This window comes from Neobacillus sp. FW104-15D2, from assembly GCF_058790155.1.
Genome location: NZ_JBYTCJ010000001.1, coordinates 1 through 56,526, shown reverse-complemented (window position 1 = coordinate 56,526; position 56,526 = coordinate 1). Strand labels below are relative to the sequence as shown.

Sequence of the window (56,526 nt, the reverse complement as noted above, 5' to 3'; positions counted from 1 at the left end):
CTACAACTAAAAGAACACCGTCAACCATTTTCATGATACGTTCTACTTCGCCGCCAAAGTCAGCGTGTCCCGGTGTGTCAAGAATATTAATTCTTGTATCTTTATATTGAATGGCTGTATTCTTTGCCAAAATTGTAATTCCTCGTTCCCTTTCCAAATCGTTCGAATCCATTGCACGCTCTTCCACATGCTCATTTGAACGGAAAGTTCCGGATTGCTTCAATAATTGGTCAACCAATGTTGTTTTTCCGTGGTCAACGTGGGCTATAATCGCGATGTTACGTATACCTTCTCTAATATTCAAAAATGTCACTCCTACCTTTTATATATGAAATGGTAATTACCTTATTTTTAAGCTTCCCATCCACAACTAAAACATTATACCATATTTACAGTAGAAACTTAAAATCATTTTATTGTACAATAGAAATTAATTAAAGGAAAACTTTTTTATCATATTTTTACTTTTCTTATTTTGCATTTAATCATTTTTTTAAGGGGATGTCTAATATGAAACAAATTAAATGGAATATGCTTATGTTTGCGATTCTTTCAGCATGCGCAATTATGGGGATTGGAGTCGCGATAGCGGAAAAAAGCATAGTAGGTGCAATTGGCTGTATTGCAGCTTTGATTCTTATTATGGGATTTGGCTTTAAAACAAAGAAGAAAATGAGGGAAAATGGACAATTATAGGTAAAGCATGAACCTGTCCATTCCAGTATATAAAGAAAGCTGCCAAAACTTTTAGTTTTTGGCAGTTTTTTTTGAAATATGATCGACGACGGAGTGGTATTTTATTTGCTCCTCACTCCGAGTCCAAGTTTTTCTCCCATTTCCCATTCCTAAGATAGTCCCTTAGAATCGTTTCGTGCAGGCCTGGCCTGGCGACAAGCAAGGTATCCTGAGTGAGGAAATCAAGTTTTTCGCCTCGCATGTTGGTTACCTTGCCTCCTAGTTCTTCCACAATGACAGCCCCACCTGCAACATCCCATGGAGCAAGACGAAGAGATATATAGGCATCAAGCCTTCCTGTTGCTACAAAAACCAATTCTAAAGCTGCAGATCCATAAGATCTGGTCCCCCTTACTTCTCTGGCAAGCGGGATAAGAAGATTATGGTCTATTCTCCGATTCTCCATTACCCATGTCGCATTCAGGGCAATGATGGCTTCCTTTACGGTTCTGTCTTCACTTATTGGCAGCTTTTCACCATTCATAAATGCCCCCTGCCCACTAATAGCATGATAAAGCTCATCATGAACTACATCATAAATCATGCCAATTTTGCCAACTCCATTTTCATATACCCCCAGAGAAATAGCAAAATTTCTTTGCTGATGAACGAAATTCATAGTGCCATCAATCGGATCAATGATCCATACGATTCCATCGAGTGATTCAAACTTATCTCCAAAACCCTCTTCACCAAGGATCTTATGTTCCGGAAAAGTTTCCCTGACTTTTTTAATAAAAAATTGTTCAATCTCCTGATCCATATTAGTAACAAGATCGTTAGGGTTGGACTTCGTTCTGATATCTAGTGTTTTATCAAAGGAAGAACGAATTTTTCCTCCTGCTTCCATTACCCAGTTTTTAGCATGTATATCAATACTTTCCCAATTCATTTCCAGCCCTCCACTTGTTCTTATATCTTCTTATGTAAATAATCTTTATTCTTGTCTATTTTTAGCTTAATAAAAATATATAATCCCGGCAAATTTTATCGTACCCTGCTTAATTTGTTTCTACTTTCTCACATCGAAAAAAGGTTTATAAAAAATAAAATCTAAAAATAATAAACGAACTCTCGAGTTTCAGCAAGAGTTCGTTTTATGATGGACAGTGTCCTAATTTCCTTCTATTCATGTCACTCAAGAATCCCCTTAGCCCCATTGTATTCTGCAAGAAGGCGGAGCCTATATTAATATATTATATTAAAGGGCTTTTAACCTCAGAAGTTCCTGTCTGATTCTTTCCAGTCTTTGTTTACAGCTTTTCTTTTGTTCTTCATTATTTTCGTTCATTGCTTCGAATAATGTTGCTAGTTCATAATCCATTTCTAATCGTAAAATCGTTGTCCTTTCTTTCTCCACTGCTTTCTTTCTAGTTGAACTAATTAGTTGTTTCATTAAAATGCACCCTTTCTTAGTTTTGAATCTGATTTTTCAGATTTTTTACTGTTATAGTATGAGCAACCCTCCCAGGTTGCAACTAATTTGTGTTTTTACCCATTTTCTTTTTAAAGCTTCAATATTTCTTGTTGGTCCTGTATTATGCTAAAATAATGGTGAAATTCGAATACAGGAGGACATAATGGATTTTACAGGTTTTACATATAATGATTTCGATGTTTTTACTATAGATGGATTAGACGCCAGAATGGATGCAATTAAGGGAGAAATTCGTCCCAAGCTTGAGAGTTTAGGTAATACCTTCGGACCTGCTTTATCCGTAATGGCTGGCGATGAAATGTTCGTTCATGTTGCTAAGCATGCACGCCGTACAGTTAATCCTCCTAAAGACACTTGGGTTGCATTTGCGAATAATCCGCGTGGATATAAGATGCTTCCGCATTTCCAAATCGGCCTTTGGGAAACTCATTTATTTATTTGGTTTGCAGTCATTTATGAGTGTCCACAAAAGGAGCAAATCGGCGAAGCTTTTGAAAAACACATTGATCGGTTGTATTCAGAGATACCGGGCTACTTTTCCTGGTCTAGCGATCATACAAAGCCTGGAGCTGTGAAGCACAGTGAGCTAAAAAAAGAAGACTTAGCTGCCCTTTTTAAACGCTTGAAAACGGTCAAAAAAGCTGAGATTCTTTGCGGTTTGCAAATTGACCGGAATGATGTTGTTAAGATGGGCCCATCTTTGCTGCTTCAGGAAATTGATAATGTGTTTAGAAAAATATTACCCCTATATAAATTGTCATAAACCTTAAAAGGCAAGGGATTAAAACAGAAACTTTCAATCTTATATAAATGCTGCTAAATTATTAGGCAGATATCTAATGGTACTAACTTTCCGTTTAATCAAAATAGAAAAGCTCCCTTGAAATTTGCCAGGGAGCTTCTTTTGTCATAAGTATTTTTATTTTCTAGTTTCGCATTGTAATTTTCTCGTTTGAAGATGCTTCCTTAGCCTTTTTTACTGTTCGATACGGAGAGTACCCGCTAATGTCTTCAAATTCACCGCAAAGCTTTTTTTCCTCCGATTTCCCAGGAACAATTTCCTTGAACCTTCTGTATGCTTCCATTAGGTCTTCTCTGCCAACACCTTTTTCGTAGGCTTTCTCAATAGTTTCGTAAAATTTTATTACATCCACTATTTCATCTGTAGACCAATGATAATCAATAGGATATTGATATTCCAATCTGTGTCACCTGCTTTCAGTCAATGAAACCATTTTACTGATTTTTAGACTTAATTTCAATTTACCTATTCCCCCATTTGCCTCTGATACTCTCCGCTTCTCCTAAAATTCTCTGAAAAAGTTCAGCGACTCCGGGAATATCTTTTATTAATCCCATAACCTGACCAGCCCATCCAAAGCCTTCTTCCAAACTGCCTTCATAAATTAATTTTTTATTAGCTGTTCCGCTAACATAGTCCTTTAATTCTTCATAACCGCGGTTTTCACTTTCAAGCTCGAGAATTTTATTTGTCCATTGGCTGGCAATCGCCCTTGCTGGAGCCCCCAAAGACCGTTTTATAATAGTGGTATCTGACTCAGTACCTTCAATAAGAAGGTTTTTATAGGTCTCACTGGCATGAACGCATTCTTTGGTGGCAATAAATCTGGTACCCATCTCAATTCCTTCTGCACCCAGTGCAAGTGCTGCCATTAAACCTCTGCCATCGCCAATGCCTCCTGAAGCTATTACAGGAATAGACACGGAATCAACTACCCTTGGTATCAGAACCATGGTTCCAATATCATCTTTTCCCAGATGGCCACCGCCTTCTTGGCCTACTACCATTACCGCATCTGCTCCTAATTGCTCCGCCTTTATTGCCTGTCTTCTGGCTGCTACCAGGACTAATTTTTTAACATCGCTTCCTTTAAGCAATTCAAATACTGGAGCAGGATTGCCTCCTGTCATTGAAATGACAGGAACTTTTTCCTCAACAGCAATATGAACAAAGTCCTCAAATGGCCTTCCGTGCTGTCCAATGGCAAAATTCACCCCAAAAGGCTTGTCTGTCATTTTTCTCACTTTCCTGATTTCTTCCCGCAGTTCTGCCGGTTCATTAAGAGACATTGCCGTAATTTGTCCTAATCCGCCTGCATTTGAAACAGCTGCTGCAAGCTCCGAATAGGCAAGATGGGCAAGACCGCCTTGAATAATTGGATATTTAATGTTTAAAAGTTCTGTTACTCTTGTATTCCAGTTCATTTTTCATCCTCCTGCTATGTATTTGTTTACTGTTATTTCGTCTTTCAAGGTTAATTTTCCTTTTAAGAAGAAAAACTAACTTCGACACAGGTCAACATATTTCTATGCAATGAATGCTAATAGTGCTATAATTCATTTGTTTTATGACTTTTTATTAAGAATTGCAATTTGATGTAAAGAGGTGTGAAGTTAAATTGTCACAATTTGAAACACCGTTATTTAGCGGATTAGTTGAACATGCAAAAAAAGAACCGGTACAATTTCACATACCCGGACATAAAAAAGGAGCAGGAATTGATCCTGAATTCCGTAATTTTATTGGCGATAATGCCCTTTCAATTGATTTAATTAATATTGGCCCATTGGATGACCTTCATTCCCCAAAAGGGATGATAAAAAAAGCTCAGGACCTTGCTGCTGAAGCTTTTGGCGCAGATCATACCTTTTTTTCGGTACAGGGAACTAGCGGCGCTATCATGACCATGGTAATGGCTGTATGCGGACCTGGGGACAAAATTATTGTCCCAAGAAATGTTCATAAATCAGTAATGTCCGCCATTGTTTTTTCAGGGGCAATCCCTGTCTTCATTCATCCGGCGATTGATGTAGAGCTTGGTATTTCTCATGGAATTACAACAGATTCTGTTGAGAAGGCTCTTTCACAGCACCCTGATGCTAAAGGGGTACTTGTTATTAACCCTACTTATTTTGGTGTTTCAGCCGATCTTAGGAAGATAGTTGAAATAGCACACTCCTACAGTGTTCCTGTTTTGGTTGATGAGGCACATGGGGTGCACATTCATTTCCATGAAGATCTTCCATTGTCAGCCATGCAGGCAGGTGCAGATATGGCAGCAACAAGTGTTCATAAGCTCGGAGGCTCCTTGACTCAAAGCTCGATTTTAAATGTACGGGAAGGCCTGGTTTCTGCAAATCGCGTTCAGTCCATTTTAAGTATGCTGACAACCACTTCTACTTCCTACCTTCTTTTAGCTTCATTAGATGTAGCAAGAAGAAGGCTCGCAACAGAAGGCCGTGAACTTATTGATAAAACAATAAAGTTGGCACAGTCAATAAGAAAACGGATCAATGAATTCGAACATATTTATTGTGTAGGTGAGGAAGTTTTAGGTTCAAAGGCAGCTTTTGACTATGATCCAACCAAATTGATTATTTCCGTAAAGGATTTAGGACTCACTGGCTACGAAGTGGAAAATTGGCTTCGTGAAAAGTTCAATATTGAAGTGGAATTATCAGATTTATACAATATTCTTTGTATTATCACTTTAGGTGATACTGACCGCGAGGGAGATATCCTGGTAGAGGCCTTAAAAGCACTTGAAGATGAATGCGCCCATCGTGCTGAAAAGGTTGCTCCTCTTCAGGTTCTACTCCCAGATATTCCTGTTTTAGCACTAACACCAAGAGATGCATTCTATGCGGAAACAGAGATTATACCTTTTGCAGAATCTGAAGGACGTATTATTGCTGAGTTTGTAATGGTATATCCTCCAGGAATTCCAATCTTTATCCCTGGTGAAATCATTATGAAGGAAAATTTGCTTTATATTAAGAAAAACCTTGAAGTGGGACTTCCGGTTCAGGGGCCTGAAGATGATGAGCTCAAAATGATCCATGTAATTAAAGAGTACAAAGCTATACGTTAATTCAATTTGCAACAGTTTCTTTCGCTGCAGCTGGATTAAGAAGTACTAAATTAGGATGTAACGATTAAATTATTGGTTTGATTATCAAAAAAACAGGGCTTCCGCCAATGGGAGCCCTGTTTCAATATGATTTTTATTAATTCATTATATCTTCTTCATCTGAATGATTGTGGCTGCTGCAGCACGTTTTACAGTTGGAATATAGGACGGTCACTTTTTCATCTTCAAAATGATCAATAGTAGAGTTGCAAGCCTGACATACGATAGTACCCATTTTATCAATCCCCTTTTCCAATTGAGTTATTTGAAAGCGTTTTATGATTCATATATTAATAATAATATAACATTATTATATTATCAAGCCTAAATTGTATAACATATTTAATAAAATCTACTAAAAAAACAGACCTTTAAAGGTCTGCTTTTTTAAATATTAATCATATTGGGTCTCAAATGGGATAGAAGGAATGGTTTCAGAGAAAAATTCACTTAATTCTGCAGCCTGTTTTTTACAACTTATTTTAAAAACTTTCTGCAAATGTTCAGTGTCTTTTATATCCTGGGGATCAAGGAGAGTTGAACGGCCTGTTTGCATACATACTACCAGAGGCTTTCCGAAAAACATATTTGTATAGACGATACCAAAGTCATACCTTGCTTCATCAGTGGCAAATCCGATAAAGCGTACTTTAACATTTTCATGCTCGTCATAGAGCTTCTCGAAGAAATTCATTTCACTCCTCCTTTATAAATAGTTAGAATATTATTATAATTCAAATTTTGTTAAAAAGCAATAATTAATGATTTTATTCTGGCAACCTGTTGTCATTCTTTTTTACAGAGTGCTAGAATGGAAGCAAGGAGTAAAAGTGTTTAGGGGGAACTGGACATGGCTGAAAATGCATATATTAAACTCGTACCTTCATCAGCAAAAACTGAAATATCGCTGGATGAAATAAAGGAACTTTTTTTGTATTATAAACAAATAACTAGCAAAACTGGCAATCAGGTCGATTGGTCTTATAGTGAAATGGCTTTTCCTTATGAAATAAAAGAAACAGCTGAAGGTAAAGGGAAATGGTTCTATCTTCACTCAGACCATGAAAAATACTATGCCATTCTTCTAGGTGTCGATAAGGAAAGTGTTCAGGAAGAAGACGGCGCATTGCGGGAACAATCTTACGTCCAGGTCACGCTTCCTGAAGGCTGTACCTATGGGGACAAAGGGAAAGCTAATGAATTTTGTAAATTCCTTGGCAAGAAGCTTCAAGCAGAGCTTCATTTGTTTAATGGCAGAGTAATGTATTATAATCCAAGGAAGAAGTAATACAACATAAAAATTCTTTTAAAGAACAGCTAGCTGGCTGTTCTTTATTTTAAGAACTTAAGTTATTTTAATACGGAGGATCTTAATGTCTAAAGGAAAATTCATCATTGTATTTATTATAAGCCTGGGGGTCACGATAGCTTCTCCCTATTATTTTAAAAGCTATTTTGAGAAGAAACCTACAGATTTAAAACAAACGGTCCATTTCGGGGGGCCTATCCCTTTTGTTGAGCAAAATGTGATTCTTCCAGATCTGGATAACCAATATCCATTGGAAGTGAAGTTTCAATCACCATTAAAAAAGAATACCGATTTTAGCTTTATGCCCTTTATCATTTCATTTATAATCCTGTTTGCTCTTTTATTTTCACTGATCAGCATCATTATTCGCTTTTTTAAAAAAGATACTCCATACAAAAAATAACACAGCAATAAGCTGTGTTTTTTATTGGGCAAAAAGGGTCATTGTCATATGGAATGACCCATATAAAGCAAGGCTGAAAGCTGTTATAAATATAGTCATCTTGGCTGATTTTGTTATTGAATTCCCTATCTGAAACGCCAAGTAAAAGAAAATAAAAAACATAATGATATTGAAAACGGGCTGGTCATGCTTTGATAGCCAGGACGTAAGCGTATACCCGCTCCATAGAATTAATTGCAAGAGAATAACCACATAAATTTTCATTATACCACCGCCACGGATTTATACCTATTTGCCGGACCCTGCTGTTTTATGATTATATGTTGTGAACCGAAAAGTTATTTTTCATTTATATAACATTTGGGTGACAAGCCTAAATTTGAAATATTGCCATGATAAAATGAATATACAAAAAGAGGGAATTATTAAATCAAGCCAACTATTTACGCTGGAAAATTCCTGTTCCAAATTCTAAGGCAGTGGCAGGTTTAAAAAAAAAACAAAGCGAGGGCTATCCGAGTAATGAAAATACTTCCTTATATTGTGATGGTTTCTTTATTGGTCCTAAACGCCTCTTGCGATAAAAGACATAGTGAAAAAAACATCAAGATAAGTAAGGATATAAAACAGATAATTTTCTTTTCCAACGAAAAAGAAATTAATCGGGAAGCTGCTTATTATGATGCTTTACTTGAATTAAAAAAGGACTTCCCTGAAGAAATGCATTCCATGCAGGTTCTTCCCGCTGATGAAAAAGAGGAATATTTAAATTCTTACCATGATCAGACACGTCCTGCTTTATTGGTAATCTATAAAAATCAGGTGATGGTAAATATAAATGGTGCCGTTTCAAAAGAACAGATAACACAGCCTGTTTCAAGAGTTTTACAAACAAATTAAAAAGGCCTTTCCGTTGCCGGAAAGGCGTTTTTAATTCTTATTTAATGATGTGGATTGGGCTGCCGAGAACGACTTCGGCTGCTTCCATAGAAATCTCTCCAAGTGTTGGGTGTGCGTGAATTGTCATAGCAACATCTTCTGCTGTCATTCCTGCTTCTATCGCAAGACCCATCTCAGCGATCATATCAGACGCACCAGAACCAGCAATCTGTGCACCGATTAATAAACCATCTTCTTTGCGGGTCACCAGTTTCATGAAACCATCTGGCTGGTCTAAGGAAAGAGCACGTCCGTTTGCTGCGAATGGAAATTTAGCAGAAACAATTTCAATTCCCTCGTCCTTAGCTTGCTGTTCAGAGTAACCTACTGAAGCCAATTCTGGGTCAGAGAATACAACCGCAGGAATGGCAAGATAATCAATTTCAGATGTATGGCCGGCAATTGCTTCAGCAGCAACTTTCGCTTCATAAGATGCTTTATGGGCAAGAGGCGGTCCTGCAACCACGTCACCAATTGCATAAATGCTGCCCACATTTGTGCGGCATTGTTTGTCAATCTTGATTAGACCGCGCTCACTTAGTTCTACGCCTGCCTGCTCAAGACCTAGCTCATCAGTGTTCGGACGGCGTCCAACCATGACGAATACATAATCTGCATCAATTTTTTGTTCTTCGCCTTTTACTTCATACGTAATCGTTACGCCATCTTCTCTCTCTTCTACACCCTTAGCCAAAGCTTTTGTAATTATTTCCGTACCTTTTTTCTTAAGGTTACGCTTTACAAGGGCAGACATTTGCTTTTCAAATCCATTCAGGATTTCATCAGCACCCTCAAGGATTGTTACTTTTGTTCCAAAGCTTGCGTATGCTCCGCCGAGCTCCGTTCCAATATAACCGCCGCCAATTACCACAATGCTCTTTGGAAGTTCCTGAAGATTTAGAGCACCAGTTGAATCCAAAACACGTTTTGAATATTTAAAAGCTGGGATTTCAATCGGACGGGATCCTGTTGCAACAATAGCATTTTTAAATGTATAAGTCTGGGATGATTTTTCATCCATAACCTTAAGTGTATTGGAATCAACGAAATAAGCTTCACCTTGAACGATGTTCACTTTATTTCCCTTTAAAAGGCCGCCAACACCGCCAGTCAATTTCTTTACAACACTTTCTTTAAAAGCCTGTACCTTCGAGAAATCAAGGGATACATTTTCAGCAATTACCCCCATGTTCTCGGAATGCTTAGCATTCTCAAAACGATGGCCAGCTGAAATAAGTGCTTTTGATGGAATACATCCTACGTTCAAGCAGACGCCACCAACGGTTGCTCTTTCAACAATCGTTACTTTCTGTCCAAGCTGTGCAGCACGGATTGCAGCAACATAACCGCCAGGTCCGGCACCAATAACTATAGTATCAGTTTCGATTGGAAAATCTCCTACTACCATTTATTATCCCTCCATTAACAATAGTTCTGGGTCGTTCAATAAACGCTTAATATGGTTCAATGCATTTTGAGCAGTAGCTCCATCAATCATTCTGTGGTCAAAGCTTAATGATAGTGCAAGAACTGGAGCAGCGACAATTTCACCATCTCTAACAATTGGCTTCTCTGCAATACGTCCAACACCTAGAATAGCCACTTCAGGATGATTAATTACTGGAGTAAACCATTGGCCGCCTGCAGAACCAATATTGGAAATCGTACATGAAGCACCTTTCATTTCGTTTGGTGCAAGTTTACCTTCACGCGCTTTTCCTGCAAGTTCATTAATTTCATTTGAGATGGTGAAGACTGATTTACGGTCTGCATCCTTAACAACTGGTACTAATAAACCTTTTTCAGTATCCGCAGCAATACCAATATTATAATAATGCTTATGGACGATCTCACTTGTAGCGTCATCCAAAGATGTATTTAACGCAGGGAATTCACGAAGCGCGCTTGTTAATGCCTTTACGATATAAGGCAAGAATGTAAGCTTGATACCCTTTTGGGCAGCAACTTCTTTGAATTTTTTGCGGTGAGTAACTAGTTTTGTTACATCTATTTCATCCATTAAAGTAACGTGTGGTGCAGTATGCTTGGAGTTAACCATAGCCTTTGCAATTGCTTTACGAATTCCGCTCATTTTTTCACGAGTTTCCGGATATTCACCCTGTGGAATTGATGCAGCAGCAGGTGCTTTTTCTGTTACAGCTTGTTGTGCGGCTTCAGCCGGTGCTGCCTGAGCGGTTGGAGCAGCAGCCCCACCAGTCAAGAACGCATCTACATCGTTTTTCATAACTCGGCCATTTTTGCCTGTACCAGCAACAAAGCGGATATCTACACCTTTTTCACGTGCATATTTCCGTACAGATGGCATCGCAATAATACGGCGGTCTGGATCAACGTCAGCCTGAGGCTGTGCACCAGCTCCTGTTGCTGTATCGGCTGCCTGAGGAGGCGTTGCCTCTTTTTTAATATCCTGACCAGCTTCAAGTGTAGATTGTACTTGAGCTTCTGTTTTTTCTTCGCTTGCTGCTTCGTCACCTTTAAACTGAAGATCTTCATATCCAGGTGCATCAAAGGTTACAAGTACCTGTCCAACAGTAGCGACAGTTCCTTCACCTATTAATACTTCAATAACAGTACCTTCTACTGGAGATGGGATTTCAACGACAGCTTTATCATTTTGGATTTCGCAAAGAACGTCATCTTCCTGAACCTTATCGCCGGCTTTAATAAACCATTTGACGATTTCGCCTTCATGAATACCTTCACCAATGTCAGGCATTTTAAATTGGAATGACACTATGATTCATCCTCCTATTGAACGTAAATTTCTTTATGATAGTAAAAAACAGGAGGGAAACAGGTTACTATTTCCCAGTTGCTATTAGAAAGTCAGAATTTTTTTAGCTGTTTCGATTACATCTTTATAATTTGGAAGCCATACGGATTCAGCCTGTGAGAATGGGTAGATCGTGTCAGCTGCGGTTACACGCAGTACAGGTGCTTCCAGACTTAAAATAGCACGGTCATTAATTTCAGCAACAACATTTGCTGCTACTCCAGCTTGCTTTTGAGCTTCCTGAACTACCATCGCACGGCCTGTTTTTTCAACCGAAGCGATAATTGTATCAATATCAAGTGGGCTGATGGTACGAAGGTCTACAACCTCTACTGAATGTCCTTCTTTTTCAAGCTCTTCGGCAGCTTTTAATGATTCGTGAACCATTGCACCGTAAGTAATGATTGACAAATCAGTACCTTCACGCTTTACATCAGCTTTTCCAAGTGGAATAGTGTATTCTTCTTCAGGAACTTCCTGGCGGAATGCACGATACAGCTTTAAGTGCTCAAGGAAAATTACAGGATCATTATCTCGGATTGCAGAAAGCAATAAGCCTTTTGCATCATAAGGAGTTGAAGGTACAACTACTTTTAATCCAGGAGTTTGCGCCATTAAACCCTCAAGGCTGTCAGAGTGGAGCTCAGGAGTGTGTACCCCACCGCCAAAAGGTGAACGAACTGTTATTGGCATATTATAGCGTCCGCCTGAACGGTAGCGCATACGTGACATTTGGCCGGCAATTGAATCCATTACTTCGAATACAAAGCCAAAGAATTGAATTTCAGGGATAGGACGGAAACCTGTTAAAGCAAGCCCGATTGAAAGACCTCCGATACCTGATTCAGCAAGAGGAGTATCAAATACCCGGTCTTCCCCGAATTCTTGATGAAGTCCTTCAGTTGCACGGAATACGCCGCCATTTACGCCAACGTCTTCTCCGAACACTAAGGTTTTAGGATCGTTGCGCAGCTCTGTACGCAACGCATCAGTAATTGCTTGAATCATTGTCATTTGAGCCATGACTTACTTCGACTCCTTTGCTTTGTAAATTTCATATTGTTCTTTAAGGTTTTGAGGCATTTCTTCAAACATAATAGACATCAGGTCAGTCACCTTTTGTTTAGGCGCAGCATCTGCCTTTTTAATAGCCTCTTTGATTTCTTCTTTTGCTTTTTCAATTACTTCGTTCTCTTTCTCTTCATTCCATAGACCTTTGTTTTCAAGGAACTTACGGAAACGTACAAGTGGATCCTTCTTTTCCCACTCATTATCAAGATCAGAAGTACGATAACGAGTTGGGTCATCACCAGCCATTGTATGAGGACCATAACGGTATGTTAAAGTTTCAATTAGTGTTGGGCCTTCTCCGTTAACAGCACGTTCACGTGCTTCACGTACTGCTGCATAAACAGCCAATGGATCCATGCCATCAACCTGAATTCCAGGAATACCTGCCGCAACAGCTTTTTGAGCAACTGTCTTTGCAGCGGATTGCTTTTCAACAGGAGTAGAGATCGCGAAACGGTTATTTTGAACAATGAAAATAGCTGGAGCTTTAAAAGCGCCCGCAAAGTTAATACCTTCGTAGAAGTCACCCTGTGATGCACCGCCGTCACCTGTATATGTGATAGCAACCGATTTAGAACCGTTCTTTTTCATTCCTAAAGCAACACCCGCAGCCTGAACATACTGAGCGCCAATAATGATTTGTGGAGAAATAACGTTTACACCCTCAGGAATCTGGTTGCCCTGGAAGTGCCCGCGAGAAAATAAGAATGCCTGATAAAGCGGAAGTCCGTGCCAAATTAATTGAGGAACATCACGGTAACCAGGTAAGATAAAATCTTCCTTTTCAAGTGCGAATTGAGATGCAAGCTGGGATGCTTCCTGCCCTGCAGTTGGTGCGTAAAAACCAAGTCTGCCTTGGCGGTTTAGCGAAATGGACCGCTGGTCAAGGATACGAGTATAAACCATGCGTCTCATTAATTCCTGAAGCTGTTCATCGCTTAACTCAGGCATTGCTGCTTCATTAACGACTTCGCCTTCCTCGTTTAAAATTTGAAGCGTCTGAAATTGTTCTTCTACAGTCTCGAGCGACTTTTTCGCATCGATCTTTTGTGCCTTCTTTGTATTAGAAGCCATCTAGGTCACCTCTTCCTTTCTTAAAAAGACATTAAAGTAATTTACATACACTCTTTTAGATTGCCCAAAAAAGCAGATAAATGCTGAAGGTTTTATAGGTGCTCACTTTATCAGGCATACGGCGTTGTTCGCTAACGTTCATGTACTCTTAGCCCAAAAACACGGCACTTTATAGTTTTCCACACTTCATGCCGCAAAAAACACGATTTTGGATTTGAACGCCGAAAATTTCTGTATCAGTAGTTTATGTAAATATATTAATACAATATTTTTTTACATTCTGAGTTTACATCAAGAGTTAACCCCCGTCAATTACAATGCACTTAAATTTTTCATCATACCCAAGTTGGAAATAAAATAAACTTTTTAGTCAACTGTACTACCACAATTAACAAAACTGTATTACTAATCATCCACTGTTTTAACACACCCAGCTCTCATTTATCTACCCTGAAATAACTGTGGATAGCTGTTATTTCATTTGTTTTTGTGCCATTTTTTTGAATTGGTGTCTTTTTACCTTTTTTATTAGAAAATTCGCCGGCCAGCAGGAAATTGGCCTAGCTTCCTCGACTCAGCACTTGTAGAAAGAAATTTGAATGTATTTTCGAGGAGTGACGCAGACTCCCAGCCATTAACAACATCGTTATATAAAAAACTTGGCAATAGCTAAGTACTTTTGGCAGAGGCCTAATTTTTGTTATGCGTTAAAATTTATTTCTTATTAGCAAAAAAAAAATCGGCCGAAGCCGATTTTTTATTAACTATTCTCTTTTACCTTAAAACCTGCTTTTTTATAAAAAAATTCTTTTTGCTTGTTATATTTTTCGGTTAAATCATTGAATTTATCGTTGGTCACGAATATCCCTCGATATGTTTTATTAATTTTATTTATTTGGGTTTCAAGTTCATCCAATGAAACACTTTTTTTCTTTAAAAGGCGGTATAAATCTTCATCCTGCTGAATGCCATTTAAATATTCATGGTAGAGCTGGTCATGAGCAGCATATCTATCCATCATTATATTGGAAAGTTTTACAGCGCTTGCTTGTAATTCTTTATCATCTAAATCGTCTATAACATCATCTGTCTTTTTGAATTCCTTTTTTGATGCCACGATACTTTTTTGTTCCTTTTCTATATGGTTCTTTCTCTCTTCTGCCAATGAAAGAGCTTGATCAGACAGCTTAGAAACTTCTTCATTCTTTTTCATACCCAGCCCCATGATTTTATCAAAAAGTTCCTTCTCCTGTTTTTCTAACGAGGTAAGCGGGTTTTGCTGATCCTCAAACCCTTTTTCTGCTGTAACTACCTTTTCCAGTATACTGTAGATCTTATCCTCAGGCGATTTTTGCTGTCCGCAGCCTGCAGCTATAATGATAGCTGTAATTATTGCTAATGGTAAACGAAATTTTAATATAAGCGACATCATCTAAGCCCCCAAACATTTAACACTTTTTTAACTATATCTATTATGAATCTTTTTGACAATCCTGTGTTTTTGAACTAGCCGGTGTTGAAATAATACTTGTCCCTCCAATTTGTTTTATAAATTTTTTTTATTTTTATTACTGGGCAGAGGCCTATACAGACTAATGCCTATGTTCATAATTTATACTACTAACCCGGCAAGACATAATAGAAAACCGGGGCGGAAAAATAGGAGGAGGTTATTCTTATGTATGGTTATGGTGGATGCGGTGGTTACGCTTACCCAGCTGGAGGCGGCTGCGGATTTGGTTTTGGCGGGGGCTTTGCTTTAATAGTCGTTCTATTTATTTTATTAATTATTGTTGGCTGTGCCTGCTGGAGATAATAAGGGTGTGGAGGAGGAAGTCCTTCTCCCTTTTTTATTTTACTCCATAATTAACCCCTAAATAATTCACCATTATTAACTTTTTATAAATTGTTTGATAGTATTATGATTATGGAAGACAGATATTAGCAAGTTTTTATACAGGAGTGAAATGATCATGTTAACGATGGAGGATATAATCCGAGATGGCCATCCAACACTAAGAAAAACAGCTGAAGAAGTTCCTATGCCGCCATCGGATGAAGATAAAAAAACTTTATTGGATTTAATGGAATATGTGCAAAACAGCCAAAATGCCGAAATTGCAGCTCAATATGGTTTGAGGCCAGGAATCGGACTTGCGGCTCCACAAATTAATGTTTCAAAAAGAATGATCGCGGTTCATGTCTATGATGATAAGGGTGTATTGTATAGCAATGCTCTTTTCAATCCAAAAATAGCCAGCCATTCCGTAGAGCGTTCCTATTTACTTTCAGGCGAAGGCTGCCTGTCAGTAGATGAACTTATAGAGGGATATGTGCCCCGATTTGCACGTGTTACAGTGAAAGGCTATGACTTCGAAGGAAAAGCAGTGAAACTGCGTTTAAAGGGTCTGCCGGCAATTTGTTTCCAACACGAAATTGATCATTTAAACGGGATTATGTTTTATGATCTTATTGATAAGAATGATCCCTACAAACCAATTGAAAACGCTATTGCTATAGAAAGATAAATTTAAACTATACTTAATCCAAAAAGTAAAGCCGCCTGCTGGCGGCTTTATTTTTGCAGAGGACGTGCCCAGGAATTCGCTTCTTTACCTTCGGTATGAATTGCGAACGCCGTTTTAAGAATGATAAGAAAAATAGCCAACCGCCAAAAGAACTTGCTGAATGCCCAATTTTTAATAAATCGCTTCTATTTCCTAATAAGCTTTATATTAATTCTAATTTTATCAAGCCGTTTCGAATGCCATCTTTCGACACGTCACTTGTCACTAAGTCTGCATGCTTCTTGGCTTCATCCTCGCCATTTCCCATCGCTACACCTGTACCAACAGCTTTTAACATTTCAATATCATTTAAACCATCACCAAATGCATAAACATCTTTCATTTGAAAACCAAGCCGGGAAATCATTTTTTTAATCCCTTCTGCTTTGGAGCCTCCCGCAGGAAGAATATCCACTGAATATGGATGCCATCTTATAAAATGAAAAGAAGAAAACTCGTTTCTATACTCGTTTTCTGTACCTTCCTCACAAAATAAAAGGGACTGATAAAGCTTTCTGCTTTTATAAAAACCAGCGTCCTCTTCAGGATGAGTAAATTTTAGTGTCCCTAAACTTTCCTCAATATAGGGGTGCTGAGAAACGGTTGCTTTCATTGTTTTTTCATTCATGAATACAACTGGATGCGAATTATGCTTTGATAATTCCAAGAGTTTTTCCAGTTCTGTTTCATTAAGCGGGTTTTCGTAAATAACCTGATTTTCGAATACAACATACTGTCCATTAAAACTCACAAAAGAATCAATATCCAATTCCTTACGAAGGCTTTCAAACATAAAGGGAGCTCTTCCTGTAGCAATAGCCACAAAGACTCCATTTTTCTTCAGTTCTTCTATAGCCCCTTTTGTACTCGAGGGCAAATTTTTGTCATGATCAAGCAGTGTACCATCTATATCAAAAAAGACAATTTTTTTCATGAAAAGCTCCTTTTCTTGTTGATTTAATCTAAGCTGCTGCTTTTTTTCCCATTTTCCCTTTTACCTTAAGAGAAGAAATGTATACACCTGCGAAGATGACGGCCAAACCAATCATCATTGAGGCATGGATCTTTTCATTTAAAAGCAACGCTCCCCAAAATATTGCGGAAACAGGCGCCAAATAAGTAACCAAGGATGCAAATTCCGGGCTTCCCTTTTGTACAAGGAAATAATAAAGCAAATAAGCAATTCCCGATCCCAGAACACCAAGGCCTACAAAGGGCAGGATGACAGAGACATCGAATAATTCAGCCAATTGGCCCGGTCCTGTTATCAGCACCCAAACAAGGCTAATAGCAGCCGAAAAGGCCATTGTTAAAAATGATGTTTCCAATACAGACAAATCACTTAAGAACTTCTTGGAAAGATGCGAACCTACCCCATAGCAAAAGGTGGCACAAGACATTAATAAAACACCCGACAAATGTCCCGCGTTAAAATCACCCGGTTTTATTTCCGATAATATAAAAATTCCAATAAAACCTACTATTATACCTACCCATTGATTCTTTCTCAAAGGGGAAGAAAAAATTAAAAAGCCAATTACCAAAGTCCATATAGGTGTTGTGGCATTAATAATGGATGCAAGGCTTGAAGAAATTTTTGTCTCACTTGAGCAAATAAATAACCAGGGAATTACATTATTCATCAAAGCGACAAAAGTAATTTTCACCCAGGGCAATTTTTTTCCGTTCCTTTGGCCTCTTTTTACTATCAAATAAATAATGCCCAGGATTAAAAATCCAAAGAAACAGCGCCCAAAAACAATTACAGCTGGATCAAGCGTATCAAGCAAGATTTTCATAAATAAAAAAGAAGTGCCCCATATTAGACTTAGAACTATTAAGGCACCATATAATTTGCTCATCCCCATCCCTCCGGTGTTTTTAAAGATGTGTTTAATAATTGTTCATTTTCTAAGAGGAAGCTTTCATAAGCCTGCAGCAAAGCCGCTAGATGCCTTTTAAACTTCATTTTTATATGTGTACCTTTATAATATCAAAAACAGTAAACCTTCTCTTTAAAATTGTCAATTTATTAACGGGACAAGTTTTTCCATCTTTACCCATGAAATTCTTAATTGATTCATCATATAATAGTGGTATATAGATAATTTTATTTTTCAAAAACTTCTTTTCAGTATCCTGGCCGCTTTACATTGGACAAGGATGGTATAAAATAAGAAGTAAGGAGATGATCCACAATGTTAAGGAAGCTAAGAGAAAAGCTTTTGAAACAGTGGAAAGATTTGCTCAGAAAAAAAACGATTGCCTAAATCTTTGAGCCCTTCAAACTTGCGAAGGGCTCCTTCCTTATTGTAAATTTGTAAACAGCAGCCGTTTTGCTTGCATTTTCATCTCTATCCATTTGATGGTAACCATCCTTATTAAATAAAATAAATGAAAAAGTTATAAAAATTTTATATAATAGAAAAAGTTATGTGGATTAAGGAGCGATTTAAATGATTTTTAAAGTTTATTTTCAACAAAGCGTTAAACAGGTACCTGTAAGAGAAAACACAAAATCAGTTTTCGTTGAAGGCGAATCTGAAAGAGATGTTAGAAAGAAATTGGCTAACCATGACTATAATGTTGAATTTGTACAAGCAGTCAAAGGAGCTTTTTTAGAATATGAACAACAAAATGAAGACTTTAAAGTATTGGAGATTTGATAATTTATGAAATTTGTTAAAAACGATCAAACTGCCGTTTTCGCACTTGGTGGTCTTGGTGAAATCGGTAAGAATACTTACGGAGTTCAATTTCAGGACGAAATTATTTTAATTGATGCAGGAATCAAGTTCCCTGAAGATGAACTCCTTGGTATTGATTACGTTATACCGGATTATACTTATCTGGTTAAAAACGAAGAAAAAATTAAAGGCCTTTTTGTAACTCATGGACATGAAGACCATATTGGCGGAATTCCGTATTTATTAAAACAAATAAATATTCCTATTTATGGCGGCAAGCTTGCTTTGGGCTTAATTAAAAATAAGCTTGAAGAGCATGGGCTTCTCCGTACGGCAAAGCTGATAGAAATTAAAGAAGATGACATTATCAAGTTCAGAAAAACTTCTGTTACTTTTTTCCGAACTACCCACAGCATTCCTGATTCTTATGGAATCGTGGTAAAAACCCCTCCTGGCCAGATCGTCCATACGGGAGATTTTAAATTCGATTTTACACCTGTTGGTGAACCAGCAAACCTAACCAAAATGGCTGAGATCGGTAAAGAAGGAGTATTATGCCTCCTTTCTGACAGTACAAACAGTGAAGTTCCTGATTTCACGATGTCTGAACGCAGAGTTGGTGAAAGCATTCAGGATATTTTCCGGAAAGTGGATGGAAGGGTTATCTTTGCAACCTTTGCATCTAATATTCACCGTCTTCAGCAGGTCGTTGAAGCTGCTGTGACAAATGGCAGAAAAATAGCCGTTTTTGGAAGAAGCATGGAAGCCGCAATAGAGATCGGAATAGATTTAGGATATGTACGGGCTCCAAAAGATACTTTTGTTGATGCGCAGCAAATCAACCGACTGCCGGCCAATAAGGTTACTATTCTATGTACCGGCAGCCAGGGTGAACCAATGGCAGCCCTGTCCAGAATTGCAAACGGAACTCATAGGCAAATCCAAATCATTCCTGGGGATACAGTTGTTTTCTCATCTTCTCCTATCCCAGGCAATACCATCAGTGTGAGCCGTACCATTAACTCACTTTTTAGGGCTGGCGCCGAGGTTATCCATGGCAAACTAAGCGATATTCATACTTCAGGACACGGCGGGCAGGAAGAGCAAAAGCTTATGCTTCGTTTAATAAAACCAAAATTCTTCATGCCGATTCACGGTGAATACCGGATGCAAAAAATGCATACGAAGCTTGCTATTGATTGCGGAGTTACTGAAGAAAATTGTTTTATAATGGATAATGGCGAAGTTCTTGCTCTTTCTCAGGATACTGCACAAGTTGCAGGAAAAATCCCATCCGGTAATGTTTATATTGACGGAAGCGGTATTGGTGATATCGGTAATATCGTGTTGCGTGACCGCAGAATTCTTTCTGAGGAAGGCCTTGTGGTTGTAGTGGTCAGCATTAATATGAAAGACTTTAAAATTGCTGCCGGCCCTGATCTTATCTCCAGAGGATTTGTTTATATGAGAGAATCCGGTGATCTTATCAATGACGCACAAACTTTAATAACCAAACATCTAAACAAAGTTATGGAAAGAAAAACAACCCAGTGGTCCGAAATTAAAAATGAAATTACAGATACATTGGCTCCATTCCTTTATGAAAAAACTAAACGCCGTCCTATGATCCTTCCGATCATCATGGAGGTATAAAAAAGAAGCAGGCCGCGTGCCTGCTTCTTTTTTTGTGATTTGGATTAGATTAGGTCCTATTAAGGCTTTACCTCTCCACCACTTTTCTTTATTTCATTACTTTCTTTTCAAAACGGTTGATATCTTCATCGGTTCCAATCACGATCAAGACATCTTCAGATAGAATAGTTTCACTTGCCTGTGGAGAGACAATAATATTACTGCCCCTTTTTATGGCTACAATATTAAGGCCATATCGGGCTCTTATATCCAATTGAAGAATCGTATGACCGCCCAGTTTCTCATTCGCGATAATTTCAACAATGCTATGTTTGTCGGAAAGCTCAAGATAGTCCAGTACGCTGCTGGAAGCAATGTTATTAGCAATTTTTCTTCCCATATCCCTCTCAGGATGGACCACCTTGTCTGCTCCTATCTTTATCAATACCTTTTCATGATAGTCGTTTTGTGCTTTGGCCGTAACATTCCTGACTCCTAACTCTTTCAAAATAAGAGTAGTGAGGATACTGTTTTGTATACTATCTCCAATTGCAACAATTACATGGTCAAAGTTGCGTATTCCCAGACTTTTTAATACTGCCTCATCTGTTGAATCTCCTACTACAGCATGAGAAGCAATAGCAGAGTATTCATTTACTCTATCTTCATCGCTGTCAATGGCCAAGACCTCAAGCCCTTGTTCTGAAAGAGCCCGGCAGATACTGCCTCCAAAACGGCCTAGACCAATAACCGCAAAATTTTTTTTCACAAGGATTCCCCCAACAAAGACATGATTATTATTCTTCCATTTTATCATAAAACAATTGTATGCAAGTATCTTACTTTTGCCCCTTACATAATCAGCGTTAAGTTAAAAGAGGCGCATTAGCAATATTAGTGAAGGCACAATAAAAAAAGGCCAGCAATATAAACTGTTACAAGGGTGATTCCCATCGTATCACTTGTGTAGGCTGAGTTATATATACGGATACAGTATATAAGGAAGATGTGATGCACGGAGGCTGCCCAGCATCTGGGATTTTATCAAGTCCCGTTACTTTCGTATTAAAAGAACCACCAGCTAAAAAACTTAGCATTTTTGGTATTTTAATAGCATTCTCTACTTTATGCTCTCCTTCAGTCCCCTGCCAGTCTTAAAATGCCATTCTGCTGCTGCAACTGAAGCTAATATAAGGCTGCTGTCTTTTAAAAAGATGTTAATACACGGAAAATTTTTGATGGTGCTGCGGGAATAAACATGACGAAAAGGTTCGATATATACATAGCCCCATCCTTCAGCTTAAATCCCTGAGGTGTATTCATAAAGGCATTTACACTAGTAATATATACAGCAGAAGCAGATGAACCGATAAAAACTGGAATTGAGATAAGCCAATGGTACAGAGGTTTTTTGAAGCGTCACAAGTTGTATAAATTTATTCCAATTAAGACTAAATACTGTGATAGCTATCATAAATCCATTAAGCAAGAATTAGCCCCCAGTATAGAAATACCCGCGGAAGGGCGGGCTAAACTAAAGGACCTTAACAATAAGAATTAGTTTTCTAGTTATTCTTTTTCCTTATTTTTTTATACAAGAGAAACACGATTCCGACCAGGATAAAAAGAGCTGTAAATACAGGAATATTACCGATAAAGAATACAACAAGCCCTGATACAACTGTCAATAAACCATTGGCACTCAACACAAATTGTTTTTTTATTCTATCCCAAGTATTTAATTTTTTATCGAGGTGGGGCACTACGACTTTCGATTCATTTAAAGTAATGGTAACAGTTGAATAATCCGTTTGGTTTCTAAGAAAATTAATTTTTCCTTCCAGTTTTTCAATTTCCTCCTGGACCGAAGAAAGATCAGACGATATTTTCAATAAGTCCTCCGTTTTAGCGGCGTTTTTCATAAATTCCAACAACCGGGCTTCCACAGCCTTCTTCGATCTCAGCCTTGATTCCAGATCAACATATTCCTCCGAAACATCCTGCCCTGTCACCTGCCGATTAAGAACTTCTGATTTCCCCTCGGCATCATTCAAAAACTCATGAAAGTGTTTTTGTGGTACCCGAATTTTAAGAGTACCATTAATCTGCTCCTTGCCCTCTTTTGATACATTGGAGTCAATGACATAGCCGCCAAAATCTGTTGCACGTTGTTCAAGCCATGTGACAGTTTTTTCGAAATTCTTTACGCGGATCTGCAATTCTGCATGATAAATGACCATTCGATTAGGCATTTCTATTTTCTCTTCCAACTGCTGTTCTTTTTGTGGTGAGGAATTCTGTAATAAAGATTTTGAACTGCTTCCTGCCTGATCCATTTTCTGAGTGGATGCTTTACTATCTTCCACATTAGAACTACAGCCTGAAAGGATTAAAAATACTAAAATAAAAATAGACAAAAGTAATTGCAGATTTCTTTTCACATTGGCACCCCTGTTTTCATTTATTGATAATGACGAAACCAGGGGGTGAAAGTTACATCCATACAAAAAAATAAAAGTTGCCTGTTTTTTCACAGACAACTTTTAATATATCCTTATTCGGTTTTTTCCAATTCATCCAACACACGGTTTACTCTTTTTTCAAGCATTTTCATACCGCTTCCCCCTGCCTGGAAATGGCGAAGCTTTCCTTCACGATCAAATACATAGTATGCAGGTACATATTGATTTTCGAAGGTTTCAGTCAGCTTATGCTCACTATCAACGAAAATTGGCTGTGTAATCCCATGCTCGGCAGCGACTTTCTTTATATCGTCTATATTAAGGTCGTTTTCAGATCTTGGCATATGAACTGCAACAACATTAAGCTTTTCCTTGTAATCATCCCTGAATTGGTTAACTTGAGGCATAGCTTCCTTACAAAGGTGGCAGCTGATAGACCAGAAGTGGATTAATGTAGGCTTTTCACCAATTAACTCATCTTTTGACACTTGTCCGTTCAGCCACTCTGTAGCTCCGGCAAGTTCAGGCATTGGCTCACGTAATTTCATCTTGTACCCTCCCTTTCTTTATTACAAAGAAGGGCCTAACACATTCGGGTTAGGCCCAGCAAAAAAAATTAAACGTTTAATGTAGCTTGTCCTGGCTTCCAGTTTGCTGGGCAAAGGCCGCCTGTTTGAAGTGCTTGAAGAACACGCAATGTTTCGTCTACGTCACGTCCGATATTATTGTGGTTAACTACAGAATACATTAGTTCGCCTTCTGGGCTGATAATGAACAAGCCGCGAAGTGCAACACCTTCTTCTTCGATTAAAACGCCATAATCACGTGCTACAACATGGTTAGTATCAGCAGCAAGCGGATATTTAATGTCGCCCAGTCCGTTTTCTTTGCGGTCTGTGTTAATCCAAGCTAAGTGTGTGTGGATAGTATCAGTTGATGCACCAATAACTACTGCATCAAGATCGTCGAATTCATCAAAACGATCAGAAACAGCTGTGATTTCTGTTGGACATACAAAGGTGAAGTCCATTGGATAGAAGAATAATACAGTCCATTTATCATTTTTCATATTTTCTTCAAGACTTACTTTTCCAAATTCCTTATTAGGCATTACAGCATCCATTTCAAATCTTGGTGCTTGTTTTGCAACCATACGTTCTGGCATGTTTATCCCTCCAAAAATTTTTTTATGGCAAATTCGATTACCATTACTGGACAAATTAATTATAGAACAACCATTATTTTGAGTCAATATTAAATTATAATTAATTTAAATAAGTACTTATTATCAATTATAATTTAAAACTCCATTAATTGGTTTGCCCTATTTTTAATTTTAATAAACGAAAAAAATGAAAGATTTTGCGTTACACATTTCCCTTAAATTCTACCACTCTAAGGCAAAATAGGAAAATAATATGCATATCCCAATATTAGTTTCCCTTATCCATTAAATAGGAGGATATAAAAGCAATTGCTTTTTCAATTGCCGTTTCATCCGGGTTCAGTTTTGAATGATGAAGGCCAAATGGTGAATTGACTCCAAGCCAAAACATAAAGCCCGGAATTTCTTTAAGCATGTATCCAAAATCCTCACCAGTCATTGCTTCCTTACATTCAACTAACTCCATATCAGGATTCTTTTTGGCAAAATCCATAAATTCTTTGGTAAGCGGATGGTCATTATAGACCTGGTAATACATTGCACCATAATCGATGATACATTCACATTCATAGCCAGCTTCAATGCCTTTTACCAATGCTTCAATTCTCTTTTTCACCTTTGCCATGGAATCAGGGGAAAGTGTTCTAATTGTCCCTTCCAGCCTTGCCCGTTCGGCAATAATATTTTGGACTGTGCCCCCTGTTATTTTTCCAACTGTTACAACTGCACTATCTAGAGGATCAATATTTCGTGAGACAACGGTCTGCAGCTGAGTGACAAGTGAACAAGCAGCAATAATCATATCGTTTGTCTGATGAGGATAGGCCGCATGTCCGCCTTTTCCTTTTAAATCTATAAAAAGCTCTGATGTATTAGCAAACAAAAGCCCTTCCTTTACCGCAATAGTCCCTGCCGGGTACTCTGGGGCAATATGCAGAGCCATAATGATATCAGGCTTCCATGCATCCATAATATCTGATTGAAGCATCGGTTGGGCTCCGCCTGGCCCTTCTTCGGCCGGCTGAAAAATAAAGAGAAGATTGTCTTTAATCGGATTTTCAGCAAAAAAGGATAGAATCCCCAGCGCGATGCTCATATGAAAATCATGGCCACAGGCATGCATCTGACCTAAATGAGTTGAAGAAAAGGTTAATCCGGTATCTTCTTCAATTGGCAGTCCATCAATATCTGCCCTGTATCCAATCGTTTTTGTTGGTTTTAAACCGTGAAGCATAACAAACAATCCTGTTTTCCATTTTTTAATTACCATTCTTTCCTGTGGAAGAGTCTGAAGGTACGATAGAAGATATTCCTGTGTTTTAAACTCCCTAAAGCCAAGCTCCGGTATTTGATGAAGGTCTCTTCTTATTTTTACAAAAGTGTCCATATGTATTCCCACTTTCCAAATATATGCCAGCGCTGTTTTAGCACCCTTAAAATTATATAAAAATAAAGCGTGGAGAGCTTCCACGCTTTATCTGGCCCTACCTTAAGCCATTTTAGCTTCTATTACAGCTGGCGAAGTTCCTGCTTAATTTCTGTTTTTGACTTGGTTTTTTCGTCAATGTCTTTTATTCTTCTTGCCGGTGTACCCGCAACCACAGTATATGGAGCTACATCATCAATAACAATCGCACCAGCTGCTACAACAGCACCTTTACCAACAGTTACTCCTTCAAGTACCACTGCATTAGCTCCAATGACGACATCGTCTTCAACGATAACTGGCTTGGCAGAAGGCGGCTCAATTACACCTGCAAGAACTGTTCCTGCTCCGATGTGGCAGTTTTTTCCTACAGTAGCACGGCCTCCAAGAACAACATTCATGTCAATCATGGTACCTTCTCCAATTACCGCACCAATATTAATAGATGCCCCCATCATAATAACAGCATTTTCACCGATTTCTACTTGATCCCGGATAATAGCACCCGGTTCAATGCGAGCTTTAATATTTTTCATATCCAGCAGAGGAATAGCCGAATTACGGCGGTCATTTTCTACAACATAATCCTCAATTTTTGACTGATTTTCTTCTAGAACCGGAGCAATCTCTGACCACTCCCCAAAAATCACACCTGTATTTCCAGTTATAAAAGTTTTTGCGGAACTTCCGAAATCCAGGCCGCCAAGCTCACCCTTAACATAAACCTTTACAGGTGTTGCTTTTTTGCTGTTTTGTATAAAAGAAATTATCTCATTTGCATCCATCATTTTCATTAAAAACCCTCCATTATGTATAAAATACCCAGTTTTCTTCACATCTATAGGAATGAAAAAATCTGATTTGCTAAAAAACACTTTAACAAATAAAAGAACTTAAAACAAGATAAATTACTGCATCTTTTCTGATTCTTCGATATGTTCTTTAATAACCTCTACAAAGGCTTGAACCTGTTTTAGCTGAAAAGAAGATTCATATCCCAAAAGCCAGGTATCTCGTTTAAGAGGCAAGCCATGTTCATCATGAAGCGGGATTTTAAAAATATCTTTTTCAGCTCCGTTAAGTGTAATGGCAGGCAGGATTGCGTAACCAATGCCATTGAATGCCATTTGTTTACAGGTTTCAATTTGGTCTACCACAACCGTTCTTCTTGGAGGAGTTTTAAAATGCCGAAGCCACCAGTCCTGAATCTCCTGAAAATAATTAGAATCACTTTTAAATTGAATAAAAGGACGGTCAGTTTCGAGGACCTGTTCTGGACTTGTAATTTCTTTATCAACCAAATAAAGGCTGTCCTGAAATAAATGTATTTTTCTACCCTTCCAATCGGGAGTTCCTCTTATTATGCCAATTTGGACTTGATCATCATATATGCATTTAAGAATTTCACTGCTCCATCCTGTTATAAGCGAGATTTTTGCCTGAGGGTATCTGTCTATAAATTTTTTTAGTACCTGTGGAAGCCAGTTGAGCCCCACTATTGAAGCTACAGCAATCTTTAGTGTGCCAGCCACTTCTGACTGAAGGGAATGAATTGATTCCCTTACTCTTTCCTGCTTGGAAAGGACTTCGTCTACAAACTGGATGACATGCTCACCAGCAGGTGTCAGAGTCAATCCTTTTTGAGAGCGGATAAATAATTTGGCTCCCCAATCTTTTTCTATCGTCTGGAGACGCTGAGATAAAGCAGGCTGAGAGACAAATAGCCTTTCTGCGGCCTTCCTCATATTCATCTCCTGGGCAAGCACTGATAATAATTGAAATTCACTTAGTGATGACATAATTTCCTCTTTTTATATTATTTTTATTAATTATAAAAGATTTCTTTTAGGAGTTCACTTAATAAGCAAAAAGAGCTCCATTTTAAACAGAGCTCTTACTTTTTCTTGGGAGGAACATTATTAAGATTAAGCTAATAACAGCTGCAGCAAGGACAGCATAATAGACAGTATGGAGCGATAGTGTTAAACCATCCTGCAGTACGTCTATTGCCTTAGGGGTAAGCTCATTTTTTCCTTTGCCATTTAAAAGCTGATTGGCAGAATCTACATGGAGCTTTTTCCCTCCATCAACAGCATGTCCAGAAAAATAATTACTCAGCCGGCTATTCAAAATTCCGCCTAACATGGCAGCTCCTATTGTATTTCCAAGATTGCGCATAAACATATTGGATGCTGTGGCTATCCCTCTTTGCTGCCAGTTCACTGTGCTTTGGATAGAAACGATGAATGCGGTAGAGGTAAGCCCCATTCCTACTCCTACTAGAAAGGAACCTGCAGCGGCCCAAAGCGGCCCGGAATCAGCTGTCATCAATGCAAAGAAAAGGCTGCCAGCTATAAGAAACCCTCCGCCTATAATAGACGTCATACGATAGCCCATTGTGATAAGCATTCTGCCAGATAAGGTAGAAGCTATTGGCCAGCCGATTGACATTGCAGTAAGCGTAAAACCTGCTATTATGGGTGTCTTTCCCATGACCCCCTGAACATACGCCGGAAGAAAGCTCGAAATTCCAATCAGCATAATTCCTGTTGTCAGCGAGGTAACATTAGCAATAAAAATAGATCGCTCTTTCCAGATATTAAATGGCATCATTGGTTCAGCAGCCCGATTTTCCTGCAGAACAAACCAGAACAGCGAAACCGCACACAAAATAAATAAAGCTAAGGACTGGAATGAGGTCCAGGCCCAGTGAGCGCCTCCCTCTACAAGAATAAGCATAAGGGAAGAAATGGCCACAGTTAACAAAACGGCTCCAGGATAATCAATCTTATGCTGCCTTTTTTCAACTTTTTCATGTAGGAAAAAATACAATCCAGCAATTGAGAGGATGCCTAAAGGAATGTTGATCCAAAAAACATAGTGCCAGCTCACGTATTGAACAAGAAATCCTCCAATTGCGGGGCCTAAAACCGCTGAAATCCCCCATACACTTGAAAGGTATCCCTGGATTTTTGCTCTTTCCTCCTGAGTATAAATATCTCCTACTATGGTAGTTGCGATTGGGGTAACAGCCCCGGCACCAAATCCCTGAATCAGCCTAAAAATGATGAGCATTTTCATGGAATCCGCAAATCCGCATAATATTGATCCAACAAGAAATATGAATATTCCGACAAACAGGATCGGTTTTCTGCCAAATAAATCAGAAAGCTTGCCATAGATAAGGACTGTTACTGAATTCATGAGCAGATAAGCCGAGAACACCCAGCTATAAAGGGTAAATCCACCCAGTTCTCCCACAATTGCCGGCATCGCCGTTGAAACAATTGTTCCTTCTATAGCCCCCATGAACATAGCAAGCATTACGGATATTAATACAAGCGGCCGATTCGTTTGTTTTTCAACACTTTTTTGCTGAGCCTTTTTTAAAGGGGCACCCATAATAACACCTCTTGATTTAAAATGGCTCCCTAAAGGGGAGCCTAAGCATCATGTTTATTTTTATTTACTTTTCTGATATGCCTATTTAATTGGTTTAGGACTGTGCTTCTAGGAAGAATTCCCTCAAAATACCCTTCTTCATTTTCCACACAGATAAACGGATGATTAATCAATATTTCAAGGCATTCTTTTATTGAAGCAGTAAGTTTAACCCGCTTCACGTTTTTGTTCATAATTTCCTCTACACGTTTTTCTTCAAGCTTCTCAAATTCAATTCTCTCAAGCCCAAGAATTGAGTCCATAATTAAAGGAGTGCTTATCAATCCATGAAGTTTATAATGCGGATCCAAGACGGGAATGGCAGTATAACCACTCTTAGTTAAAACCAATAAAGCATGTTCAAGATTGTTGCCAATTTGTACATGTGCAACACGTTCTGAAGGAATAATCAGAGCTTGCAGACTAACCTCCAAAAATTCCCCACTATGAAGACTTATCATCACCGAAAACTCCTCAATGTTTGTTTTACCACATATATATTCTAACACAGTTTCCGGGGTACTGTCCTAATTAAGATTATATTAACCCTTGCTTGTTTCAATATTTTTTAGAGTCATATGGCAATTCGGACATTCATAAATGACATTTTGATTTGATTGGGCCGTAAGGACATTTTTTAACTCTGAAGTCTTTTGGCATTTGGGACAAATGACAATTGGCATCATTTTTTATTCACCTCTTTAAGTTAGAATGCCAAACTCCTTGCTCGTGCATTCAAATTGAAAAGAGGAGTGAAGCAACTCATTGAGTAATTTAAATATAATCATGCAGCTTTGCGAGTAGCTGAGCAGTAAAATATTCAGGGTTGAAAAACCTTTGGGGAGGCTGGAGAAGGACTAGAAAAAGTGGAGGCATCCATCAGTTTCCGATAACCCTGAGAGTTAAATAGCAAAAAAAATAAGGAACCATAATGGCTCCTTATTGAATTAAGTCAAAAATTTCAATTGTGATCATATCGATATTATCAAATTGATAGCGTTTTGGCTTTTCTTTTTCGCTGTATACTTCCAATTCAAACGTTTCAGTTTTAGGATGGAATGTTACCTGACATTTTCTTTCACCCTCAACCTCGAAATAACGCTGAGCAGGTTCTCCAGAACTAGCTTGTTCCTGAAGGTTTTTTAATCGTGTTAATATACCTTGAAGTTGTGACAATGTTCTCTCTCCTTTCAAACAAAAAAGCGTTTACCTATAGGTTTCGCATTTGGCATGTTTCTATCCTGATGGATTATTTTCAGAATATTTAAATCAGATTCTTTACATCCCAATATTAACAGCATAAAATAATGACAGGTATTTGTCCAAGTAAAAATAGATAAAAGGAGGGTTTTTTTGAAAAAAACTATTTTTATGGCAGAAAATATATATTTGATTGATGACTTTGATTTGGGGCTGCCTCAAAGAACTGGCAGTTATTTTTTGGATGAAGAAGAGCTAACCATTATTGAAACCTGCACCAGCCGTTCCATCCCCTATATTCTTGAAGGACTAAAAGAGCTTGGGAAAAGCCCGGAAGATGTCAAATATATTATCGTTACTCATATCCATTTGGACCATGCAGGCGGAGCAGGACTTTTGTTAAGTTATTGTCCAAATGCAAAAGTTATTGTTCATCCAAAAGGGGCCAGACATTTAGCAAACCCAGAAAAGCTAATTGCTGGAGCAAAAGCTGTATATGGCGAAAGATTTGATGAGCTTTTCCATCCTGTTCTGCCCGTTCCCGAAGAAAAAATTCTGTTTAAAGACCATGATGATACACTTCAAATTGGCCAAGATTGCACCCTATCATTTTTCGACACTCCCGGCCATGCCAACCATCATATGAGCATTTATGATGAGAAGAGAAAATTAATTTTCACCGGAGATACTGCGGGCGTATCCTATCCTCAGCTTAAAAAATATGGGGCGGAATTATTTCTTCCTTCTACTTCACCCAATCAGTTTGATCCCATTAAGATGCTCGATTCGATTGGATTATATGAGGGAATGGAAGTCGAGTCTATCTATTTTGGGCATTTTGGAGCCACCAGCAATCCAGAAGAAGTTTATCGTCAAATCCGGTATTGGCTTCCAATATTTCTTAATGAAACTCAGAAAGTATTTTCATCAATGGCAGACCCTAAAAAAGGTGCACTGCAGCTCAAGAATTCCCTTTATACCCTTGTATCCGAATCTTTAAGAAATATATTCATTCCTAAAAATGATGATTTTTTTACTATCCTTAATTTAGACTTATCTGTATCATCAATGGGACTGATTGACTATTTCACCAAACTGGAGATTAAAAAGCAAAAAGAAACCGCACTCTAAGCGGTTTCTTTTGTTTATAGGGATTCTTTAATAACTTCTTCAGGGACGTCATCGTAAAGATACTTGGAAATCTTCCAGACTCCCGATAAATTCTCAAGCAGTATACCTTCATAATGGCTTTTATATCCTACTGGCCCCTCATTACTTTCAGGGAAATATTCAAACACATAAATTTTATCAGGTTTAATGACCACACGGGTATTATTTGAATATCGGTAAAAGGGAATATAATATTTTGCGAAATCAGAAGCGTATGTAAGATACTTACCATTTGTTTCTTTTAAATTTTCCTTTAAAAAATCCTTTTGGTATTCCTTTGAAAAATAAGGACTTAAAATACCATCAATTTCTTCTTTGGTCCTCTCTTTTTCACTTAAAGCAGCTTGTGCCTGAAAAGCTTCTTTCAGAAAGCCAAAAACTTCTCCCCTGTCTTTTAATTCCATATTGGCATGCGGGGTTTGAGGGGATATCGGTATAAACAGACAAGAAATAAATAATAATATCAGCAATTTTTTCACTTTTCTATCCTCCCTTTCTGGACAAGCCGTCATTCTTTTATTTTATCAATATTTTTACCAATGTTTTCTATACTTCGTTCGTAAAATAACTTCACAATTAGACATAATTTTCGTTATCTTTTTAATACCCACTTCCTTTTCTTTTTAACCTTACAAATGGAAAAAATTAAAAAACATCCTCATTTACATTAGCAGCAAAAAAAATAGGCCTCTTAAAAGAGACCTAACGGGACCAGCCAAAAAATATAAAAACGATTATCAGCAAAAGCAAAGCGAAGAAAATCCCATAGGATAAAAAAACAGGATTAATGAGATACACGTGACGCTTAACAGGCTTAGCAAGCTCTGTATCAAGTCCATTCCCCGCCGCCCTGTGCCGTCTAGCCAGGACCCAGGTGTAAATAAGCGACACTGCCAAAATTCCTATAACAGCAACGGAAAGAAACATTAAACTCATGGGTCATCCCCCTTAAATTCGTTTAATTTTAACCTTCCTCCCGGTCGATTTTTATATTCAATTATTAAAGGATGAGATTGGTGTCAAATAGAAAATGATGAGAAATATCAATAAACAGAAATTCCTGGGAACTCACCGGATAAGAAAAGGTCCTTACGGGTTCACCTGTTTCAATATCACTATAAAGGTCTGACAAAATCCCTTTATTTTCATTTCTCATCTTGATTATATTTTCAAGAAAATACGGTCTCCAGCTCCAATTTTTATGAAGATATTCAGACTGAAAAATCCACCCGCTTTCAGGGTTTTTAAAGTAGTTTGCAGAAAGCTGAAAACCATCTCCATCACATACGTACATTCTAAACGCAGCAGGATCCATTTCACGCTTTATTTGTAAAAATAATTCCTCGTAAGATGGTTTCTTTTGTTTCACAACGATTGACTGTACCTTTTGATGAAAAGATTCTGCAGCCGAGTATATCGCCTGGAGTTTTTTCTTTTCTGAAAGAATAAATCCATGAAATTCCTGCTTCAATCTCTCCTTAAGCATAAAAGGTGAAACTAACTTAGGGGCTGGCCGTGACAAATAAAATCCCTGATAATATCTGCCGCCATTTTTCCATGCGAACTGAAGCTGATAATCCATTTCAATATTTTCAAATAAAAGCTCAGCACCAATTTTTCTTGCCAGCAGGGACAAAGTATACATAATGTCCTGAAAAGATGCTGATGTACCGGTTAATCTTAAGGCAGCCAAATTGACCTTTAAAATATCAGGTTCCAATAAACCTAAAAGGTCAACTGTACTTTTTTCAAAATCTTTTTTGGATACGGCAATTTGAATGCCGTATGTACGGTAATAACTAAGCAAATGAACAACCTGCTGGATATCCCCGGAATAGCTGTCGCCTGCAATTTCAAGTACAAACTTGTTTAATGGCAAGCCCTTTTTCTCCAATGCCAGAAGCTGTTCCAAAAACGGTTCACCATCTTGATACATCAATAAGTCTGCTGACCGATTAATAAATAATTTTTGTCCGGGTTCGAGCTGTGATGCTATTAAGGACGCTCTTTCAAGCAAAAGTTGATCAACCTCAAATTTATATTCCTCTGGAATTTCCCCGTCATTAAAAAAAGGACCCAAACTGTTTATTTGTTCCCCCTGGATATATCGACCTAAAATCTCATAACCAATAACGATTTGTTCATCTGCGCTAAGGATTGGCTGAAAGTAAGGTACGACTTTATCCAAATTTGTAAGGATATCCAAAGCATCCATGGCCGGTACCTCCACTCGGTAAAATATGTTTAATTATAACATATTTACTTCGGTTTCATCCCTTTCCAAAAACAAGGCATTATATTTCTGACAATAAAACAAAACATAAGGATAGACCTGTTTGAAAGGGGAGTTTCTTTGAAAAGGTACCTATTGGCTCTACTGTTTCCTGTTTTAATCGGCTGCAGCGAACCCCAACAGGATAGCACTAAAGATACACCCGAAGTAAAAACAAGTCACCCTTCTTCCCTAAATCAAAAGAGTGAGAAGAAAACCTCTGCACCTTTTAAAGCTGCAGAAGTACGGCAATTTTCGACACCTGGACATAAAAATCAGCCTGTCAAAAGCAAACAAATGCTCAATGTTGTCCAAATCAACCAAAACCCGGAACTAAAGTATGGCTGTGAAATAACTAGTTTGGCGATGATGCTTTCATATGCAGGGATCAAAACCAATAAAATGGAATTGTTTCATGCTGTAAAAAAAGATGCAGACCCTCTTGTCAGATCACGTAATGGAGATATTTTACGCTGGGGTAACCCACATGATGGTTTCGTTGGGGATATGACTGGAAAAAGGGCTGGATATGCAGTGTTTGATAAACCTGTCGAAAATATGGTGAACCAATACCTTCCAGGCAGAGCTGTGAATTTAACAGGCCGTTCTTTTGACGAAGTTTTGGCTCATGTTTCCACAGGACATCCGGTTGTTGTATGGACTACTGGTGACTTCCGCTTACCAGACCGATGGGAATCCTGGTATCATGGCCAGCAATTAATTCGGACTCCATTAGATCTGCATGCTGTTGTTCTAGTTGGATATGACAGCCAGTATGTTTATTTAAATGATCCGCTCTCTGGAAAAAAACAAGTACCTGTAAATAAGAGACAATTTATCAATTCATGGCATGCTTTAAAATCAAGGGCTGTTTCTTATAAATAGGCTTTGTTAATTTAATCTTTTTATTTTCCGCTCTCGGCGCACACTTTCCGCGAACAGTCCCGGAACCGTCAAACTTCAGCGCCTTTCTTCAGAGTAGAGCTTATAAATAAAGTAAGCTCTGCAATTGCTAAGACTTTAGGTGGGAGCATAACAGGAGTTGCACTTATCTACGAAAGTGCTATTGCTTTTCCTTCAAGGCATGCTATAGCAGATGAAGCCTTTCTTATCCAGTCCGTTGTGTGTCCACAATTTATGGATATAAATCTGATTAGCTAAAAAAAGGCTGACTCAAGTAACGAGTCAGCCCTTTTTTGTTTAACGTTAGAACGGATGCTGATTCAGCCATTGCCCTCCATCCATTGTAATACATTCGCCATTTATATATGCAGCCGCATCTCTAAAAAGAAAGTGTGCAAGTTCCGCAATTTCTTCGGGCTTTCCAAGCCTGCCAAGCGGTACGCTGTTAAGTGTCCGTTTTGCAGCCTCTTCAGATTCCCAAAGTTTATCAGCACCACCTGTTCTTTCAATAGGTCCGGGTGCTATAGCATTTACGCGAATGCCATACTTTTTGCCCCACTCTACAGCCAGTGTTCTTGTCATGGATAAAACTCCTGCTTTTGCAGCGGCAGAATGAATAACTCCAGCACCAGCACCCCAGGCATATGTAGCTACCATATTGATAATGCTGCCCTTTATCCCCTTCTCAATCCAATACCTTCCAACCTCACTGCTGCAATAGAAAGTACCGTTTAACACAATATTTATAACCGAATTCCAGCCATTTGCACTTAATTTCTCAGCTGGGCAAATAAAATTTCCCGCTGCATTATTAACGAGATGATCAATTGTTCCAAAGTGTTCATCTGTTTCTTTAACCATCCTTTTTACATCTTCAATTTCCCTAACGTCCATTTGGATGGTGAGCACCTGGCCATCTTCTATTTCTATTTCCTTTTTAGCTTCTTCAAGTCTTTCAGCTGACCTTCCCGTAATGACAACTTTTGCCCCCGCCTCGGAGAACTTTTTTGCCATATACTTTCCCATGCCATTTGAGCCGCCAGTAATAATAACTACTTTTCCCTTCATACAAATCCCCCTTCAAGTGAATGACTGTTCATTTTTTATTGTACCACTAAAGCATGAATATTCTAAAATTAATAATCTAAAAAAATAAGGTCTCTATCCAGAAGACTAGAGACCGACCTGGCAATTTTATTTTTTGATCAAAAACTGTCCTTCCGCTTCATATTCAGGAAGTGGTTTTCCATAATAATAGCCTTGTACTTTATGGCAATTAGCTTTAATTAAAAAATCAGCCTGTTGTTTTGTTTCCACGCCTTCAGCAATGACTTCCATTCCCAGACTTTGGCCCAAGTGTATGATCGTGGAGGTAATAGCTGCGTTCTTTTCATTTATTAAAATATCCCTTACAAAAGATTGGTCTATTTTAAGAACATCAATCGGGGATTCTTTTAAATAATTAAGTGAAGAATAGCCTGTTCCGAAATCATCAATAGAGATAGTTACACCCATTTCTCTAAGCCTTTTTAAAATAGGGATTGTTTCTTTTGTATCTCTCATGGCTCCTTCAGTAATTTCTATTTCAAGTGACGAAGGGTTTAAACGGTATTTTTCCAGTCTGGCTTGTATACTCTTTGCGAAGGAAGGCTGCTGAAATTGTTTAGGAGAGATATTAACAGCTACCCGGATGTCCTTATATCCCTTATCATTCCATTTTCTAATTTGTCTGCAGGCAGTTTCAATTACCCAATGGCCAATTGGAACAATGAGGCCGGTATCTTCAGCCAAAGGGATAAAGTCTCCTGGCGGAATATTCCCCAATTCAGGGCTATTCCAGCGCAGCAGCGCTTCAAAGCTTTTTATTTCCTGTGTTCTTAAATTAAATTGGGGCTGAAAATAAAGCTTTAATTCTTCCCTGTCAATTGCTTTTCGCAAATTGGTTTCAAGGTTAACAATATTCGTCATAACCGCATTCATTTCAGAGCGATAAAACTGGTAATGCGCCTTTCCCTTCTTCTTTACACGGTATAATGCCTCATCCGCATTCTTTATAAGAGTTTCAGCATCCCTTCCATCGTTTGGATAAATACTAATCCCAATACTCGGTGAGATATAGTACTCATTTGAATTAAGATAAAAGGAATCCGTAAATTGAGAAAGAATTTTTTGTGCAAAGAGGGCCGTTCCCTTCCGGTTCGTCTTTGTCAGCAGAAAATTAAATTCATCACCGCCCTGCCGATAAACTTTGCCATTTTGATTTTGTATATCGATAAGCCGGCCGGCAACCTTTTTTAGTATTTCATCACCAGCCAAGTGGCCCAATGAATCATTAAGAAATTTAAAACGGTCAAGGTCAATTGAAATGAGGGCAAATTCATTCCGTTGCTTCTTAGAATATTGAATTTCTTCATTAAGGTGATCTAGCAGGGCCCTCCTATTTAATAATCCTGTTAATTGATCGTGAAAGGCCATAAATTTTATAGTTTCTGCATTTCTCGCCTGCTCGGTAACGTCTCTCCCAATAACATATAGACCCTTTACTTCCTCATCAATAACTATTGGCACAGTTTTCATGCTCATGGTCAGTAAAAAACCTTTTCTATGTATAAGCCGGCAGTCCATTGTTTCAAGGGCATATCCTGCCTCAGCCTTAACTAAAAGATCCCTAAACGTGCTGATATCTGGATCCGCGATAAAATCGTAAAAGGAGCGGTAAGCTATTTGTTTTTCTGTAAATCCTGTAAGCTTTGAAGCAGCAGGATTTGAATAAAGAATCTGCCCATCAAGACTTAGTGAAAAAATGGCATCCATATTATTCTCAACTATTGACCTAAAACGCTGTTCACTCTCAACCAGTTCCTGCTTCTCTTTTACTGTCTCGGTCACATCTCTGGTAACGGCAATTATGTATCTTACTTCTTGACCATCTATTATTGGAGTAAGGATTGTTTCTCCGTAAAAAATGCCGCCTGTATCGGGAAAAAATTCACTTGAAAATGCCAATGTTTTTTTTCCCTTTAACACCTCATCATAATGCGGCAGCAGCAGATGAGCTTGATGTAAGGGAAGAGCCTCCTGAATGCTCCTCCCGATTACATTTGCTGAGAGTCCTGCATTACGAAGACCAGCCTCATTAACAAATATATATGTAAAACCGGAAGGATCTGCTTTCATAATAAAAACCATGTCCTGAATATGCTGAAATATTATATCAAATATGATGGATTTCATTTTTTCATAGGCTGAGTTCTTTTGGTTTTCCTTTGCCAGGAGACTTATTAGATTGTTCATCCTAACCTCCAAAGATTTAAAATAAGTGCAGCAAAATATATTAAAATATAATTTCTTTCATTCATTTTACCTCGGTCGGTACAAAATAAAAATAAATTTTTAGAAAAACTAGGCATTCGACAAGTCTTTTTTTGCGGATTCCCCAGCTTTTCTTATCACACTCAGTACGGCACATCCCTGTGCCATTCACCTGACTAGGACTTCTGCGGAAAAACAGGTGCTTTTCCCGTGTGATGATATAGCTGACAAAGCCTTCCTTGTCCTGTCCGTCGTCCGGGAAAATAGTGAAATTTTATCATCCTTTCAGCACACCCAATCCTGATACAGACAGGCTCAATCAATAGCTTATTCCATAAAATAGTGGGAAAAGAAAAATAATATGAGGAGGTACTAGCAGATGAACCCTTATTACTTGCCGCCTGCCTATTACCGCAACCAGGAAGATACAAGATTTTTTCCCTTTTTTCCATTTGTAGCAGGATTGGCTACAGGAGGACTACTTGCCCTGCCATTTCTTTATAACAGGCCTTTTTACCCACCTGTATACCCGGCCTACCCAGGATACCCTGGATTCGGAATATACGGCGGAGTTATGCCAGGTGCATTTCCATATGGCGGTGCAATACCAGGTGGTCTTCCATATGGCGGAGCAATACCAGGTGCTGTTCCATATGGCGGAGCAATACAAGGTGCTGTTTCCTACGCACCACCGATTAATGTGGCATCCCAACAATATATTGTTCAATAAAAGCAGCAAAGCAGGCCGATTCTGGCCTGCTTTATTTTTTTTCATTCATTACACCTTTCATATTATAGAGAGCTTCATTAAGAGCTTAATAAAACCTCTTCTTACTTTAATTTCTATTTTTGAGAGTTACGAGTTATAATAGACATTATTGAACGAAAGTGAAAGGAGTTATAATGTTGGCACACCAAGGCAATACTCCCCCATCAAAATTAAATTTAACTGTAGAAAACCTCTCCCAGGCTATCTATGTCGTCAACAGACATGCTAAAACTGCTCCCAATCCAAAATCCTTATATCATTTAAAAAAAGAAGCTCTTAACAAATTGATTGGTGAAGGCAAGGCTAAAAAAGTGGGTCTTCATTTCTCAGAGAATCCGGGAAATAGTCAACAGCGATCGGATGTACTTGTGGAATGCGGAAATTACACGTTTCATATACCTCCAGTAAAAAGTGATTTTACCGATCTGCCTCATTTAGGAAAATTGGACGGGCTTTCTAGAAACCCGAAATCCTCCCTCTCTCTGCCGCTGGCAAAAAGCCTATTGCAGTCTTATACAGGAATATCAAGCCAAGAGCAGGAAAGTCGCAGTGCGCATAATCACACAAGAGCATTCCAAAAACCTATATTTAAAAAACTTGGCGAAAGATATTAATACAATTTTAAAAATCCATAACAAAAAAGCCGGTTTTCCCGGCTTTTTTGTTATGGATTTTTAAACTATTACTTTTGTTTTTTATAAAATATGTTTATCAACAGCAAGAATCAATTTCGAAATTTCCGGCTTGCTGATCTGTTCTTCCGCTCCAACCATTTTACCTTTATGAAGAAGATCCTCAGTGATTAGTGAAGAAAAAATAATGACCGGCAGTTTAGCCATGCGGGAGTCTTCTTTTACCTTTTTAGTAAAATGATGCCCGTCCATTTTAGGCATTTCCACGTCCGTAATAATTAATTGAACTTCTTCCGTTAAGTTCCTGCCTTCTGCAGCAAGGCTATCCAGGTATTCAAAAGCATCAGCACCGTTCTCAAAAAACTCCACATTCTGATATCCGGCTTCTGATAATGTATCATGCAGTAATTTCCTCAGTAAGGGTGAATCCTCAGCAACCAGTAATTTCTTATCTGATCCATTTCTTGGTCCCAGCTTCTTAACTTCCTTCACATTAATTCCGGAGTCAGGGTTAATTTCCACAATAATTTTCTCGAAATCCAGAAGGAGACACATTTCCCCATTTATTTTGACCACACCCACTATTTGTCCATCATTATACATTTCAGATGGTTTTTCGATATCCTGCCAGGAAATGCGGTGAATTTGAGAGACATTATGAACATGAAAAACAATCTTCTGCCTATTAAATTCTGTCACAATAAACTTTTCAAGCAGCGTATTTGGCGGAGTTCCCTGAAAACCAAGAGCCTTGGCTACATCAATTACTGGAAGAACCTCTCCCCTCATTTCTATAATCCCTTCAATATGTGGATGAGAGTGAGGAATAGTTACAACCTTAACCGGGTTTATAATCTCCTTAACCTTTATCACATTTATGCCGTATTTATTGGGCCCTATATGAAACTCGACAATTTCTAGTTCGTTGGTGCCACTTTCTAGCAAGATTCCTTTACCTGTTCCCATTGCTGTTACTCCTTTGGTCTATCTAAATAATTAGATGCTTCTCCGAGAAAAGCACCCTGTTACCACTACTATATCATGAGAATTAGCCTTGCTCACTTCATTTTTTGTGTCATTTATAAACAAATATGAGTTTTATCAAAACCGAATAGATTAAAATTCTTTAAGTTATTTAGGCATTATGGATTTAGTAAAATCTAACTTTTTGTGAACATTATCACAAACTATGGACCCGGCGCTTTAACAGGTTTACAATAAAACTGTAAATAAAGAGTAAGAAAATAAAAAAAGAGGTGCAGTGTTATGAAAGGAACAGCTATTCTTTTTCAGGAGGATACAGTTACCTTTATTGAAAATGTTGATCACTCCGTCTTTGAGGAACTTAAAGAACAGTGCGGCTGCAGTCATTGCAATTGCAGGCTGGAAAATAAATTAGTAGATTTTGGATCAGTCTCTCCTGTCTTCTGGCACGAAGATGAAGTTGACTGGGATTATGGCTACTAAAAAATAAAAGCCCCAAGAGTTAACAAAGGATTAAATTTATTCAATCCTTTAAAAATAAATTACTCCCCTTCCCTCAGAAAACAGCCTGGATTTCCTTGGCTGTTTTTAATTTACCTGCTTCTTTCTACTCTTTGAGAAAAAAAGTGATAAAATGAGGTTACGATAAATGGGAAGGATGAATTAGTGACGTGGAACACTTGATTAATGAGAGAGTTAAAAATATAGAAATTTCAGGTATTCGCAAGTTTTTTAATATGGTTTCACACACAGAGGATATGATCTCTTTAACGATTGGACAACCCGACTTTCCTACCCCAGAGCATGTAAAAAACGCAGGGGTGAAAGCTATAGAGGATAATTTCACCTCGTACACCCATAATGCCGGGATGCTCGAATTAAGAGCTTCAGCTGCAAATTTTGTGAAGCAAAAATATGGCCTGGATTACAATCCAGATTCCGAAGTTATTGTAACAACGGGAGCAAGTGAAGCAATTGATATTGCTCTCCGAACTATTTTAAGCGAAGGGTCTGAAGTAATCCTGCCAGGACCTGTTTATCCGGGCTACGAGCCAATTATTCGACTTTGTGGAGGAATTCCAGTACACGCAGACATCAGGGGGAATCATTTTCGTTTTACTGCAGAAGTAATTGAAAGCTATCTGACAGAAAACACACGATGTGTGGTTCTTCCTTATCCCTCCAATCCTACTGGGGTAAGCCTGTCATATGATGAACTCGAGGAGATTGCTGCTCTGCTTAAGGATAAGGAAGTTTTTATTCTTGCAGATGAAATATACAGCGAGTTAGTTTATGGAAATAGACATTATTCCATTGCTTCATTTTTACGCGAGAAGACGATCGTAATTAACGGTTTATCGAAATCCCACTCTATGACTGGCTGGAGGATTGGGCTTTTATATGCACCGGAATACCTTTCAAAGCATATTCTAAAGGTTCATCAATATAACGTAACCTGTGCCACTTCTGTCTCTCAAATGGCTGCTTTGGAAGCTTTGACAACTGGAATAAATGATGCCATTCCAATGAGAAATGAGTATGAGAAAAGAAGAGACTATGTTTTTAAGCGGTTAACTGATACAGGTCTCGAGACAGTGAAGCCGGATGGAGCGTTTTATTTCTTTGTCAAAATCCCTGAATTTATTTCAAAGAACTCCTTTGATTTTGCCCTTGACCTAGTAAAGGAAGAAAAAGTGGCAGTTGTCCCAGGAAGTGCTTTTTCAAGCCTCGGTGAAGGTTATTTCAGACTATCTTTCGCATGTTCTATGAGTACCCTTGAAAAAGGGCTGAATCGTATTGAAAATTACTTTAACAAACAGAAGAATTAAAGATATCTTCGTTTAGTGGAAATAAAAATTAAAGGGTGCCCATTCTTAAAAGGGCACCCTGTTTTTTAGCCTTTATATTCACCATTATTTTTAGGTGCTTTTTCTTTTTTAGCTTTATCCTTATGAATTTTATTTGTTGCTGCTGCTCCTGTTTCATGCGCAAACTCAGCATTTAAAACAGCAGAATCAAAGCCCTTCTTATTTTTCTGCTGTGGGTCATTCTTCTTTGTTCTTTTTGCCATGTTTTAATCTCCCTTCTGAAATATCGTAAATAGTATCATTTCTTCGCGGGATATTTATTCATCTAAAAATTAACAGTAAAAAAGACCTGTCCGAATCGGACAGATCTCTCTTATTCTTACTCTTTCCAATATTTATAAAGGGCTTGCGTACCGCTTTCAGATTCCCCGCTTTTTGCCAATTGATCATACATAGATTTTGCGAGTGACAGTCCCGGAAAGTCTACTTCCATCTTTTCGGCTTCATCCAAAGCAATTTTCATATCTTTAATAAAATGCTTTATATAAAACCCTGGTTCAAAATCACCCTTCAGCATTCTTGGAGCTAAATTGCTGAGAGAAAAGCTTCCAGCTGCTCCAGTAGAAATGCTTTTGAGGACGTTTTCCGGGTCCAGGCCCGCTTTTTTAGCATAAACAAGTGCTTCAGAAACACCAATCATATTCGATGCAATCGCAATTTGATTACACATTTTTGTATGCTGTCCTGAACCTGCCGGCCCTTGATAAACAATATTGGTCCCCAGCTTTTCCAACAAAGGCCTTACCTCATCAAATGACTCCTTATCCCCTCCGGCCATAATAGCGAGACGGGCTTCTCTAGCTCCAATATCTCCTCCGGAAACGGGTGCATCAATAGCAGAAATGCCTCTCTTTAAGGCTTCCTCATAAATCCTCTTCGCCAATGAGGGCGTTGAGGTGGTCATATCAATTATGTAGCTGTTTTCTTTAGCATTGGAAACCAATCCGTCTTCTCCCAAATAAACTTCTTCCACATCATACGGGTAGCCCACTATTGTAAATATAACATTTGCTTTTTTGGCAGCTTCCTTAGGAGAATCAGCCCATTGTGCCCCTTTTTTAAGAAGCTCATCTGCCTTTTCTTTTGTACGATTATAGACGATAAGAGGAAAGCCAGCTTCAAGCAAATGTCCCGCCATGCTTTTCCCCATCACGCCAGTTCCAATAAAAGCAATAACAGTATTTTCAGGTGATAACACAAAAATCCCTTCCCTCAACTTTTTATTCCATTTTAACACTTTGAACCTAATAGGCAGAAACTTTAAATAAAAAAAGTCCGGAACAAAGGTCCCGGACAAAGTGCTAATCTCCAATTTATGCACTTTACTATTCTAACCTCATCATGGTGTTTTAATCCAATATTAAGCTTAAATTTTTTTTTATTTTCAAGGCTTTTTAACGTTTTTTTAGAATAAATTTTTGGAATCGCGCTCCCTTTCCACGTGCGAGCTGCCATTCGCGAATAAGCACCGTACGATCGGAATGGGAATGCGTCTATCGAGGAGCACCGCGATATTTCCTTACCTTATAAATCACTTTTTTAACAGAGGATGTCATGTTATATAGATTTAACCATACCGCCATCTACAAGGAAAGAGCTGCCTGTCATATAGGAATTTGCATCAGAGACTAAAAAAGAAGCAACCTTTGCAAACTCTTCTGGCTCGCCATACCTTTTTAGAGGAATAGTTTCCTTCACCTGATTTTCCACTTCTTCTCTTTCAATACCAATTCTGTCTGCATTAACCTGATCAAGATGTTTTACTCTGTCTGTTGCTATTCTTCCTGGTGCAATTGTATTGACTAGAATATTATAAGAAGCAAATTCCTGTGCAAGAGTCTTGGTTAGACCGACAATCCCGGTTCTGAATGTATTAGATAAAATAAGGCCAGGAATAGGTTCCTTAATGGAAGAGGAAGCAATATTAAGGATCTTTCCACCCTGCTTTTTCAGATGAGGCAGAGCCTCCCTAATCATCCTAATATAGGACAGCAAATTGAGCTCAAAGGAATTCTGCCAGTCATCATCCGTCATTGTTTCGAATGATCCTGCGGGAGGACCCCCTGCATTATTTACAAGAATGTCTATCCGCCCAAAAGTTTCAGCTGTCTTGGCAACAAGCTGCTGAATATCCTCTTTGTTAGTAATATCAGCTGTTTGATAGGATACCTTACCACTGCCAATCGACTCCAGCCGAACTGCCTTTTCCTTTAATTTCTCTTCTGTACGGCCGGAAAGCATAACATTTGCTCCCTCTTTTAAAAGCTGCTCTGCGATGGCCAGCCCCAACCCCTGGCTTGAGGCCGCAATTAAAGCTGTCTTTCCCTTAAGATTGAAATCCATATGTATCCTCCTTTATTAAATATTATCTCTATTATACAGAAGCCATCAAAATAACGCTTTTTTTAAACCTTTACCTACATATTTTTTTCCACGACATTCAACTTCCTCCTTTAAAGCCTGTCCGTGGTGCGTTTGGAAATCTAAGGAAAAAAATTCTGATTATCAAAAAAAAGGCCGTCTGTTTTCACAGCCGGCCAAAATTGGGGGAAAATGAGAATGATTAGCATACACTTAGTCATTTCAAAGTGCTTGCTTATCTTTACCCCTATAAACTTCCTTCAAACATTTTTAAATATTACAAAACTATTACATTTGCGTTGCTTTTTTTACAGCTTGTATAACTTCTTCTGTTGTTCTCATATTAAGAACTTCTTTTGCTAACTCTTCCATTTCAGCTTTTCCTAGCTTGCTGATTTGAGAGCGAGCTTTCAGAATAGAAGTTGCACTCATGGAGAACTCATCCAGTCCAAGTCCAATAAGCAAAGGAATTGCTGTTTCATCGCCAGCCATTTCCCCACACATCCCAGCCCACTTTCCTTCAGCATGCGCAGCATCAATGACCATTTTTACAAGTCTTAGGATTGAAGGGCTGTATGGCTGATACAAATAAGAAACACGCTGGTTCATACGGTCAGCAGCCATTGTGTATTGAATAAGATCGTTTGTACCGATACTGAAGAAATCTACTTCCTTTGCAAACTGATCAGCAAGAACAGCAGTTGAAGGAATTTCAACCATGATTCCAAGCTCAATTTTTTCTGAGACTTTTTGGTTTTCCGAAACTAGCTTTGTTCTTTCTTCTTCAAGGATTGCTTTAGCAGCACGGAACTCATCAAGAGTTGCAATCATCGGGAACATTATTTTCAAGTTTCCATAGATGCTTGCTCTTAATAAAGCTCTAAGCTGGGTACGAAAAATAGATTGTTCTTCAAGACAAAGACGAATTGCCCTAAAACCAAGGAAAGGGTTTAACTCCTTAGGCAGGTTTAAATACGGCAGTTCCTTATCTCCACCGATATCAAGAGTACGAACAACAACAGGCTTTCCTTCCATTCCTTCAAGAACAGCTTTGTATGCCTCAAATTGTTCTTCTTCCGTTGGCATCTGGTCACGTCCCATATAAAGGAACTCAGTTCTGTAGAGACCAACTCCCTCTCCGCCATTTTCAACCACACCCTTTAAATCCTTAGGTGTGCCGATATTGGCAGCAAGCTCAACGTGGTGTCCGTCAGAAGAAACAGTTTTCTCATTTACAAGCTTGGCCCACTCTGCTTTTTGGGCTTCATATTGATCATGTATACGGCGATACTCTTCCACAGCTTCAGGAGTAGGATTAATATGAACCTCTCCTTTAAGGCCATCAACAATTACTAAGTCGCCATTTTGAATATCTTCAGTTGCCGTTTTTGTACCGACAACCGCAGGAATTTCCATTGAACGTGCCATAATTGCTGAATGTGATGTACGTCCGCCGATATCTGTTGTAAAACCTTTAACAAAGTTGCGGTTTAATTGAGCAGTATCAGAAGGAGTTAAATCTTCTGCAATGATAATAACTTCTTCAGCTATCATGCTTGGATTAACAATATGAACACCAAGAAGATGGGAAAGGACACGTTTAGTGACATCACGGATATCAGCTGCTCTTTCTTTCATATACTCATTGTCCATTTGTTCGAACATCATAATAAACATGTCAGCTGTTTCTTTTAAAGCATGCTCTGCGTTTACATTTTCAGATTTAATTTTATCTTCAATTGGAGTTACAAGCTCAGGGTCGCTAAGAACTAGAAGATGTGCCTCAAAAATAGCAGCTTTATCTGCTCCAAGATCCACCAGCGCACGATCACGGATTTGTGAAAGTTCAGCTTTTGATTTCTCAAGAGCTGCATGAAAACGCCCGGCCTCATCTTCGGCATTTTCGACTGTCTTTTTTTCAAAAGACAAATCTGGTTCTACCAGTTTGTAAGCCTTGGCAATAGCTATGCCATTGGAGGCAGCAATTCCTTGTAAAAAAGTCATTACTCTGCCAAACCTTCTTTTTTCATAGTTTCTTCAAGAGTTCTTAATGCATCTTCTGCATCACTGCCTTCAGCACTGATAGTAATATCTGCACCCTGACCAACACCTAGAGACATTACACCCATAATGGATTTAAGGTTTACTTTTTTTCCTTTATATTCTAAATGAATTTCGGAATCAAATTTACTTGCAGTCTGTACTAAAAGAGTAGCAGGTCTTGCGTGAATTCCAGTTTCGGCTGTTACTTTAAATTGTTTTTCCATTCTAATCAAACTCCTTTAATATAATGAATGAAATATAATCTACTGCATAAATTGATGCTTGCTTCATTAACTTATACAATTTCCCCTTTTTAGTCAACTAAACCAGCAATAGACTAAAAATTAAATAAAGTGAAAGGGCTTTATTATTCCTCGTAGATCATTTTCCTTGTCATCCCGCCATCCAGTACAATATTTTCTGCCGTAATGAAATCATTTTTGGGGTCGGTCAAAAATAAACAGCATCTTGCAACATCCTCTGGTTTTCCCACTCTACCCGATAAATGCTGTTCATGGTCTAAACGAGTTAATTCCTCGTAATTTTCAGTCTGAATCCAACCCGGGCTTATACTATTAACAAAAATTCCATCTGGTCCGAGTGTTCTCGCCAAAGCATGCGTCAGGGCTATAATCCCTCCCTTTGACGCAGAATATGCTTCCGTATTTGGCTCGGACATAAAAGCACGTGTGGAAGCTATATTTATAATATGTCCTCCGCTTTCCTTCATATATTTTGCTGCCTCTTTTGAACATAAAAATACGCTTTTAAGATTAGTATTAATAATCTCATCCCATTGATGAGAAGTCAGTTCCAAAAAAGGAATGAATTTTGAAATACCTGCATTATTAATCAATATATCAATTTTCTCAAACTTCTCTGCAGCGGTTTCAAAAAGAGCCTTGATATTCTCTTCATCTTTTACATCTGTTTTAAAAAATAAAGTCTCGTGACCAACTTTTTTTAGTTCCTCTTCTGCTTGTCTTCCCCTTACTTCATCGACATCGGCAATCACTACATTGGCTCCCTGCTTAAAATACATCTCTGCAACTGCTCTTCCAATACCATGTGCAGCCCCTGTAACGATTACTGTTTTGTTTTCATATACCATATGTGTCACCCTCCCTAGTAACTGATTTACCCTTTTAAAGTTCCCAAATTACAGGTCTTTCAAAACAAAAAAGACGCATAGCCTGTTTGGAATGCGTCTTTGAAATATTATTAATGGTTAAATCCATAAGCATAATTTGTATTAATGGCAAATTGTTGATGAAGATTTAACAGTTTATCAAGTTCCTCACTTTTTTTCACTGTTTCACAGCTTGTAAAACCTTTACAGAAAGCAGCTAGGATCATTTCTTCCCTTTTCTGCTCTATCTCATGGATCAAGAACTGATACCTATCAAACCGTTTCACCTTTCACCCCTCCTTTGACTCATGACTATTTTACTATATCATCGATCAACTGACAATATATTAAGAATATTCCACCCTGGATTTTTATTCCTTTAAACCTAGCTTCTTGGAGTATCCAAATAAACATATAAAACATCTCCTCCGCGCTGGGCAATTCCGCGAAAATGCTTAAAATCATTCCTTTTCACAAGCACCTGCCGAAATGGCAGAAAGTCATCCTTTTTCACAAAATACTCCGATAAATCACCTGAAGCCAGCTGGTCAAGTACTTCGTTCACAAATTGTTCAGTCATATGGAGTCCCCCTATCTTCCTATTAATATTATTGTAAAAATTTTTTCAGGTAAAGCTAACAAATAAAAACACAAGAAAAAGAATTTTCAGTTAAATTGCTAATAAATTATTAAAATTGTCACACAAAAGCCTTTACGAACGAAAAAAAGTAGTGCAAACTGTAACTTATAAAAGATAAATACGCTTCCAGGGGAAAGGAGAAGGATTTAAATGAAAAAAGCTGAAGTAGGAAATGTTATTGAATTTCGTGAAGGCCTTCAGGGAGTTGTTGAAAAGGTAAATGAAAACTCGGTAATTGTAGATTTAACATATATGGATAATTACAGGGATTTGGAGCTGGATCCAAGAACTGTTATTAATCACAAAAATTATAGAATTATTAAAGAAAAAGCCAATTAATCTATTAAACAGGAGCAGCCATTAGGACTGCTCCTGTTTTTGTAAGCGGTTCATTTCGTCTGATTCATAAGTAAATATACCTTTTTCTCCTTTGATTGCTCTTTCGGCCATAAACTTCGCAACCTGTTCGGCCTTTATGGGAGCATATTTTTTTAGGCTTCCCCTAAAGAGAAAGGGAAGGCGAGTGAAAAGCATTTCAGCTGTTTTTTCCCCCAGCCTGAATTCCTTCCTGTTTCCAAGAAGCAGCGAAGGTCTAAAAATATGAACCCCTTTAAATGGAAGAGACTTTACTCTTTCTTCCATTTCCCCTTTAACCCGATTATAAAAGAAACTGGAGTTACTGCTTGCTCCCATTGCAGAAACGATTAAAAACTGCTCTGCTTCCCCTTCAGCCGCCAATTTAGCAGCTAAAAGAGGAAAATCTAAATCGACTTTTTTGAAGGCTTCTTTGGAACCCGCATTTTTCATTGTTGTACCAAGACAGCAAAAAACATCTGAAACGTTAAAAACTTCCCTTACGTCTTCCATTCGCGATAATTCCAAAATATATGTATTCAGTTTAGGATGCTTTTTCAGCACGTCGCTTCTGCTAATAATATGTACCCTCTCATACTTATTATTCTCAAGAATGTTATCAAGCAGGTATCCTCCCACTAGTCCTGTTGCACCCAGGATTAATGCCGTCCTCCCCATCTCATTTCACTCCTTTTTAATTATCATAACATTTCTTGGGATCCCTGTTTAAAGTTATAATTTTGCCCCGCCAAATTTAGATTGACGGGGCGTGGGGAATACTATGCTTTAGCGATTTGTTTGTCCTGGATCCTTTGATAATTCATTAAAGGATTTTACTTTACCATGCGGTTTCTGTTCCTGTTTACGTACAGTCCATTCCCGTTCTTCTTCACTTTTAGATTTACTCATTTTAAATCCTCCTTTCATAACATTAGCTTTTTCCATCATATTTGGTTTTATCCTTGAAAGCGCAAATGCATTTAGGGATGGAGGAATGCGATAATACAAAACACTTTGGCTTGCTTCTCTTTTTTGATAAAATGTTTTTTGTGTTTCTTAGAGGAGGATTACAATTAATGAAAGTAACAAAAAGTTTTTGGCTCCTGTTAATAGGATTTTTTATAGCTCACTTACTTATATACTTTTCTTTCCAGGACAAGGCGGTCTTTTGGTATATTTTCACAGCATCGTACTTACTTTTGATTACCTTTACGATCCTTCAGCAAGAAGTAGATGATGAAACCAGGTTAATATCCTATCTTTTTTATGGAATAATTTCAGGACTTATTCTTTATGGACTTTTTTGGACTGGCTTTCAGGCAATGCAGTGGATCTATCCTCCCGTGTACTCATCAGTTAATACACTGTACAACTGGTTTTCTCCCTATCAGTACTGGCATTACTTTGCCTTGTTTTTAATTGCCGTTCCAGGGGAAGAGATTTTCTGGCGCGGCTTTGTCCAAAAAAGAGTCAGTAAATACTTTGGTAAACTTCAAAGTGTCGCGGCTGCTTCTATATTATATGCATCTGTCCATATTTACTCTGGTGAATGGATATTGATACTGGCAGCATTTCTTTCCGGTATTGTATGGGGTCTCCTTTACATATGGAAACGTAGTATGCCGCTTGTTATTATCTCTCACCTTGTTTTCGATGCAATGATTTTTGTTCTTTATCCACTTGTATAAAACCTTTTATATAAGTCTTGTAACTTTTAACTTCCTCTTTTCGACAAATATAACATATAGGCAAATCAAGGAGGAGTACAAATGAAATGGAAAAGGCTAATGGCGTCTGTTGGAATTGCTTCTATCATACTTGCTGGATGTGGAACTGCAGAAAAATCAGCCAGCAATAAAGGAGGCAAGGAACAATCACAAAGCAAACAGACCGCAAACGCAGATCAGCAGGATACATCAGCCAAGCCTGAGGAAAAAAAGGATGACACCCAGCAGCAGGATTCTAAGATACGATTAATGGAAACGAACCTGCAATATGAGTTAAACGGTGCAAAAAAAGAAAACACAGCATTTCTAAAAAAATCCGGGAACAATTCCTATTCACTATATGTGCTGCCTGAATATGAATTATCATCAGAAGAACCAAATCGTGATATTCTTTTTCTTAAGTCGGACGATTCTATTTTTATGCGTGTTGAAACCCTCTCTCCCGATTTCGATAGTAACATGGTAAAGGAAAATATGAAGGCAGAGCTTGCTTCCGTTAATCCTGATGTAAAAGAGGTTCAGCCACCGGCAGAAGGCATATTCCAGAATGCAACCGGAATGGAAACTTCTAAGGATAATGATGTTGTTACTTCCTATCTTATTAATAATAAAGGCCTTAAGGTCAAACTAAGCATTTATACTAAAAAAGAAGCTGATCACAAGGATGCTTTTATCGAAATGGCCAAAACTATAGTTCCTGAACAATAATAAAAAAGAATGTGCAAAAGCCCCGGAAACGGGGCTTTTTTAATAATCCTGCTTATCTGGCAGGATAAGGCTTCATCCATAATAGTATGATAAATATAAGACTCACGTAGCCAAAAAGAGGATAAAGGAAAGAAAGAAGTGTTCCGTAATTAACCAGGCTAATAAAATACGCCACAGCAAAAATAGCGGAGACAGTGATAACAGTTGGAATGTTAAAATGTTTTTTCAACTGTCTTTCAAGGCCATATATATTTCCAATTACGGATGTGAAAATTTCTCCATAAACAACCAGAATAAATATCCAATATAATTGAGATGCTGCATCTTTCATCATAATGGCCATGGGAATTTCATACGATGTAAGCCTTGGAAGCATAATCAGCGTAAAGTGGCTTGAAACCAAAATAAGAGTAAGCGCCGCTCCCCCAAGAATCCCCCCCCACTTTATTGCCCATTCGTCCTTAATATCTGCTGCAATGGGCACCAAAACTGCCTGAGCCAAAGCTAAATTAAAAGCTGTATACGAAAAAGGAGCGATCACAGACTTCCATCCATCATCTGCATGAGGAATAACGAACAGCTGATCAATAAAATTTGATTTACCTACTGAAAAAAACATCAGTAAAACACTAAAAGAAATCATTATAGGTACAACAAAAGAATTCACAGCAAAAAGTCCTTTTGTTCCGACCATCATGGTCAGCAAGGATAATATGATCGTAATCATAATACCTAAATTCTTGGAGAATCCCAGCTGTTCCTCAAAAACTGCCCCTGCTCCTGACATCATTACGGCAGTTACTCCTAAAAGCATAAGCCCCATAATCATATTAATAGCGGTGCCAGCCCACCTGCCAAATAAATATTCATTTAATTCCTGATAGGATTTTGCACCAATTCTTAATGACATCACCATTAATTTTGAACCCATATATACAAGTATATAGCCACTCACTAAAATACTAACAAACCCCACCAGCCCAAATCGCGTGAAAAACTCAACAATCTCTTTTCCAGTTGCAAAGCCAGCACCTACTACTGTCCCAACATAAACAGCTGCGACTTGGAAGGCAGCTCCCCAATTTCTCTTCACATAGATTCCTCCTCCCTTCCCAATATATGTAGGAATGGACAAACAAAGACATGGCTTTTTATCTTGTCTATGGAATAAAATACCACAGGCAAATATCTTGAAAGTCAAAAAAGGTCAGAGTATACTAGGTGCATAAAGGTCAAATATAGTCAAAGACAAAGACCTATGAAGCTATTTAATTTATAAGGAGGTTTTTTACTTATGCTATGTCAAATGTGTAATGAAAACCAAGCCAACCTTCACGTTAATATGATTATAAATGGTCAAAAGACCGAACTTCAGATATGTAATTCTTGTTTCTCGAAAGAAAAGAAAGCTCTCGGAGCAAATTTTGGTTCTGGCATGAGCCCGTTTTCAGGCTTCCCGTTTGAGGATTTATTTAAGGCTAACAACATGGGACAAATGGGTAACGCTAAAAAAGCCCCTGCAGCACAGCAGCAGCATGGTAATGGCGGCTTCCTGGATCAATTCGGCCGGAACATAACTCACATGGCCAAGGCCGGCCTAATGGACCCTGTTATTGGCCGAGATAAAGAAGTTATCCGTGTAATTGAAGTCTTAAATAGAAGAAATAAAAATAATCCAGTTTTAATTGGAGAACCAGGTGTTGGTAAAACAGCAATAGCTGAAGGGCTGGCAGAAAAAATTGTTGCCGGAGATGTACCTGATAAATTGAAGAAAAAAGAAGTATATCTTTTAGATGTAGCTTCATTAGTAGCAAATACAGGTATTCGAGGCCAATTTGAGGAAAGAATGAAACAACTTATAGCAGAGCTGCAGGAGCGCAAAAATATTATCCTGTTCATTGATGAAATCCATCTTCTCGTTGGTGCGGGTTCTGCTGAGGGCTCAATGGATGCAGGAAATATCCTGAAACCAGCTTTAGCAAGAGGGGAGTTACAGGTTCTAGGTGCAACTACTCTTAAAGAATACCGCCAAATTGAAAAGGATGCTGCTCTTGAACGCCGCTTCCAGCCAATTCATGTGCATGAACCATCACCTGCTGATACACTTGAAATCCTTAAAGGAATTCAGTCTAAATATGAACAATATCACCAGGTAAAATATTCTGAAGAAGCAATTAAAGCTTGTGTAACGCTTTCTCACCGTTATATTCAGGACCGCTTCCTGCCAGACAAGGCCATTGACCTTCTGGACGAAGCTGGTTCAAAACTGAATTTGACTGCAGAGTATAAAGATAGCAAACAACTAGAACAGCGTCTTCAGGAAATCGGACAGGAAAAAGAGCAGGCTCTTAATGAAGAAAATTACGAAGCTGCAGCTAAACTACGGGATGAAGAAGCTAAGATTGAGAAACAATTAAATACTGAAAAGGCCTCTGATCTTCCTGTAGTTGATGCAGAAATGATTCAGAATCTAATTGAAGATAAAACTGGCATCCCTGTCGGGAAACTTCAGGCAGATGATCAGATCAAATTGAAAAATCTTGAAGATAAAATGAAGCATAAAGTAATTGGACAGGAAGATGCTGTAAGAAAGGTAGCGAAGGCTATTAAACGGAGCCGTGCAGGCTTGAAGCCGAAGCATCGCCCCATCGGATCCTTCCTCTTTGTAGGACCAACTGGTGTCGGTAAAACAGAGCTTACTAAAACTCTTGCAGAAGAGCTGTTCGGTACAAAGGATAGCATGATCCGCCTCGATATGAGCGAATACATGGAGAAACACAGTGTATCTAAATTAATTGGTTCACCTCCTGGATATGTTGGCCACGAGGAAGCCGGCCAGTTGACAGAAAAAGTGCGCCGAAATCCGTACAGTATCATCCTGTTGGATGAAATTGAAAAAGCGCATCCGGATGTACAGCATATGTTCCTTCAAATTCTGGAAGATGGCCGCTTAACTGACAGCCAAGGAAGAACTGTAAGCTTTAAAGAAAGTGTCATTATCATGACGAGTAATGCAGGCACCTCATTTAAACCTATCCATGTAGGATTCGGCCGAAATGAAGCAATCGAAGAAGCAAGCATTCTCGATTCTCTAGGAAGCTTCTTCAAACCAGAATTTTTAAACCGTTTCGATAGCATCATTGAGTTTAAATCTCTTGATAAGGAACATTTACTTGAGATTGTTGAACTAATGCTTGGTGATCTCCATGAAACACTTAAAGAACAAGGTTTATCCCTTGAGGTGACAGAGGGAGTGAAAGTACGTTTAGCTGAACTCGGCTACCACCCAGCCTTTGGTGCACGTCCTCTTCGCCGTGTCATCCAAGAACAGCTTGAAGATAGGATTGCGGATTTTATTCTAGATCAGCCTGAAGCAATTGAATTAAAAGCTGATCTTGTAAATGATGAAATTATCTTTACCGAAAAAGCCGCCATTGAATTAAATAAATAATATTACAATGACCTAGAACATAATGTTGTAACTGAACCCAAAGAGAAAGCGAAGCCGCTAATGGCTTCGCTTTTTTTAATTATAAATTTTTATCATCAACTGAGTTTAGCCAGTTTTCGATTTCACCTACCACAGACTCTACACAGCCTTCTTCAAAAGGAGAAATAAGGTTTGCTTCCTCAACAAGCTTTGTGAAACTCATACTGCCTCCAAGCTGGCAAAGATGTGCATAATCCTTCCATGCTTCCTCCTGGTTTTCTCTGGAACGTTTCCAGAACTGGAAGGCACAGATTTGAGCAAGCGTATAATCAATATAATAGAACGGAGAGCCGTAAATATGGCCTTGTCGCTGCCAGAAGCCGCCATTCTCCAAATATACATTACCATCATAATCACGGTGTGGAAGATAAACCTTCTCAATTTCCCTCCACTTATTTTTACGCTCTTTTGGAGATGCTTCCGGATTTTCATAAACCCAATGCTGGAACTCATCAACAGAAACACCATATGGCAGGAATAAAAGACCGCCGCTTAAGTGGGCGAATTTATACTTGTCAGTATCTTCTTTAAAGAAAAGCTCCATCCAAGGCCAGGTAAAAAACTCCATGCTCATAGAATGGATTTCACATGCCTCATAGGTTGGCCAGTTATACTCAGGAATCTCAAAATGACGGCTGGAATAAACCTGGAATGCATGTCCAGCTTCGTGGGTCAGAACATCTATATCACCAGAAGTTCCATTAAAGTTAGAGAAAATAAATGGGGATTTATAATTTTCAATATAGGTGCAATATCCACCCCCTGCTTTTCCCTTTTTCGCCACAAGATCCATGAGGTTGTTGTCATTCATGAATTTAAAAAATTCTCCGGTTTCCTTTGATAATTCATTATACATTTTTTGGCCGTTATCAATAATCCACTCCGGACTTCCTTTTGGAGCAGCGTTGCCTGTTTGGAATTCAAAGTTTTCATCGTAAAACTTCAATTCCTGAACTCCGATTCTTTGCTGCTGACGTTCCCGCAGTTTGGTAGTGATAGGGACAATAAAGTCCTTCACCTGCTGACGGAATTTTGCTACCATTTCTGCGTTATAATCGGTACGCATCATACGGTAGTAACCTAGCTCAACAAAGTTCTTATATCCCAGCTTTTGGGCAATTTCTGTTCTTACTTTTACCAATTCATCATAAATACGGTCAAACTCTTCTTCATGTTCAGCAAAGAAACCTGAAGTAGCAGTAACAGCTTTTTTCCTCGTGTCTCTGTCAGTAGATTGAGCAAAAGGCCCCATCTGTGCCAATGTCCGCTCTTCGCCTTCAAAAGGAATTTTGGCAGAAGCAGCAAGCTTTGTATATTCAGTTGAAAGCTTATTTTCCTTTTGCAGAAGTGGAACAATTTCAGGCTTAAAGGTTTTCAGCTGTCCTTCAGCAAGTGCAAATAACTGTCTTCCCCATTTTTCTTCAAGCTCTCGGCGAAACTTTGAATTTACTAGACCCTCGTAATACTTTGTTACCAAACCTTCTACCTCTGGCTGAATTTCATCCATGTAATCCTGTTCACTTTTGTAAAATTCATCATTGGTATCAATAGAATGGCGAATAGAACATAATGTAAACATTGTTCCAATGTTATGACGGATCCCATTTATTTGATCCATCACTTCACTTTGCTCTTCAACTGTCGCAGCCTGCTCAAACTTAACAAGCAGTGCATCGAAAGTTTGGCTAACCTCTTCCAGGCTGGGACGTTTGTATGTATAGTCCTCGAATTTCATTTTAAATCCCCCTTTTATTAAAGTTCCAAGAGTCTTATTCGACACTAGACATCTAATTCCCTTCGATATACGAAAATAAATCGAGTAGAGGGAAAATAATTTAATTATTTTCGCCCCTCTCACACCACCGTACATACGGTTCCGTATACGGCGG

Annotated in this window: 64 protein-coding genes and 1 pseudogene (1 of these 65 only partly in view); 20 read left to right on the top strand and 45 right to left on the bottom strand. The window is 38.4% G+C overall.

Annotation, left to right across the window (positions count from 1 at the left end):
* Positions 1-304 carry the 5' portion of a translational GTPase TypA gene (gene typA, locus AC3WR0_RS00325; RefSeq protein WP_492550489.1) on the bottom strand. Its footprint begins 1,535 nt before the window's first position, so 304 of the gene's 1,839 nt are visible here — the first part of the coding sequence; it begins with the start codon at positions 302-304; its stop codon lies beyond the left edge, outside the window.
* Positions 305-510: 206 nt separating this feature from the next.
* Here typA and AC3WR0_RS00320 point away from each other — a divergent pair, with 206 nt between their 5' ends.
* Positions 511-696 carry a YlaF family protein gene (locus tag AC3WR0_RS00320; protein WP_492550488.1) on the top strand — a complete coding sequence of 62 codons (186 nt, stop codon included), beginning with the start codon at positions 511-513 and terminating at the stop codon, positions 694-696.
* Positions 697-808: 112 nt separating this feature from the next.
* Here the strand turns inward: AC3WR0_RS00320 and AC3WR0_RS00315 are convergent, their stop codons facing one another.
* Both AC3WR0_RS00315 and AC3WR0_RS00310 read right to left on the bottom strand, forming a co-directional pair.
* Complete coding sequence (locus AC3WR0_RS00315; protein ID WP_492550487.1) at positions 809-1,627, bottom strand: inositol monophosphatase family protein; 819 nt, start codon at positions 1,625-1,627, stop codon at positions 809-811.
* 309 nt (positions 1,628-1,936) lie between these two features.
* Complete coding sequence (locus tag AC3WR0_RS00310) at positions 1,937-2,131, bottom strand: YkzI domain-containing protein (protein WP_166023634.1); 195 nt, start codon at positions 2,129-2,131, stop codon at positions 1,937-1,939.
* A 184-nt stretch (positions 2,132-2,315) separates the two neighbouring features.
* Between AC3WR0_RS00310 and AC3WR0_RS00305 the strand changes: the two genes are divergently transcribed.
* A complete protein-coding gene (locus AC3WR0_RS00305) occupies positions 2,316-2,936 on the top strand; it encodes a YktB family protein (protein WP_492550486.1) in 621 nt (206 codons plus the stop codon).
* 163 nt (positions 2,937-3,099) lie between these two features.
* On the opposite strand, the gene AC3WR0_RS00300 is transcribed toward AC3WR0_RS00305, so the two are convergent.
* A complete protein-coding gene (locus AC3WR0_RS00300) occupies positions 3,100-3,375 on the bottom strand; it encodes a UPF0223 family protein (protein ID WP_492550485.1) in 276 nt (91 codons plus the stop codon).
* 61 nt (positions 3,376-3,436) lie between these two features.
* A complete protein-coding gene (locus AC3WR0_RS00295; protein WP_492550484.1) occupies positions 3,437-4,399 on the bottom strand; it encodes an NAD(P)H-dependent flavin oxidoreductase in 963 nt (320 codons plus the stop codon).
* Between the two features lie 194 nt (positions 4,400-4,593).
* On the opposite strand from AC3WR0_RS00295, the gene AC3WR0_RS00290 reads away from it, so the two are divergent.
* On the top strand, positions 4,594-6,066 hold the full coding sequence (locus AC3WR0_RS00290; RefSeq protein WP_492550483.1) for an aminotransferase class I/II-fold pyridoxal phosphate-dependent enzyme: 1,473 nt from the start codon (positions 4,594-4,596) through the stop codon (positions 6,064-6,066).
* Between the two features lie 136 nt (positions 6,067-6,202).
* Here AC3WR0_RS00290 and AC3WR0_RS00285 read toward each other — a convergent pair whose 3' ends face one another.
* Together AC3WR0_RS00285 and AC3WR0_RS00280 are read right to left on the bottom strand one after the other, a co-directional pair.
* Positions 6,203-6,340, bottom strand: coding sequence for a GapA-binding peptide SR1P (locus AC3WR0_RS00285; protein ID WP_492550482.1), 138 nt, complete (start codon positions 6,338-6,340; stop codon positions 6,203-6,205).
* A gap of 159 nt (positions 6,341-6,499) precedes the next feature.
* Positions 6,500-6,799: a DUF3055 domain-containing protein gene (locus tag AC3WR0_RS00280; protein WP_492550481.1), complete on the bottom strand. Its 300-nt coding sequence runs from the start codon at positions 6,797-6,799 to the stop codon at positions 6,500-6,502.
* Positions 6,800-6,955: 156 nt separating this feature from the next.
* Between AC3WR0_RS00280 and AC3WR0_RS00275 the strand changes: the two genes are divergently transcribed.
* A complete protein-coding gene (locus AC3WR0_RS00275) occupies positions 6,956-7,393 on the top strand; it encodes a DUF1885 family protein (RefSeq protein ID WP_492550480.1) in 438 nt (145 codons plus the stop codon).
* Positions 7,394-7,478: 85 nt separating this feature from the next.
* A complete protein-coding gene (locus tag AC3WR0_RS00270; RefSeq protein ID WP_492550479.1) occupies positions 7,479-7,817 on the top strand; it encodes a hypothetical protein in 339 nt (112 codons plus the stop codon).
* Between the two features lie 21 nt (positions 7,818-7,838).
* Here the strand turns inward: AC3WR0_RS00270 and AC3WR0_RS00265 are convergent, their stop codons facing one another.
* Entirely contained in the window at positions 7,839-8,081 is a 243-nt protein-coding gene (locus AC3WR0_RS00265; RefSeq protein WP_027323226.1) for a hypothetical protein, read from the bottom strand.
* 258 nt (positions 8,082-8,339) lie between these two features.
* On the opposite strand from AC3WR0_RS00265, the gene AC3WR0_RS00260 reads away from it, so the two are divergent.
* Positions 8,340-8,717: a hypothetical protein gene (locus tag AC3WR0_RS00260; RefSeq protein ID WP_051270899.1), complete on the top strand. Its 378-nt coding sequence runs from the start codon at positions 8,340-8,342 to the stop codon at positions 8,715-8,717.
* 37 nt (positions 8,718-8,754) lie between these two features.
* Here the strand turns inward: AC3WR0_RS00260 and lpdA are convergent, their stop codons facing one another.
* The 5 genes from lpdA to AC3WR0_RS00235 all read right to left on the bottom strand — a co-directional run bounded on the left by lpdA (position 8,755) and on the right by AC3WR0_RS00235 (position 15,127).
* Positions 8,755-10,164: a dihydrolipoyl dehydrogenase gene (lpdA, locus tag AC3WR0_RS00255; protein ID WP_492550478.1), complete on the bottom strand. Its 1,410-nt coding sequence runs from the start codon at positions 10,162-10,164 to the stop codon at positions 8,755-8,757.
* 3 nt (positions 10,165-10,167) lie between these two features.
* Positions 10,168-11,511, bottom strand: coding sequence for a dihydrolipoamide acetyltransferase family protein (locus AC3WR0_RS00250; RefSeq protein WP_492550477.1), 1,344 nt, complete (start codon positions 11,509-11,511; stop codon positions 10,168-10,170).
* Between the two features lie 84 nt (positions 11,512-11,595).
* A complete protein-coding gene (locus AC3WR0_RS00245; protein ID WP_492550476.1) occupies positions 11,596-12,573 on the bottom strand; it encodes an alpha-ketoacid dehydrogenase subunit beta in 978 nt (325 codons plus the stop codon).
* Between the two features lie 3 nt (positions 12,574-12,576).
* Positions 12,577-13,695: a pyruvate dehydrogenase (acetyl-transferring) E1 component subunit alpha gene (pdhA, locus tag AC3WR0_RS00240; protein ID WP_492550475.1), complete on the bottom strand. Its 1,119-nt coding sequence runs from the start codon at positions 13,693-13,695 to the stop codon at positions 12,577-12,579.
* Between the two features lie 760 nt (positions 13,696-14,455).
* On the bottom strand, positions 14,456-15,127 hold the full coding sequence (locus AC3WR0_RS00235) for a YkyA family protein (RefSeq protein WP_492550474.1): 672 nt from the start codon (positions 15,125-15,127) through the stop codon (positions 14,456-14,458).
* A 246-nt stretch (positions 15,128-15,373) separates the two neighbouring features.
* Here AC3WR0_RS00235 and AC3WR0_RS00230 point away from each other — a divergent pair, with 246 nt between their 5' ends.
* The gene (locus AC3WR0_RS00230) at positions 15,374-15,511 is read left to right on the top strand and encodes a YjcZ family sporulation protein (RefSeq protein ID WP_492550473.1); all 138 of its coding nucleotides are present in this window, start codon (positions 15,374-15,376) and stop codon (positions 15,509-15,511) included.
* A 157-nt stretch (positions 15,512-15,668) separates the two neighbouring features.
* Complete coding sequence (gene def / locus AC3WR0_RS00225) at positions 15,669-16,223, top strand: peptide deformylase (RefSeq protein WP_492550472.1); 555 nt, start codon at positions 15,669-15,671, stop codon at positions 16,221-16,223.
* Positions 16,224-16,425: 202 nt separating this feature from the next.
* On the opposite strand, the gene AC3WR0_RS00220 is transcribed toward def, so the two are convergent.
* Positions 16,426-17,196 (bottom strand): Cof-type HAD-IIB family hydrolase, encoded by a 771-nt coding sequence (locus tag AC3WR0_RS00220; protein ID WP_492550471.1) that lies wholly within the window; start codon positions 17,194-17,196, stop codon positions 16,426-16,428.
* A 28-nt stretch (positions 17,197-17,224) separates the two neighbouring features.
* Positions 17,225-18,124 (bottom strand): DMT family transporter, encoded by a 900-nt coding sequence (locus AC3WR0_RS00215; protein WP_492550470.1) that lies wholly within the window; start codon positions 18,122-18,124, stop codon positions 17,225-17,227.
* A 594-nt stretch (positions 18,125-18,718) separates the two neighbouring features.
* On the opposite strand from AC3WR0_RS00215, the gene AC3WR0_RS00210 reads away from it, so the two are divergent.
* Entirely contained in the window at positions 18,719-18,928 is a 210-nt protein-coding gene (locus tag AC3WR0_RS00210; RefSeq protein ID WP_027323216.1) for a DNA-directed RNA polymerase subunit epsilon, read from the top strand.
* A 6-nt stretch (positions 18,929-18,934) separates the two neighbouring features.
* Complete coding sequence (gene rnjA, locus AC3WR0_RS00205; RefSeq protein WP_492550469.1) at positions 18,935-20,602, top strand: ribonuclease J1; 1,668 nt, start codon at positions 18,935-18,937, stop codon at positions 20,600-20,602.
* 88 nt (positions 20,603-20,690) lie between these two features.
* Here the strand turns inward: rnjA and AC3WR0_RS00200 are convergent, their stop codons facing one another.
* From AC3WR0_RS00200 to AC3WR0_RS00145, 12 genes and pseudogenes are all read right to left on the bottom strand, one after another.
* Entirely contained in the window at positions 20,691-21,350 is a 660-nt protein-coding gene (locus AC3WR0_RS00200; protein ID WP_027323214.1) for a potassium channel family protein, read from the bottom strand.
* Positions 21,351-21,516: 166 nt separating this feature from the next.
* Positions 21,517-21,702, bottom strand: a pseudogene (locus AC3WR0_RS00195) (cytochrome ubiquinol oxidase subunit I); the annotation flags it as partial.
* An 85-nt stretch (positions 21,703-21,787) separates the two neighbouring features.
* Positions 21,788-21,985, bottom strand: coding sequence for a cytochrome ubiquinol oxidase subunit I (locus tag AC3WR0_RS00190; RefSeq protein ID WP_492550709.1), 198 nt, complete (start codon positions 21,983-21,985; stop codon positions 21,788-21,790).
* A gap of 161 nt (positions 21,986-22,146) precedes the next feature.
* Positions 22,147-23,022, bottom strand: a complete 876-nt coding sequence (locus AC3WR0_RS00185) for a DUF4349 domain-containing protein (protein WP_492550468.1) — start codon at positions 23,020-23,022, stop codon at positions 22,147-22,149.
* Between the two features lie 113 nt (positions 23,023-23,135).
* Entirely contained in the window at positions 23,136-23,591 is a 456-nt protein-coding gene (locus tag AC3WR0_RS00180) for a TlpA disulfide reductase family protein (protein ID WP_027323210.1), read from the bottom strand.
* A gap of 68 nt (positions 23,592-23,659) precedes the next feature.
* A complete protein-coding gene (locus AC3WR0_RS00175) occupies positions 23,660-24,208 on the bottom strand; it encodes a peroxiredoxin (protein WP_027323209.1) in 549 nt (182 codons plus the stop codon).
* A 268-nt stretch (positions 24,209-24,476) separates the two neighbouring features.
* Positions 24,477-25,595 carry an N-acetyldiaminopimelate deacetylase gene (locus AC3WR0_RS00170; RefSeq protein WP_492550467.1) on the bottom strand — a complete coding sequence of 373 codons (1,119 nt, stop codon included), beginning with the start codon at positions 25,593-25,595 and terminating at the stop codon, positions 24,477-24,479.
* A gap of 122 nt (positions 25,596-25,717) precedes the next feature.
* The gene (gene dapD, locus AC3WR0_RS00165; protein WP_492550466.1) at positions 25,718-26,428 is read right to left on the bottom strand and encodes a 2,3,4,5-tetrahydropyridine-2,6-dicarboxylate N-acetyltransferase; all 711 of its coding nucleotides are present in this window, start codon (positions 26,426-26,428) and stop codon (positions 25,718-25,720) included.
* 114 nt (positions 26,429-26,542) lie between these two features.
* The gene (gene ccpC, locus AC3WR0_RS00160) at positions 26,543-27,433 is read right to left on the bottom strand and encodes a transcriptional regulator CcpC (RefSeq protein ID WP_027323206.1); all 891 of its coding nucleotides are present in this window, start codon (positions 27,431-27,433) and stop codon (positions 26,543-26,545) included.
* A gap of 82 nt (positions 27,434-27,515) precedes the next feature.
* Positions 27,516-29,036, bottom strand: coding sequence for an MDR family MFS transporter (locus AC3WR0_RS00155; protein ID WP_492550465.1), 1,521 nt, complete (start codon positions 29,034-29,036; stop codon positions 27,516-27,518).
* 41 nt (positions 29,037-29,077) lie between these two features.
* The gene (gene cbpB / locus AC3WR0_RS00150) at positions 29,078-29,536 is read right to left on the bottom strand and encodes a cyclic-di-AMP-binding protein CbpB (protein ID WP_027323204.1); all 459 of its coding nucleotides are present in this window, start codon (positions 29,534-29,536) and stop codon (positions 29,078-29,080) included.
* Between the two features lie 478 nt (positions 29,537-30,014).
* Positions 30,015-30,251, bottom strand: a complete 237-nt coding sequence (locus AC3WR0_RS00145; protein ID WP_027323203.1) for a YkuJ family protein — start codon at positions 30,249-30,251, stop codon at positions 30,015-30,017.
* A gap of 177 nt (positions 30,252-30,428) precedes the next feature.
* Between AC3WR0_RS00145 and AC3WR0_RS00140 the strand changes: the two genes are divergently transcribed.
* Complete coding sequence (locus AC3WR0_RS00140) at positions 30,429-31,406, top strand: MBL fold metallo-hydrolase (RefSeq protein ID WP_492550464.1); 978 nt, start codon at positions 30,429-30,431, stop codon at positions 31,404-31,406.
* Between the two features lie 14 nt (positions 31,407-31,420).
* Here AC3WR0_RS00140 and AC3WR0_RS00135 read toward each other — a convergent pair whose 3' ends face one another.
* From AC3WR0_RS00135 to AC3WR0_RS00125, 3 genes are all read right to left on the bottom strand, one after another.
* Entirely contained in the window at positions 31,421-31,849 is a 429-nt protein-coding gene (locus AC3WR0_RS00135) for a DUF3993 domain-containing protein (protein WP_492550463.1), read from the bottom strand.
* Positions 31,850-32,147: 298 nt separating this feature from the next.
* On the bottom strand, positions 32,148-32,381 hold the full coding sequence (locus tag AC3WR0_RS00130) for a hypothetical protein (RefSeq protein WP_027323201.1): 234 nt from the start codon (positions 32,379-32,381) through the stop codon (positions 32,148-32,150).
* A 64-nt stretch (positions 32,382-32,445) separates the two neighbouring features.
* Entirely contained in the window at positions 32,446-33,660 is a 1,215-nt protein-coding gene (locus tag AC3WR0_RS00125; RefSeq protein ID WP_492550462.1) for an EAL domain-containing protein, read from the bottom strand.
* A 138-nt stretch (positions 33,661-33,798) separates the two neighbouring features.
* Between AC3WR0_RS00125 and AC3WR0_RS00120 the strand changes: the two genes are divergently transcribed.
* Complete coding sequence (locus AC3WR0_RS00120; RefSeq protein ID WP_492550461.1) at positions 33,799-34,602, top strand: C39 family peptidase; 804 nt, start codon at positions 33,799-33,801, stop codon at positions 34,600-34,602.
* A 321-nt stretch (positions 34,603-34,923) separates the two neighbouring features.
* Here AC3WR0_RS00120 and fadH read toward each other — a convergent pair whose 3' ends face one another.
* Both fadH and AC3WR0_RS00110 read right to left on the bottom strand, forming a co-directional pair.
* Positions 34,924-35,688, bottom strand: a complete 765-nt coding sequence (gene fadH, locus AC3WR0_RS00115; protein ID WP_492550460.1) for a 2,4-dienoyl-CoA reductase — start codon at positions 35,686-35,688, stop codon at positions 34,924-34,926.
* A 126-nt stretch (positions 35,689-35,814) separates the two neighbouring features.
* Entirely contained in the window at positions 35,815-37,914 is a 2,100-nt protein-coding gene (locus AC3WR0_RS00110) for a putative bifunctional diguanylate cyclase/phosphodiesterase (RefSeq protein WP_492550459.1), read from the bottom strand.
* Between the two features lie 397 nt (positions 37,915-38,311).
* Here AC3WR0_RS00110 and AC3WR0_RS00105 point away from each other — a divergent pair, with 397 nt between their 5' ends.
* Positions 38,312-38,662 (top strand): hypothetical protein, encoded by a 351-nt coding sequence (locus tag AC3WR0_RS00105; RefSeq protein ID WP_492550458.1) that lies wholly within the window; start codon positions 38,312-38,314, stop codon positions 38,660-38,662.
* 173 nt (positions 38,663-38,835) lie between these two features.
* The gene (locus AC3WR0_RS00100) at positions 38,836-39,315 is read left to right on the top strand and encodes a YkyB family protein (protein ID WP_492550457.1); all 480 of its coding nucleotides are present in this window, start codon (positions 38,836-38,838) and stop codon (positions 39,313-39,315) included.
* Between the two features lie 81 nt (positions 39,316-39,396).
* Here the strand turns inward: AC3WR0_RS00100 and AC3WR0_RS00095 are convergent, their stop codons facing one another.
* The gene (locus AC3WR0_RS00095) at positions 39,397-40,299 is read right to left on the bottom strand and encodes a chemotaxis protein (RefSeq protein ID WP_492550456.1); all 903 of its coding nucleotides are present in this window, start codon (positions 40,297-40,299) and stop codon (positions 39,397-39,399) included.
* A gap of 300 nt (positions 40,300-40,599) precedes the next feature.
* Here AC3WR0_RS00095 and AC3WR0_RS00090 point away from each other — a divergent pair, with 300 nt between their 5' ends.
* Together AC3WR0_RS00090 and AC3WR0_RS00085 are read left to right on the top strand one after the other, a co-directional pair.
* On the top strand, positions 40,600-40,800 hold the full coding sequence (locus AC3WR0_RS00090) for a hypothetical protein (protein WP_492550455.1): 201 nt from the start codon (positions 40,600-40,602) through the stop codon (positions 40,798-40,800).
* 188 nt (positions 40,801-40,988) lie between these two features.
* Entirely contained in the window at positions 40,989-42,146 is a 1,158-nt protein-coding gene (locus tag AC3WR0_RS00085; RefSeq protein WP_492550454.1) for an aminotransferase A, read from the top strand.
* A gap of 65 nt (positions 42,147-42,211) precedes the next feature.
* Here AC3WR0_RS00085 and AC3WR0_RS00080 read toward each other — a convergent pair whose 3' ends face one another.
* From AC3WR0_RS00080 to ykzS, 8 genes are all read right to left on the bottom strand, one after another.
* A complete protein-coding gene (locus tag AC3WR0_RS00080) occupies positions 42,212-42,388 on the bottom strand; it encodes a hypothetical protein (protein WP_166023552.1) in 177 nt (58 codons plus the stop codon).
* 116 nt (positions 42,389-42,504) lie between these two features.
* Positions 42,505-43,389, bottom strand: a complete 885-nt coding sequence (locus AC3WR0_RS00075) for an NAD(P)-dependent oxidoreductase (RefSeq protein WP_492550708.1) — start codon at positions 43,387-43,389, stop codon at positions 42,505-42,507.
* A gap of 353 nt (positions 43,390-43,742) precedes the next feature.
* Positions 43,743-44,528, bottom strand: a complete 786-nt coding sequence (locus AC3WR0_RS00070) for an SDR family oxidoreductase (RefSeq protein WP_492550453.1) — start codon at positions 44,526-44,528, stop codon at positions 43,743-43,745.
* Positions 44,529-44,834: 306 nt separating this feature from the next.
* Positions 44,835-46,550 (bottom strand): phosphoenolpyruvate--protein phosphotransferase, encoded by a 1,716-nt coding sequence (gene ptsP / locus AC3WR0_RS00065; RefSeq protein WP_492550452.1) that lies wholly within the window; start codon positions 46,548-46,550, stop codon positions 44,835-44,837.
* The gene (locus AC3WR0_RS00060; RefSeq protein WP_035443896.1) at positions 46,550-46,813 is read right to left on the bottom strand and encodes a phosphocarrier protein HPr; all 264 of its coding nucleotides are present in this window, start codon (positions 46,811-46,813) and stop codon (positions 46,550-46,552) included. The genes ptsP and AC3WR0_RS00060 overlap by 1 nt, the downstream gene beginning before the upstream one ends.
* A gap of 143 nt (positions 46,814-46,956) precedes the next feature.
* Positions 46,957-47,700, bottom strand: coding sequence for an SDR family NAD(P)-dependent oxidoreductase (locus AC3WR0_RS00055; protein WP_492550451.1), 744 nt, complete (start codon positions 47,698-47,700; stop codon positions 46,957-46,959).
* 110 nt (positions 47,701-47,810) lie between these two features.
* Positions 47,811-48,005 carry a Spo0E family sporulation regulatory protein-aspartic acid phosphatase gene (locus tag AC3WR0_RS00050; RefSeq protein ID WP_492550450.1) on the bottom strand — a complete coding sequence of 65 codons (195 nt, stop codon included), beginning with the start codon at positions 48,003-48,005 and terminating at the stop codon, positions 47,811-47,813.
* A 98-nt stretch (positions 48,006-48,103) separates the two neighbouring features.
* A complete protein-coding gene (ykzS, locus tag AC3WR0_RS00045; RefSeq protein WP_492550449.1) occupies positions 48,104-48,298 on the bottom strand; it encodes a protein YkzS in 195 nt (64 codons plus the stop codon).
* A 210-nt stretch (positions 48,299-48,508) separates the two neighbouring features.
* Here ykzS and AC3WR0_RS00040 point away from each other — a divergent pair, with 210 nt between their 5' ends.
* Positions 48,509-48,697, top strand: coding sequence for a DUF2187 family protein (locus AC3WR0_RS00040; protein ID WP_027323186.1), 189 nt, complete (start codon positions 48,509-48,511; stop codon positions 48,695-48,697).
* 21 nt (positions 48,698-48,718) lie between these two features.
* On the opposite strand, the gene AC3WR0_RS00035 is transcribed toward AC3WR0_RS00040, so the two are convergent.
* Both AC3WR0_RS00035 and AC3WR0_RS00030 read right to left on the bottom strand, forming a co-directional pair.
* On the bottom strand, positions 48,719-49,390 hold the full coding sequence (locus AC3WR0_RS00035; RefSeq protein WP_492550448.1) for an NAD(P)H-binding protein: 672 nt from the start codon (positions 49,388-49,390) through the stop codon (positions 48,719-48,721).
* A gap of 108 nt (positions 49,391-49,498) precedes the next feature.
* Positions 49,499-49,621: a DUF6254 family protein gene (locus AC3WR0_RS00030; RefSeq protein ID WP_492550447.1), complete on the bottom strand. Its 123-nt coding sequence runs from the start codon at positions 49,619-49,621 to the stop codon at positions 49,499-49,501.
* Positions 49,622-49,788: 167 nt separating this feature from the next.
* Between AC3WR0_RS00030 and AC3WR0_RS00025 the strand changes: the two genes are divergently transcribed.
* Positions 49,789-50,400 (top strand): CPBP family intramembrane glutamic endopeptidase, encoded by a 612-nt coding sequence (locus AC3WR0_RS00025; protein WP_492550446.1) that lies wholly within the window; start codon positions 49,789-49,791, stop codon positions 50,398-50,400.
* Between the two features lie 81 nt (positions 50,401-50,481).
* Entirely contained in the window at positions 50,482-51,147 is a 666-nt protein-coding gene (locus AC3WR0_RS00020) for a DUF8580 domain-containing lipoprotein (protein ID WP_492550445.1), read from the top strand.
* 52 nt (positions 51,148-51,199) lie between these two features.
* Here AC3WR0_RS00020 and AC3WR0_RS00015 read toward each other — a convergent pair whose 3' ends face one another.
* Complete coding sequence (locus AC3WR0_RS00015; protein WP_492550444.1) at positions 51,200-52,240, bottom strand: YkvI family membrane protein; 1,041 nt, start codon at positions 52,238-52,240, stop codon at positions 51,200-51,202.
* A gap of 201 nt (positions 52,241-52,441) precedes the next feature.
* On the opposite strand from AC3WR0_RS00015, the gene AC3WR0_RS00010 reads away from it, so the two are divergent.
* Positions 52,442-54,598 carry an ATP-dependent Clp protease ATP-binding subunit gene (locus AC3WR0_RS00010; RefSeq protein WP_492550443.1) on the top strand — a complete coding sequence of 719 codons (2,157 nt, stop codon included), beginning with the start codon at positions 52,442-52,444 and terminating at the stop codon, positions 54,596-54,598.
* Between the two features lie 79 nt (positions 54,599-54,677).
* Here AC3WR0_RS00010 and AC3WR0_RS00005 read toward each other — a convergent pair whose 3' ends face one another.
* The gene (locus tag AC3WR0_RS00005; protein ID WP_492550442.1) at positions 54,678-56,372 is read right to left on the bottom strand and encodes a M3 family oligoendopeptidase; all 1,695 of its coding nucleotides are present in this window, start codon (positions 56,370-56,372) and stop codon (positions 54,678-54,680) included.
* Positions 56,373-56,526 lie beyond the last annotated feature (154 nt).

Excerpts from the sequence above, each read along its gene's own strand:
- AC3WR0_RS00295 (WP_492550484.1), bottom strand. The coding sequence starts at position 4,399 with ATGAACTGGAATACAAGAGTAACAGAACTTTTAAACATTAAATATCCA.
- AC3WR0_RS00305 (WP_492550486.1), top strand. The coding sequence starts at position 2,316 with ATGGATTTTACAGGTTTTACATATAATGATTTCGATGTTTTTACTATA.
- dapD (WP_492550466.1), bottom strand. The coding sequence starts at position 26,428 with ATGAAAATGATGGATGCAAATGAGATAATTTCTTTTATACAAAACAGC.
- AC3WR0_RS00230 (WP_492550473.1), top strand. The coding sequence starts at position 15,374 with ATGTATGGTTATGGTGGATGCGGTGGTTACGCTTACCCAGCTGGAGGC.
- AC3WR0_RS00035 (WP_492550448.1), bottom strand. The coding sequence starts at position 49,390 with ATGGGGAGGACGGCATTAATCCTGGGTGCAACAGGACTAGTGGGAGGA.
- AC3WR0_RS00220 (WP_492550471.1), bottom strand. The coding sequence starts at position 17,196 with ATGAAAAAAATTGTCTTTTTTGATATAGATGGTACACTGCTTGATCAT.
- AC3WR0_RS00215 (WP_492550470.1), bottom strand. The coding sequence starts at position 18,124 with ATGAGCAAATTATATGGTGCCTTAATAGTTCTAAGTCTAATATGGGGC.
- AC3WR0_RS00155 (WP_492550465.1), bottom strand. The coding sequence starts at position 29,036 with ATGGGTGCCCCTTTAAAAAAGGCTCAGCAAAAAAGTGTTGAAAAACAA.
- AC3WR0_RS00135 (WP_492550463.1), bottom strand. The coding sequence starts at position 31,849 with ATGGAATTAAAAGACAGGGGAGAAGTTTTTGGCTTTCTGAAAGAAGCT.
- AC3WR0_RS00040 (WP_027323186.1), top strand. The coding sequence starts at position 48,509 with ATGAAAAAAGCTGAAGTAGGAAATGTTATTGAATTTCGTGAAGGCCTT.
- AC3WR0_RS00320 (WP_492550488.1), top strand. The coding sequence starts at position 511 with ATGAAACAAATTAAATGGAATATGCTTATGTTTGCGATTCTTTCAGCA.
- AC3WR0_RS00010 (WP_492550443.1), top strand. The coding sequence starts at position 52,442 with ATGCTATGTCAAATGTGTAATGAAAACCAAGCCAACCTTCACGTTAAT.
- AC3WR0_RS00110 (WP_492550459.1), bottom strand. The coding sequence starts at position 37,914 with ATGAACAATCTAATAAGTCTCCTGGCAAAGGAAAACCAAAAGAACTCA.
- AC3WR0_RS00020 (WP_492550445.1), top strand. The coding sequence starts at position 50,482 with ATGAAATGGAAAAGGCTAATGGCGTCTGTTGGAATTGCTTCTATCATA.
- AC3WR0_RS00095 (WP_492550456.1), bottom strand. The coding sequence starts at position 40,299 with ATGGGAACAGGTAAAGGAATCTTGCTAGAAAGTGGCACCAACGAACTA.
- fadH (WP_492550460.1), bottom strand. The coding sequence starts at position 35,688 with ATGAAGGGAAAAGTAGTTATTATTACTGGCGGCTCAAATGGCATGGGA.
- AC3WR0_RS00275 (WP_492550480.1), top strand. The coding sequence starts at position 6,956 with ATGGCTGAAAATGCATATATTAAACTCGTACCTTCATCAGCAAAAACT.
- ccpC (WP_027323206.1), bottom strand. The coding sequence starts at position 27,433 with ATGTCATCACTAAGTGAATTTCAATTATTATCAGTGCTTGCCCAGGAG.
- rnjA (WP_492550469.1), top strand. The coding sequence starts at position 18,935 with ATGAAATTTGTTAAAAACGATCAAACTGCCGTTTTCGCACTTGGTGGT.
- AC3WR0_RS00105 (WP_492550458.1), top strand. The coding sequence starts at position 38,312 with ATGAACCCTTATTACTTGCCGCCTGCCTATTACCGCAACCAGGAAGAT.
- AC3WR0_RS00315 (WP_492550487.1), bottom strand. The coding sequence starts at position 1,627 with ATGAATTGGGAAAGTATTGATATACATGCTAAAAACTGGGTAATGGAA.
- pdhA (WP_492550475.1), bottom strand. The coding sequence starts at position 13,695 with ATGGCTTCTAATACAAAGAAGGCACAAAAGATCGATGCGAAAAAGTCG.
- AC3WR0_RS00080 (WP_166023552.1), bottom strand. The coding sequence starts at position 42,388 with ATGGCAAAAAGAACAAAGAAGAATGACCCACAGCAGAAAAATAAGAAG.
- AC3WR0_RS00060 (WP_035443896.1), bottom strand. The coding sequence starts at position 46,813 with ATGGAAAAACAATTTAAAGTAACAGCCGAAACTGGAATTCACGCAAGA.
- AC3WR0_RS00175 (WP_027323209.1), bottom strand. The coding sequence starts at position 24,208 with ATGCCAGAACGTATGGTTGCAAAACAAGCACCAAGATTTGAAATGGAT.
- ptsP (WP_492550452.1), bottom strand. The coding sequence starts at position 46,550 with ATGACTTTTTTACAAGGAATTGCTGCCTCCAATGGCATAGCTATTGCC.
- AC3WR0_RS00260 (WP_051270899.1), top strand. The coding sequence starts at position 8,340 with ATGAAAATACTTCCTTATATTGTGATGGTTTCTTTATTGGTCCTAAAC.
- AC3WR0_RS00125 (WP_492550462.1), bottom strand. The coding sequence starts at position 33,660 with ATGGATGCTTTGGATATCCTTACAAATTTGGATAAAGTCGTACCTTAC.
- AC3WR0_RS00100 (WP_492550457.1), top strand. The coding sequence starts at position 38,836 with ATGTTGGCACACCAAGGCAATACTCCCCCATCAAAATTAAATTTAACT.
- AC3WR0_RS00270 (WP_492550479.1), top strand. The coding sequence starts at position 7,479 with ATGTCTAAAGGAAAATTCATCATTGTATTTATTATAAGCCTGGGGGTC.
- AC3WR0_RS00180 (WP_027323210.1), bottom strand. The coding sequence starts at position 23,591 with ATGAAATTACGTGAGCCAATGCCTGAACTTGCCGGAGCTACAGAGTGG.
- ykzS (WP_492550449.1), bottom strand. The coding sequence starts at position 48,298 with ATGACTGAACAATTTGTGAACGAAGTACTTGACCAGCTGGCTTCAGGT.
- lpdA (WP_492550478.1), bottom strand. The coding sequence starts at position 10,164 with ATGGTAGTAGGAGATTTTCCAATCGAAACTGATACTATAGTTATTGGT.
- AC3WR0_RS00130 (WP_027323201.1), bottom strand. The coding sequence starts at position 32,381 with ATGAGTTTAATGTTTCTTTCCGTTGCTGTTATAGGAATTTTGGCAGTG.
- def (WP_492550472.1), top strand. The coding sequence starts at position 15,669 with ATGTTAACGATGGAGGATATAATCCGAGATGGCCATCCAACACTAAGA.
- AC3WR0_RS00030 (WP_492550447.1), bottom strand. The coding sequence starts at position 49,621 with ATGAGTAAATCTAAAAGTGAAGAAGAACGGGAATGGACTGTACGTAAA.
- AC3WR0_RS00025 (WP_492550446.1), top strand. The coding sequence starts at position 49,789 with ATGAAAGTAACAAAAAGTTTTTGGCTCCTGTTAATAGGATTTTTTATA.
- AC3WR0_RS00280 (WP_492550481.1), bottom strand. The coding sequence starts at position 6,799 with ATGAATTTCTTCGAGAAGCTCTATGACGAGCATGAAAATGTTAAAGTA.
- AC3WR0_RS00055 (WP_492550451.1), bottom strand. The coding sequence starts at position 47,700 with ATGGTATATGAAAACAAAACAGTAATCGTTACAGGGGCTGCACATGGT.
- AC3WR0_RS00245 (WP_492550476.1), bottom strand. The coding sequence starts at position 12,573 with ATGGCTCAAATGACAATGATTCAAGCAATTACTGATGCGTTGCGTACA.
- AC3WR0_RS00235 (WP_492550474.1), bottom strand. The coding sequence starts at position 15,127 with ATGATGTCGCTTATATTAAAATTTCGTTTACCATTAGCAATAATTACA.
- AC3WR0_RS00210 (WP_027323216.1), top strand. The coding sequence starts at position 18,719 with ATGATTTTTAAAGTTTATTTTCAACAAAGCGTTAAACAGGTACCTGTA.
- cbpB (WP_027323204.1), bottom strand. The coding sequence starts at position 29,536 with ATGATAAGTCTTCATAGTGGGGAATTTTTGGAGGTTAGTCTGCAAGCT.
- AC3WR0_RS00265 (WP_027323226.1), bottom strand. The coding sequence starts at position 8,081 with ATGAAAATTTATGTGGTTATTCTCTTGCAATTAATTCTATGGAGCGGG.
- AC3WR0_RS00090 (WP_492550455.1), top strand. The coding sequence starts at position 40,600 with ATGAAAGGAACAGCTATTCTTTTTCAGGAGGATACAGTTACCTTTATT.
- AC3WR0_RS00005 (WP_492550442.1), bottom strand. The coding sequence starts at position 56,372 with ATGAAATTCGAGGACTATACATACAAACGTCCCAGCCTGGAAGAGGTT.
- AC3WR0_RS00070 (WP_492550453.1), bottom strand. The coding sequence starts at position 44,528 with ATGGATTTCAATCTTAAGGGAAAGACAGCTTTAATTGCGGCCTCAAGC.
- AC3WR0_RS00310 (WP_166023634.1), bottom strand. The coding sequence starts at position 2,131 with ATGAAACAACTAATTAGTTCAACTAGAAAGAAAGCAGTGGAGAAAGAA.
- AC3WR0_RS00170 (WP_492550467.1), bottom strand. The coding sequence starts at position 25,595 with ATGGACACTTTTGTAAAAATAAGAAGAGACCTTCATCAAATACCGGAG.
- AC3WR0_RS00285 (WP_492550482.1), bottom strand. The coding sequence starts at position 6,340 with ATGGGTACTATCGTATGTCAGGCTTGCAACTCTACTATTGATCATTTT.